Below are 57,671 nucleotides of genomic sequence, written 5' to 3'. Positions count from 1 at the left end.
AGTTGCCGAAATTGGTTACGAACATGAGAATTTTGTTGGCGTCGATGAAAGATGTTTTATCGATAGTCATTGTTGTCGGAGCGGTCGGAGCGGCCATGTCGTTTGGTGGCGCCGCTACGGATGTGAGACTTAGTGTGAGGGCAAGGGACAAAAATAAGACGCTGCGATAACGCATTTTTTCCTCCCATTTTGATTAAGAATTGGTTCTGATAACGTGTTAAATATACAATATTACCCACTTTTTTCAAACTTATTCGATTATCCTCACAAAAAAGAAGCGACAGCCTGTCAGGCGGTCGCTTCTTTTGCTAAGCGTATCTGTGGCAAAGAGCTAGGCCGAAATCAATAGAAGGGATTGGTGCCCGCGGCGTGATCGGTAGCATCGATAATATCGGTGACTTCCGGTATTGTCTCGCGTATGGCTTTCTCGATGCCGTGTTTTAGGGTGACATTTGCCGAGGCGCATCCCTGGCATCCTCCGCCGAGACGGACGAACACCTGAGTGCCCTTGACATCGGCAAGCTCCACCCGTCCGCCGTGCGACGCGATCATCGGATTGATCTGCTTCTCGAACAAATCTTCGACCAGCTGCCGGATTTTTTCTTCGGATGGTTTCATTTTATCGACATTGGCGGCAACCAGCGGTTGTCCGGAGCGGATCCTTTCGCGAATGACGGCTCCGATTTTCTGTCCCAACTGCGGCCAGGGGTCGGGAGTTGACTTGGCGATAGTGAGCGTGTTGCCGGAAATCATCACCTGCGTGATGCCGTCGATTTCGAACAAAGCCTTCAGGAGCGGAGAGCCCTCGGCCATATCTTTGCGGCGACAGTTGAACGAACCTTCGCTCAGAAGCGGCCGGTCGACTATGAACTTGCACACCATTGGGTCCAGCGATGGTTCGCCGGTTATTTTTATGTTCTGATCTTCAGACATGATATATCTCCTGCCGTGCTATATGCTGAACGAGTCCTGTCTTTTATCTTTAGAACAGATTTCGCATTCGCACAGGTCCCTGAGCCGTTCATATATGTATATACCGGTGTTGTGACCGTCGGAAAAGGCTACTGCGAGTCCGTATCTTCCGACGCGATTGAAGCCGGTTATCTTTATATCCAGCGGGACTTTTTTCGGGTCCAGTGTTTTCTTGCCGGTATCTTCATCGACACAGGTGGCGCAGCCACAGGCGACGCGAAGGTTGTAGGGAGTGTAAGTGCTCTCGTGACCATCGGGCCAGACAACGCGCAGATTGCCATCATCGGTCAGGCCAATATCTCTCGGTTCGGTTTTCAGGACAGCCTCGGCGAACTGTTCGGCGGTTTTCTTGACTCTTTCGGCGATCTTCATGAAGGCCTGAGCCGCGGCCGTGTCCGAGCCGTCGAGCAATACCGGTTTGCCGTCTTCGCCGGATGTCATGATGGACGGGTCGAGAGGAATGGCGCCGAGATATTGTATGCGCATGTTCTCGGCCATTTCCTTGCCGCCGCCTTCGGAGAAAATCGGCGTGACTTTGCCGCAGTGGCCACAGGTGAAGCCGCTCATGTTTTCGATAATACCGATAATGGGAACATTGACCTGATCGAACATCCGAAGACCTTTGCGGGCGACACCGAGCGCCACCTGTTGAGGGGTGGTTACGATAATCGCGCCGGTGAGTGAGGCCTGCTGCGCGAGCGTGAGCTGAACATCGCCGGTTCCCGGAGGAAGGTCGATAAGTAAGTAATCCAACTCGCCCCAGGTTACCGCGCCCAGAAACTGATGAATCATTTTCATGGCGATTGGCGCGCGCCAGATGACCGGTTGATCTTCGCCGACCAGAAGACCCATCGAGATGAAATCGATACCGTATTTGTTGATGGGCCGGAGCTGGTTGTTGACGATGTCCGGTTTGGCATCGGACGAACCGAGCATGCCGGGTTGACTGGGGCCGTAGATGTCGGCATCCATAAGCCCCACTTTCGCACCCAACTGTTTGAGGGCGACGGCCAGGTTGACCGATACGGTGGATTTGCCGACCCCACCTTTGCCGCTGGCCACGGCGATTATGTGTTTAATGCCGGACAGACCGACTTTTGAGTCGGATTCGGCTGGCGAAGTCTTTTGATGTGCCATCGGTATATATCCTCGGGACTACCTGTTTGTTACGTTAAAAATCTCAGCAGTGGAGACCGCGCATGTTTTACGGTCGTCCCGCCCGCAAATATAACAATAGAAACACTATAAGAGCATTTTTGTTCGGAATGTCAACCGATTTCCCGTGCGTAGCGTCCGGGGGCGGGGCAAGTCCTTTTTGTGGGCGGGGCTTTTCATGCGTTGAGAATTCACAGTAGGAGAGGGTGACTATTTTTTTGCTGACATTGGATTCGGGGGCGTTTAGATTCGTTTTATAAACGATTGGGGAGTACGTAAGTGCTTGCGGGATTGAGAAAATTCTTTCAGTTCGATCGTCATCAGACGAACTTCAGGCGCGAGATTATAGCGGGCCTGACCACCTTCTTTACAATGTCTTATATCATTATAGTCAATCCGAAAATTCTCGAAGCCGCGGGGATTCCGTTTGGTCCGTCGATGGTGGCCACGATTCTGGCGGCCTCGTTTGGAACGCTGGCGATGGGTGTTTATGCCCGAAGGCCGTTCGCGATAGCGCCCTATATGGGGGAGAACGCTTTTATCGCCTACACGGTGTGCGGTGTGCTTGGTTATAGCTGGCAGACGGCGCTGGGGGCGATTTTTATCGGCGGCGTTCTGTTTACGCTGGTGAGCGCTTTTCGGATTCGAAGCTGGCTGGCCAACAGTATTCCGGACTCGCTGAAAGTGGCCTTCGCGGTGGGTATCGGATTGTTTTTGGCCTTCATCGGACTGAATGACACGGGAATCGTGACTATTGGCGTTCCCGGCGCGCCGGTTCATGTGGGACAGCTTGGCGATGTTTCCGTGATTCTGGCCGTGGGGTGTTTTCTGGTGATGACGGTGCTTATGATCAGGAGAGTGACCGGGGCGCTTTTGATCGGAATCTTGATCACCACCGTTCTCGCTTTCGTTTTCAGCGTGGCCGAGCCGCCGGAGCGGCTTGTCAGCCTGCCGCCATCGCTCGCGCCGATATTCATGAAACTCGACATTGCCGGAGCTTTCACTTGGGGATTCTTCTCGGTGATCCTCACCGTGTTCGTGATGGATTTTGTCGACACGACCGGCACGCTGCTGGGGCTGTCGCTCAAGGCGGGATTGCTCGACGAGAACGGTAACCTTCCGGAAATAGAAAAGCCGATGCTTTGTGACTCGACCGCCACAGTGGTGGGGGCGCTGCTGGGCACAACCACGACCGGCACGTTTATAGAGTCGGCGGCGGGGATGGAGGCGGGGGGACGCAGCGGGTTTACATCGGTGGTGACAGCCATTCTGTTTTTGTCCGGTCTGTTTGTCGCGCCGTTTCTTACGGCCGTGCCGCCGTGCGCCTACGGTCCGGCGCTCATCGTGGTTGGTTTGCTGATGATGACCACGATTACGAAGCTCGATTTCAGTGATTTGTCGGAGGCCGTGCCGGCCTTCGCGGTGATAGTGCTGATGAGTTTCACTTACAATCTGGGTATCGGTATCACGGCCGGATTTGTGGTTTATCCGATAATGAAGATTTTCGATGGGCGGGTGCGCGAGGTGCACGCCGGGATGTGGATCCTGGCGGTTTTGTCGGCGCTGTTTTTCGTCTTTTATCCGTATTGATAATTCCGGCATTGTCTTTGGGCCTGGTGAACGTTTAAGATGACAGGAGGGGTATTTGAAGCCAACAACACAGGATCTGGCGGGCTATGGTGAGCGACTCGGCGGGGCAATCATTGACGGTATAATATCAATGATAGTGATTTTCCCGCTTTTGTTCGGGACGGGCATTTTTCAGAACATTGTGAAGCAGGGTGAAATCACCTTCGAGCAACAGGTATTCATGTTCGGACTGGGCTGGAGCACATTCTTAATTCTGAATGGTTATCTTCTGTATAAACGCGGGCAGACAATCGGTAAAGCCATCGTCAAAACCAGGATCGTTGATCTGGAGGGGAGGATTCCGGGTTTCGCCAAGCTGTTTTTCCTCAGATATGTTGTAATCGGACTGCTTGCTTCTATACCGATGTTAGGAACGCTCGTGAGTCTGGCCGACGTACTTTTTATCTTCGGAAAGCACCGCCGGTGCCTTCACGACCATCTGGCCGGTACGGTGGTGGTTGATGCTGCCTATAGCTTAAACCGGGTTCAGGAATATGGCCAACGAATTTAAAGGCATATAAGTACTATGAAAAGGACAGACAAGCTTAAACGTGTAACTATGTTGCTGCTGGTGGTTATCCTCCAGATCGGGCCCGCCGTGATTGCGGCAGACGAAGGAGAAAAAGTGGCCGAGCAGAAAGAGCATTTTTTCATACAGCTTCTGGGCACGCGCGAGAACTGGCCGGATAACATGACCCCGGCCGAGGAATCAACAATGACGGCGCACTACTTCTACCTCAAGGATTTAGTTGCGCAGGGAACAGTGCTGATGGCCGGGCCGGTTTTTGATCCGGTGTTCGGATTGATAGTTGTCGAGGCGGCGTCGAAAGCGGACGCGAGAGCGATAATAGAAAAGGATCCATCGGTCATCGCCGGGCTGCACACTTTCGAGATTCATCCCATGCGGGTGTCATTGCTGGTTGACAATGTTGCGCAGGATCGCTACGTGGCCAATCCGAGCAGCCGGAGACTCGTCAAAGAGGTTCTTGTCGATGCCGGCATAGCCGAAGTTTACAGAGCTTGGACCTCTACCGAGGGCGTAGAGACATTTTTCGCGCCTGACGCTCATGTGGAATTGAAACCCAACGGTCCCTACGAGATATACTTCAGTCCCGACAGTCCGGATGGGCAGCGTGGCTCAGAAGGTTGCCGGGTGCTGGGGTATCTTCCGAGCACGATGTTGTCGTTCGAGTGGAACGCGCCGCCGCAATTTCCCGAACTTCGCAAAATTCACACGCAGGTGGTGGTGATGCTCGATGAACTCGAGACGGGCGAGACCCGGGTGACGCTCACGCATCACGGATGGGGCGAGGGGGGGCAGTGGAACGAGGTTTACGATTATTTCGACAAGGCGTGGGAATACGTTCTGAACAATCTTCACCAGCGTTTCACCACCGGGCCGATAGAGTGGGAGTGACGTGGAGAAGCATTTTGAACTGGTGATGGGTGAGTCGAGTGCAAACATGGAAGGCCTCAGTGTTGGGGCACATTGAATCTCTCATGGAGGGCTGATGAAAACCGTTATTGCGTGTCTAATAACCGCGACAATCGTATTTACTGTGACGACAGCATGGAACCCGGTCGGCAAGAAAGAATTTGACGGCAGTGGCGGCGAAAGAGACACAGCCACAAAACTAGGTGAAGGCATGTTTCGGATTTACGGCGTCAATTCTTGGAGCTATGAGTCTGAAGTTGATTTTTACATCACTCTGGATGATACTCTGTCTCTGCCTGAGAAAGTAGAGGCAATAGCCTCCAAGCTCTCCAGAACTCGTTTCTGCAACCTTCCGATCCAGGTGCTTAGAATTGAAGACAGGCCCGAAGGTAGTGTGGCTGTCGTAGATCTGAAGGAGCGCAAGGGTTCCTGCGCTCGATGGGCAGGCGGATATTTCGAGGGCTCTACTGGCGGACGGGTCACATCGGGAATTCTTATAGAATCGTTCCTTCAACGCGAATATATGGGTGGATGGATTGACGGTGTGGAGTTTCTTTATGAAGGCAGCGAAGACATAAGGAGTTTTGATCATATAAAGCCGCTGTACAGGACCGTATATAGACAAGGGGCACATTAGCTTCCGCCTATTGGTTCACTAGCTTCATGAGCAGGTCGCACCTCCAATTTACATGGAGATGATTATGGAGACGAACGATAAAACGAAAATCGAACAGATTGCCCGTCTTCGTAAAGAAGCGCACGGCTACTACCTGAGAACATCGAAAGTCTACCGCGCTTTTCTGGAGATGGAAAAAGCGACTTACAGCGATGGCGCGCTGGATAAGAAAACGAAAGAGTTGATCGCTACGGGTGTTTCGGTCGCTATCAATTGCGAGTCGTGCATGGAGTGGCACATCAAGCAGGCGCTCGATGACGGTGTGTCGCCGCAGCAGATAATCGAGGCGATCGAGGTCGGGATGGAGATGGGTGGCGGTCCGGCCACGGCCCACGCCCGCTTCGCCATGAACGTGCTGGAGCATTATACGAAATAGCCAATGGACGGCTCCTGGTGGGCGCCGTACAACGCATCTATCCCGTAGATCAATTTTTCAATCAAGCGGTGGAGCGGACTTGCACACCTCTGCCTTTATGGCAACCGGTTTGGAGTCGCTGTAGTCGACCAGTAATCCTTCATTAGTCATAGACATTGGCGCAAGCATACCCATCGGGCATCTTCCAGCCGTTGCATCCAGAAAAACCCGCTCGCCATCTATGTCCACCAGCGCCAGCATGTGATTGAATGTGGCGGAGCGCCGGAAAGGGAGTTTGTTCGTGGTGTTGATAAGCACCGGCCAGGACTCAAACCCGGCCATCCGGAGCATCTGCACCAGAAGAATATTAATCTCGAACGGCATACCGGAACCATCCTTGAAAAGTTTATCAACGTTGCTGTGACGCGGACGGAGCACGAATCCGGTGCTGTCGAGAGTGTAGTTCTGTGAAATATAGTCGTAGATAGCCGTTGCTTTCGACCGGGCATCGGGCTGATCTTTTACAAGCTCGGAAACCTTCTTGTGCATCTTCTTGGTCTTTTTCATGTACTCGTTGAGATAACCCTGAAAGCTCTCGCCGAGGTGCTGCCAGTGCTCATCGGTATAGATTCCCCGAAGCGCGCGATTTTGACCGATCGTGGAAAATAATTGAAAGTGCAGTCCGGCTCGGATAACCTCATTGTCCAAAGTTCGGGAAGAATCCATCGGCGGCGGAGGTATGTTTTCCATTGTCCAGGTATATTGTTTGTAGACCGTAGCGGTGATGAATTTGATGCGCTCCATTTCAGGATCAATTCGCTCGTTCGGGATGTTCGCCGTGAAATAGGTGTAATCCAGCTCGGAGCCGAGTTTAAGAACGAACACGGAAGAGAGGCAGAAGACCGGATGGTCGAAATACCAGGAGGGGACATTGGATACGTTCTTCTCCAGATCCTCGTCATCCGGATAGATTCCCTTTTTCCGGGATTCATAGGCTCCATAGTATTTTTCCTGGCTGAACAGGAAATACTTCTCGGGTCCCAGCTTCTCGAGGCCGCCATAGTATTCAATGCCATAAGCATACTCCAGGATATCGCCGGGTTCGAGATTGGGGAAGGTGAATCGCCTTTCAACGATTGAGCCGCGGGATATTTTCTCAAACTGCTTGTCGTCAAATTCAAACGTCCGACCATCGGATTTTTCAACCCGAGCCTTTATACCGTAAATGTGGTCATAGTCATATGCTTCGATTTTTACGTCTTTGACTTTCTCGACTCCCGATGTTTCGAGCACCTTAATTCTCGTGTGGCGCTCATAAATCAAGCCGCGCAGTTCGGCAGTCACTCTGCCCCGATCATAGATTACGACCGCATCGGCATCGGGAAATTCCAGCGGCGTCCCCACCTGCCGCTCGGCATCGCTGATTACTCCCCATTCCTGCGCACTGATGACGGCTGCTCCGAAGAACACAGCCAGAACAATTAAAATTATCGCGAATAAAAATCTTATGGAAATCCTCCCTGTAGAAGTCATTAGGTTTTCGACAAGATAGTGATTCCTTTTCAAGCGAGCAAGACGAAAACTGGACCCTCTGTTCTGTTGGTCCACACTAAATTATTAGTAGTTAACATCTTACTGGACAAGGCAGCCGAGGAACCCATTACGGGAACCAGACTAATACGGTCTTGTTTTAGTCTTTACGCAGACAGAAGATATAATCCCGGGCAGAAACGGATTACCAAGGAGAACAAAATGGCAACGAAGAAGATCATCGCGGTGGTTGGCGCTACAGGCTCGCAGGGAAGCGGACTGGTTCGCGCTATCTTAGAGGACAAAAAGGGAGATTTTACGGTGCGGGCAATTACGCGCAACACCGAATCCGAAAAGGCGAGGGAGTTGGCTCGCATGGGCGCGCAGGTCGTTCAGGCGGATATTAACGATGTTGAGAGTCTGAAGAAGGCGTTCGAGGGTGCCTATGGAGCGTATCTGGTAACATTTTACTGGTCGCACATGAACCCGGAGACGGAGAAGACCCAGGCGCGCAATCTGGCGATGGCCGCCAAACAAGCTAATCTCAAGCATGTCATCTGGTCGACCCTTGAAGATACCCGCAAGTGGATTCCGGTCGATGATACCCGGATGCCGACTTTAATGGACAATTACAAGGTCCCGCATTTCGATGCCAAAGGTGAGGCGAACCGGATCTTTTCCGAGATTGGTGTGCCGACCACCTACCTGTTGACCTCGTTTTACTGGGACAATTTCATCAATTTCGGGATGGGCCCGAAGAAGACCGCCGATGGTAAACTGGCGCTCACACTTCCGCTGGGCAATCACAAGATGCCGGCTATCGCGGCCGAGGATATCGGCAGGTGCGCGTACGGGATATTCAAGCAGGGGACGCACTATATCGGCAAGACAGTCGGTATCTCGGGTGAACATCTGACCGGCAACGAGATCGCGAAGGCGCTTTCGAAGGCGCTGGGGAAGGATGTGTTCTACAATTCGGTGACACCGGAGACTTACCGCGGGTTTGGTTTCCCGGGGGCCGATGATCTGGGGAACATGTTCCAGTTCTGGCAGGAGTACGAAAACGATTACCGTGGGGCGCGCGACCCGAAGGTGGCGAAGACTCTTAATCCATCGATGCAGACTCTTGACACGTGGCTGGCCAAGAACAAGACACGGATTCCGATTGAGTAGCTCAGCTACCGTAAGTTAGATACTCTTATAGCAGGGGTTCAAAGTGTTGAACCCCTGTTTGTTATCAGCCCCCGGATATCGACTAAAATCATCCCCTCCAAAGACCGATAATACAGCAAAAGAGCTATCCCTGTAAAAGCACCCATTCGCCGACACCTTTGATCAAATTCAGGCGGTATAGCCAAAGAAAATGCCGTGGTTTATCCATTTTCCGGGAGGAAATAACGATGTTCAAGTTATCAAGATTCTACTTAATCGCAGTGGTCCTGTCTATCTGCACTCTCCAGGTGTTGTCGGTAGCGGCTCAAGAATTCGAGGTCCCGCTGGAGGAGCAGAAAAGACAGGCTAATGAGGCGCTCAAAGAGTCGCTCAGCGGTGGTTGGCTGGTGGCTTCATGGATAAAGCATCTCTTGGAGACCGGAGACTTTGCCAGGGTGGAAGAGGTGCTGGAGGGTGCTTTGCAGTCTTATCAGGAGAATCCTCAGAGAGAAGCGCATCTCAGAGGAGCATATGATCTGTTCTGTCCGGCGGCAGGGTTTGATATAGAGCTTTTGAATCGATGGGTCGATTCAACCGACAGCTATGCGGCATACGCGGCGCGCGGGACATTTCTGGCACAGTTGGCCGGTAGCGCCAGAGGTCATCAGTATATTCAGTACACTGCCAAAGAAAATCTCGAAACGATGGCCGACCTCGCCGCCGAGGCCGGCAAGGATCTGCTCGTTGCTGTTGAGAAAAAAACTTCGCTGGTATCCGCCTACGCCTGGCTGGTAATTCTGGCCAAAATGACACCGATGCCATACACCGCCAGAGAGATGCTCGACCGGGCGCTTGAGCAGGATAAAAAGACATTTTATGTAAGACTTCAGTATATGAATTCTCTTTTGCCCAGATGGGGCGGGTCATACGAGGCCATGGCATCGTTTGCTATGGAGTCGATCGAGTATGCCGAATTGAACCCGCGGCTTTGGATTCTTCAAGGGGAGATTTTCGCCGATCTGGCGGGGTATGAATGGGAGGACGGCAACTATAATAGGTCCGCTGAGTTTTATACTATGGCTATGGAATTCGGCGAGACAGTCAGATGGCTCAGTTACCGCGCCGGATGTTATGTGAAACTGAATCGTTTGAAAGAAGCACTGAGCGATTTCGAGCGGGTACTGTATTACGAGCCGGGCAACAAGAAGGCTCAAAAGTGGGTGCCGTATTTGATGGCGAGTACGCGTTAGGAATTCGCGGTGGTCGCCATTCGGAAAATTATGGCAGGTACATACTCATTGTGTGCCTGCCTTTCTTATTGCATGCGGTTATAGGCCGCCGCTCAGTCCGAATCCTACAATTAGAATGATGGCTCCGATGGGCCAACACAGAGCATCGCTATATCAATACGATATCTTTTCGCACACTTACTCCCCCTTGCTTTTGATGTGCCCCTCGTCCTAACTGTCGAACTTTCTCAATTTCTTATACAAATGCGAGCGTTCGAGGCCGAGTTCACGGGCGGTCTGAGTGACATTACCGCCGTTGCGCGCGAGAGCGGTCTTGATGAAGTCCCGTTCGAATTGGGACACGGCCTCTTTGAGCCCCTGAGGCGTCGATGTCGATGATCTCGGAAGGAGCGACTCGATATCGGCGGGCAGGATGGTGTCGGCGTCGCAATAGATATTAACGCGTTCCATCAGGTTCTTCAGTTCGCGCACGTTGCCTGGGAAATCCATCGATCTCAGAAGCTGCTGTGTCTCAGCAGAGAGTGTCTTGGTCCGTGTTTTGGTTTCATTGGCGAATAATTGAAGAAAGTGTTCGGCAATCGGCACGATATCTTCGCGTCGCTCGCGAATTGGCAGGAGTTTGAATTGAACGGCGTTGATGCGGTAGAGAAGATCCTGGCGGAACGATTTGTCGGCCACCATCTTTATCAGGTCGCGGTTAGAGGCGGCAATGATGTTGCACTCGACTGTTACCGGTTTCTCCTGCCCGACCGGCGTGATCTGTTTGGTTTCGATGACGCGAAGAATTTTGGCCTGCGCCGCGAGAGGCATTTCGCTGATTTCATCGAGAAAGATCGATCCGCCGTTGGCCTCGACGAATTTTCCTTTACGTGCCTTGACAGCTCCCGTGAACGCTCCGGCGCTGTGGCCGAACAGCTCGGACTCGACCAGCTCCGACGGCAGCGCGGCGCAATTGACCGCCACGAAAGGACCATCGGCGAAGCGGCTTCGTTGATGAATCATGTGCGCTACGAGTTCCTTGCCGGTGCCGTTCTCGCCGGTTATCAGAAAGCGGGTGGCTTTGGGGGCGGAGCGATGGACCTCGTCGATAAGCCTCAATATCGGTTCGGATCGTCCCACGAAATTCCCATACACGGCCGAGGTCAGGCGATCTTTTTCTGAAATGAGGCTGGTGGTGCGGGTGGCGTTGTCGATCGTTATCAGGACGCGGTCGAGCGAGATGGGTTTTTCGATAAAGTCGTAGGCGCCGACGCGAATCGCCTTCACGGCGGTGTCGATATCACTGTGGCCGGAGATCATGACGACTATCTGACGGCTATCGCGGGCGAGGAGTTCCTCCAGAAGGTCCAGCCCGTTGCCATCGGGAAGCATGACATCGAGAAAGACCAGGTCGAACCCCGCCTGGGCGAATTGACGTCCCTGCGCGAGGTTTTCAGCCGTGACTATCTCGTGGTTGCGCCGTTCGAGGGCGGACTTGAGCGATGTGCGGATTTGTTCTTCGTCGTCTATGATCAGTATGCGCGCCATAGTATCTTTTGTCCAGTCCTGTATCGGTTTGTCTGTCAGGTCACAGCCCGACTTCGTCGGGACAAGACCAGACACAACAGCCTGAAGTCTGTTTCGTTTCAACTCGCATTTGATAAATCAAATGCCTGCCTGCTGTGCTATCGATGTTCAGTATCGACAATCCTTTACTGCCTCTTCGTCATTGCGGCAGATGGATACGCACACCACCGCCTTCTTCGATCCGGTTAAATAGTTCCATTGTGCCGCCATGGTCGTGCACGATGCGATGGCATATCACCAGCCCGAGACCGGAACCATCTTTCTTGGTTGTCACGTAAGGTTCGAAGCTGTTTTCAAGTTTCTTGGGTGGAAAGCCGGGTCCGGTGTCTTCGATGAGTATTTCGAGTTGACTGCCAACATCGCTTATGCCGATGGCCACCGTGGCGAAATCATCGGATTCAAATCCGTTTTTGACGAGGTTGATAATCACCTGCTTGATGGCGTCCGGGTCAAACGCGAAGGAAGTCCGGATGCTGGCGTTGACAATGCGAAGTTTCTTGTCTTCAATTTCGCGCTTGAACATCGCGGCGATGCTTTCGACAAAGGAAGTCGGGTTGACTGTGGTAATTTCAGGCGCTTGCATGCGGGCGAAACCGACGAACTGGTCGAGGAGTTTTGTCAGACGCTGGACCTCGCTTTTAATGGTGGTCGTTGTTTCAGTGAGGATCTTATCGAAATTCGGTTGACCCTCGGCGTGGGACCGCCTCAGGTCGTCGATACTGATCGAAATCGGGGTTAAAGGGTTTTTGACTTCGTGGGCAATCTTTCTGCCGACCGACTGCCAGGCCGCTATCTTCTCGCTGGTGGCAAGGCGCTTTTGCGTATCACGCAGTTTCAACATCATGTCGCTGAATGAATCGGCGAGTTGCGAGAACTCGCCTTCCTCGTAGGCCATCACCGGGGAAGAGAAATCGCCCGAGGCTACTCGTGATGTTGCCGAGACGAGATTGTCGATCTCGCGCTTGGCGCGCCCGGTGATATACATGCCCAATCCAATCGCAGCGAGAATCGAGACCAGCGCGACAACGCCGGTGGCAGTCAGCAGATCCAGAAAGATCGGTTTGTCGGCGCCGGTGGCGAAAGTCGCGATCATGTAATAATCAGCGTTGGATCCGCCCGAGAGGAGGGCCTGGTAGGTTTGATCCACCTTGTAAACCGAGCCGGGGTCCATTCTTTCATAAACCGCCCCGGAGGCGTCTGCGAAATGAATCTCGACAGTCGCGTCGAGCAGAACAGCGAGACTCCGCTCAAAATTGTCCTGAATATATTTGCCGGTGTACAGATACAGGTTCGAACCGAGGGGTCTGACAAAAGTGAACGAAGCATGAGGTCCTTCAATGTCGTACTCGACAGTTTCAAGACCGCGCAGGGAATCATCGGGGGAAGGTTTCAAGCCGGGGTGCACCGGTTGGCCCATCAGGCCGGGGCGGTTGAAGGTGGCCAGGACGTTGAAAGATGAATCGGTTATTTCCAGGAAGTCCAGTCCATAGGGCCTGGGGTCGAGTTGTGACCTCGCCATCCGTCCGGCTTTCAGGTTGGCGATTGCTTTTTGGAAGTCCGATGAAGCCGTCATTTGAGTCACCATCGAGCGCATCTCCGAGCGCGTCGAATTGAAAAAACCGTTAAACCTTTCGACATTGCGGTGTATCTGTCTTTGGTCCATCGATTCGAACTGGCCCACCGAATGGAAATAGATGACCGCCATCACGGCCAGGCAGGGAAGAACCGCTACGAGAACGAGATAGATGCGGATCCTTGCGGTCAGGCTCATGGGGCCATCCCTTCGCTCAAGGCGGGAAGACGCAACTTTGTCAATGTCTCGAGATTCGGATAGCCGGATTCATCGAAGCCGGCCTCCATGAGATTCATGCCGGGTGAGAAATAGACGCTGGGTCTGAACAGAGGAAAGACGCCCAGGTCCTGTTGAAGGCTACGGTCCGCCAGGCGGCAGAAATAAAAGCGCGTGGCAGCGTCTTCAGCCGAGCGGGAATTCTGAACATAGCTGGCCGCGATAGTCAGGGCCTCTCTCTGGGCTTTGGTCGCGGGTTCGTGGGTGCTGAGAAGACCAAGGATGTACCAGAGACTGACAGCGGGGTCATCCCAGACTATCGGCACGAAGGTGAGAAGCAGGTCGGCTTCGGTGTCGTTTTGATTTATCTGGACGTTGATTTTGTCGCGCGAGAGAACATCGGCAAAAAACTCGGCTACTTTCTGAAGGCGGCTGTTGAGGACGCCGATTGTGATTTTCTTTGGGCGGTTGTGGTTTTTGGAAAGCAGCTGCCTGCCTTTGTCAGGGTCATAGTCATACGAACGGGGAGAAACACCACTGACAGCGTACAACCTGTGAACAGGCGTTGGAGTTTTGCTGCCGAAAACGGCAGGCCACATAATGCGAACATCGAAACGGTAGTACAGTGATGTTGATGGATAAGCATCCCGGTTGGTCTCTTTGGAGAGATTCGGAAGCAGAGCCGCGAAGAACGGAGCGTCGTGAACGACAACTTTGTCCGGCGCGGAGAATGGTTCTGGGAGCGGCTCTGTCGACAGAACACCATCGCACGTCATGCCCGCCAAATCACTGGTAAGAACGTAATCATCCACCGGCTCAATCCGTACGGAGTTGCCGCGTGCGGCAAAAAGCGGGTCCTTGCCTGATCTTATAACCAGCGCTCCCGTGCTGTCGATAACCGGCGATATCATTTCCGATGCTGTCAGGTCGCGGCAGCACAGGACGATGGTCGAGACGCTGTCGATATCGGCTGTTTGTATCAGGGCGCGGAGTTTGTCGATTTTGGAACTGTCGCTAAAATTGAAAGTAGGGGCGCTGTAACTTATGCCGAAAAAGGCTCGTTCGATGCGCCCGGAGTAAACCGAGTCGTCATCGCGGTAGAGCGTGAAGCGGGATCCGGGAAAGATCAACTGCTCTTCACCGGCGTCGAAATATATCCGGCCGTGTTTGTACTGAAGAATTTTGCTTTCGAACTCAGCCGCGGAGACCACGGGTGACGCGGTTACCACCGCTAATGCTATCACAGTCACGATTATGGATTTTAGTCTGCCGGACATTACCACCTCCACCGGTTTATACAACAAACTTAAATTTTTGCCCAAAAAACAAGGAAAAATTGACACAATAATGTGTCAAATATGCCACTTTTGTGTCCTTGTATTTCAACGAGTTACCTATCTTGCCTTAATAATGCTGTGTCAATATTGACACGACTATGACCGGCGCGTATCCGGTTGTCAAGCGTAAACTGCTGCTATATGGTCGCTTACGTTTCAGGCATCATCTTTGATAGATATTCCGGCAGAAACTAACCTGAACCCAAAGGAGAAAGTCATGAAAAGCAGATTCATTATCACAGTGGCGGCCGCGGCGGTTTTGTCAGTTGCGTTAGTCATCGCCGGCTGTGGTTCCAGCGACGAGCCCGTGCGGACCAGTGTCGTTGACGAGATGATCGATAGTTTGTCTTCCGCCGTATCCAAGAATATTAATGAGGCAGCTCTTCCGAGCACGACACCAATGGAAGCCAGGGCGGATCTGGGACCGGTGAAACTGATCAATGAAGTGGCTGGTCTGAAACTGGTCGGTGGCAAGCTCTATGGTGTCTTTGATGGTGGTGTGGCGGCCTACGATATCGAGAACAAGACTTACACGGTCATACCGTCAAAAGAGAAGCTTCGGGCAGTGGAAGCCCACGACGGGAAGGTCTATGTTGGCGGTGACAATCTTTACACTGTCAAGGATTCGGTACTGGAGCGTGTCGATGGTGAGTTCGGAGTCATCACCAGTCTTTACAGCTACGGTTATCGTTTGATGATCGGAACCGAGACCGGTCTTCACGCGACAGGCATTTTCGGCAACGAACTGGTATTCGAGGATGTTCCCGTCTCGGCGATCGCGGCCGATGAAACCGGTCTGTGGGTTGGTACGAGCGGAGAAGGGTTGTATCGCTGGGACGGCGAGGAGTTCCACAAGCGATTCCTGCGCCGGGACACTTCACTGTTCGACTATGTCAACACGCTCGCCTTCAACCACAATCATCTTTATATGGGTACCGATAACGGTTTCCATATTTTCGATGGTGGCAGCTGGAAAACATTGACTTCGACCAATGACCTTCCGTCGGACAAGGTTACCTCGGTCGACGCCAGCGGCTGGGTGGTCTATGTCGGCACGGACTGTGGTGTGGTTTCCTATTTCGATGGTGAGATTATCCCGGTCGATAAGCTTGGCGAAGTCCCGGTCAACGCGTTGGCAGTGGACGGCAGGAAGGTTTTCGCGGCAACCGACCACGAAGGAATCTTGATGAAATCCGGCAACGTTGTGAAGACAATCGTGCCATCGGACAACGGCATGAATTTCGATGTTCTCAGTCTGGTCGAATGACCTTACCATACGTCATGCTTCACACAAAAAGCCCCTGGACCATCGGGTCCGGGGGCTTTTAACATTCGCCGAAGAACGCTGTTATTTCAGCAGCAGCATTTTCCTGCTTTCCGCGTGGTCACCGACCTGCAGTCTGTAAAGATACAGACCGGTCGCGACTTTGTGGCCGGCGTCATTGGCGCCATCCCAGTTCACTTTCTGTGTCCCGGCCGACTGCTGTTCGTCAACCAATGTGCGCACTTTCTGTCCGAGCAAGTTGAAGACAGTCAGATTGACTTTGCCGGCGCGCGGCAATTGATATTCGATGATCGTATTCGGGTTGAAGGGATTGGGATGATTCTGATGAAGTACGAACGCGCCTGGCAACTCATCGGTCTGCTGGTTGTTCGGGATATCGGTGGATTCGCCGGCAATATCGGCCAGCGCCTGCCGCAAAGCATTGACAGCGGCGGTTCTGTCAAAGGCGGAAAGGGGGATGTCAAACCAGACATATCGGTAGTCTTCGCCAAGATATCGCCACGCCACCGGCTTGCCTTCCTGAAGCGCGATGTTGTCTCGGGAATCGTAGGTATAAATCACTTCGGCATTATCGGAGGTCAAATCGACGAACGTGGCGCATGCTACGCCGCCGACCTGAGTGTAGAAGGTGTAATAATTGGCTGATGAATGCCGCAGGGTGAGGGCGGAGTCAAACGGCAAGTCGGGATAATCGCTCATCAGGCTGTGAGCGCCCACCAGATCGGAAACGAGAGTGGCAGGCTCGGCTTCGTAAGTCGGGGTGAGAGTCCTTCTTTCAATATGAAAAACATTGTGATAAGAGTCGTCATACGGCAGATAGTTGTCCATATAATCAATGGTGTCGCAATCGCCCTTGTCGCCCCACCGGCCGAATATGATGAGCCGACCGCCCATTGATACGTAGTATGAGAGAGTGTCTATAATGCCGTTCCAGATCGGGCTGAGACCGATATCATCGTATCTCCCCGCCTCCGCAGCGATAACCATCGTTCCATAGTCGATCATGTCGATCAAGTCGAATTGCTGTTCGGCGAAAGGATCGGTGGTGGCGGCGGTGTCAGAGTAGTAGTCGAAGTCGTAGCCGTCGAGAGCCTCGAAGAGAAACTCGCGGCTCACGGCTTCGTCGGCGTAATCCAGCGTATGGCGGCAGGTGCGGTTCACAGCGAGGATCCGGTTTTCATCGAGCAGTCCGGCGCGGGCTACTGACTGTTTCAGGCCGGTGGTGTCGGAACGGTTTCCGTCCAAATCAACTGCTGCCGCCACGTATGAATGAAAATCCAGTCCGATAATCGGGTCGCCATCAATATAGATCGTATCGAAAGCGATCCCGACACTGTCGCCATCGCGGTAGACGACATAGTGGTCAAGGTCAAGTTCGCGGATCGTTCGCTCCCAGGTCACACGGATAGCCTCTTTGAGGGGCATGGCGAGAACATTCTCGGGGGGATCCGGGCAGACACTTGGCGTCACGGTAATTTCTCCGTAGTAGGGTACGGACGCGAATCCGTCTTTATCAACGGCCTGAACATAGAAGGCGTGCTCTACGCCCTCGGTCAGGCCATCCACCGTGGCGGAAAAATTACCCGGTATAATATCGACGTACTGATTACCGTCCTGGCCATCGGTGCGATAGTAACCGACACGATAATGGTCGAGGTTGTAGCATTCAATCGGTTCCCACGATACCACGACGGACTGGCCGTCACCCACCTGAACGAGCGACTTGATGGTTGTGGGCTCGGGTCCCTGGCTGGCGCCGTAGACTGTGGCCAGCGACGCTTTGACCATACGGGTCATGTAATCGAAGCTTATATATTGTATACTGTCGCGTTCGGAATGGTAGTAATTCGAGAAATCCTCCTCGATACAGAAGCAAACATCGTAACCATTTTGCTGGAAAGCATAGTGATCGGACCGCGCGCTTCCGCCGGACATGATGCCGGTTATGCCGGCGTATTTCTGTCCGAGATCGTTCCACCACTGGGCGTAGGCATCCTCGGGCCCGTAATGAACGGCGGCATAGTAGTCATTTTCCCAGTTGCCGATCATATCCATGTTCTGCATTAACAGAATCCTGTCACCGTTTTCATAAGCGGTGGATGCAAAATGATGAGCCCCCACAAGCCCGGCCTCTTCGGCGTCGAAAGCGATGAACACCAGCGTCGCGGGAGACACAAGGTCCTTTAGCACTCTGGCAACCTCCAGCACGCCGGCGGTCCCGGAACCGTTGTCGTCGGCACCCGGCGAGTTCGAAACAGCATCAAAGTGCCCGCCGACCACCACCTGTCTTTCGGGATAGATAGTGCCCGGCTTGTAAGCGACAACGTTGTAGCCGGTGTAGCCGTCGACGAAAGTGTCGATGACGACGGAATCGTAGCCAATATCTCTGAATTTGTGGTAGAGCCAGTCACGTGCTCCGTGATTGTTGACGGTTCCAACCCATCGACCGGGGAAAGACTGCAGCGCGGCCACATAGGCGAGAAGCGAGTCCGGCGAGACTTTATCCACGAGCGTATCGAGACCCGCTATTGATGGGGACGAAAGAGCTGGAGCCATGTGGGTCGGGTGGTACTCTATTGTCACGTTTTCGCTCAACAGGGGAACCAGTCCGGGATGCTCGGCGCCGGTCACTTTGGGGGGCGAGTCGATCAGAAGAAGTCTGATTCCTTGAGTCTCATATAATACCGGGTAGCGGCGTGTGTTGGTGTCGTCGAAGCGACCGTCAAGGGCAAGGCGCTCTTTGCTCACGGAAGATGCAAGAAGCAAAAAGTCGAGCCCCGTGTTCTCGAGCCTGGCCGAGGCGTATTCGTCGGCGAGAACAAGATAACCGCCGTCCACCCACAAAAGGGGTTCAACGCCGGTGTTTGTGAGGGTTTGCGCCTCGGTGGGGCTGAACAGGTTGACCTTGTACAGGTCATCAGCAGCAGCCACAGCAGAAATTGTCAGCAGGACGGCAAGAGTTAACAGTCCTTGTTTCATAGGTCGTTCTCCCAAAATGTTTGTTTGTGCTCCGCCGGAGACGACCTGGATTGCCGCGCGTGGTTGTTATAAAGGTAGAGTTATATTCCTCACTATTTCAAAAGCAGCATCTTTTTCGAATCGATGAAATCACCCGCCTGCAACTTGTAGAAATAGATACCGGTGGCGACTTTGCCTCCACGCTCGTCGGAGCCGTCCCACGATATCGTATAATTACCTGCCGCTTTGGATTCATCCACCAACGTTGTCACCTTCTGTCCGAGAATATTGTAAACCTCAAGTGTCACGTGCGCTCGGCGCGGCACCGAATAACTTATCCGTGTGGTCGGGTTAAATGGATTCGGGTAGTTCTGCGAGAGCGCGTACGATGACGGTATAACATTCAGGTCGGTGAAATCCTCAACCGATGTTGAGCCGCCGGTTACATCGGCTATTGCCTGCCTGAGGACCGTGATTGCCGTAGTGCGGTCAAAAGCTGACAGGGGGATGTCGAAAAACACGTAGCGATAATCCTCGCCGAGATAGCGCCACGCCACCGGCTTGCCTTCGTCTTCGATATAGTCATCGCGGGAATCGTAAGTGTATATGACCTCGGCATCACCGGGCACGAGATTCACATAAGTGGCGCAGGAGATGCCGGTAATATCGGTGAAGAAAGTATAATCATTGCCATTGGTGTGCGTAAGCGTCAGCAACGAATCCCATTGTAAGTTGGGGTAGTCGTCGTGGACACTGTGAGCGCCGATCAGGTCGGAGGCAAAAATAGTATCCTCCACTTGAGTGGTCGGCGTGAGTACCCTGTTATCAATGTGGAACATGTCGTGATAGGCGTTGTCGTAAGAGTAGGAGTTGGCCATATAGTCAACAGTGTCGAGCACGGTCTTGTTACCCCACCGTCCGAAAACGATGATCTTTCCGCCAATCGAAGCGTAATAAGCCAGGGTATCGAGGATGCCGTTGAATACAGGATTGACGGCGATATCATCATACCTGCCGGCTTCGGCCCCGACGATTAACACTTCGTAGTCCAGCATGTCGAGCAAACCGAGCTGGATTGGCCCATAGAAATCGGTGGTGGCGGCAGTATCTGAGAAATACTCGAAGTCGTAGCCCTGAAGCGCTTCGAACAGGAAATCGGTCGTCAGCGACTCATCAGCGTAGTCAAGGGTGTGGCGAACGGTTCGATTTATAGCGAGTATCCGCCCTTCTTCGAGCGTGGCTGCCCTTGTGGTGGATGCAGTCATGAGAAGGGTGTCCGATATGTTATCATCGAGGTCGATAGCAGCGACTTTGTAGCTGTGTAAATCAGCGCCCAGCGAAGCAGAGCTATCGACAAAGATAGTGTCGTCAGTGACAGCTGCTATCTCACCATCGCGGAAAACCATGAAGCCGTCAAAGTCGAGCTCCGGGTCGGAATGTTGCCATGTCACCCTTATGGCATCGTACAAGGGCAATGCCAGGAGGTTGGTTGGGGCGTGAGGAATCGAGGTAGGGGTGAAGTAGGCCTCGTATTGTCCGAGCGATGTCCGGCCTTCAGAGTCATAGGCTCTGATATAGAACACATGCTCGGTTCCGTCGAGAAGGCCTGTCACCTGATACATGGTGTCCAGTGGCGACACCTGGACAGAGTCTATCAGTTGCGGGCTGCCCAAGGGGTAGAAGTATATCGTCAGGTGGTCCACCGCGGGCGAGTTGACGTTAAGCCAGTTCACTACCGCAGAGCTGCCATCGCCCGGCTCCTCAAAATCGACAATCCTGAGCGGAGGCGGGTAATGGGCGACAGTGTAAGTTGTCGCCAGAGAAGTCTGGACTATGCGAGTAGCGTAGTCGAAGTTCACATAGTCGATACTGTCATGAGATGTATGATAGTTGGGGTTTTCCGTGAAGCCCCACTCTATGCAAAAACAGACATCGTATCCATTGCGCTGAAAAGGGTAGTGGTCAGAGCGAGTGCTTGTCCCGAGGAAACGGCCGCTCAGACCGGTATATGTTTGTCCCAACTCGTCCCACAACAGGGCATAACCAGCCTCGGCGCCATAGTACAGGTCGACCAGGTCAATGCCCTGATAGTATCCGATCATGTCCATATTCATCATGAACGCGATTTGCTCGTTTTCAGCCACAGCCCTGTCGGCGTAGTAATCGGAGCCATAAAGACCGACTTCCTCGGCGTCAAAGGCGGCGAAGACAAAAGTCATGGGAACATCCACGTCTTTGAGCACACGGGCCATCTCCAGCACCCCGGCAGTGCCGGAAGCGTTGTCGTCGGCTCCCGGCGACGCTGACACGGCGTCAAAATGTCCTCCTACGACAACATGCTGGTCAGGATAAGTTGTCCCGATTTTGTAGGCCACAACGTTGTAGCAGGTGTAAAAGTATGTGGTGAAGGTGTCAACGACGACGGAGTCGTAACCGAATTCGACGAATTTGTTGTAGATCCAATTTCTGGCGAGGCGGTTGTTTTCGGTTCCGACCGAGCGAAACGGGTAGCTCTGAAGAGCCCAGACATACGAATAAAGCGAATCGGTGTTGACCGAATCGATAACGCCCTGAAGATCATCAGGCCAGGTGATGTCGAGAAAAGTGTTCGCTGACGCGGGCGTGTACTCAATGGTAAGGTTCTCGTTGCTGATCTCTATGAGACCATACTGCCCCCCGGCCACGGCTTTTGACAGGCCGTCTACCTGCAGCAATCTCACACCGTCCCGTTCAAACAACACCTTAAATCTACGGGCATTGGTATCATCCCATAGGCCGTCGAGCGCCAGCGTCTCTTTGGTTACGTCGCCTGCTATAAGGCGAACATCGAGGGCGGAATTCCTGAGGCGATAGGAAGCATCCTCGTCGGCAAGGACCAAATAGCCGTCGCTGATTTGTACCAGCGGATCAGCCCCGCTGCTTCTGAGGGCCTGAGCCTGAGACTGACTTGATACAACTACTTTGTACAAGTCGTCGGCAAAGGTAATACCGGGCAAAACGAAAAATATAACGAGAAATGCGAGTACTCTATTCATGAAGAACGCTCCTCAATAGCTATGTGCTGTTCGCTCTGGGTTGGCAACTGTAAATACGCAATTTATGTCAAAAATCGCTCCCGGATTATTTCAAGAGCAACATCTTTTTGGAGTCTTTGTACCGGCCCGCCTCCATTTTGTAGAGATATATTCCGGTAGCTGCCATAACGCCTTTCTCGTTTGTTCCGTTCCACTGAACATGATGAGTTCCAGCGGTTTTTTCTTCGTCCACCAGCGTGGTCACTTTTTGCCCGAGGATATTGTACACCGACAGAGTAACATGAGCTTTTTCTGGAATTGAGTATGCAATTTCTGTCGCCGGATTGAAAGGGTTGGGATAGTTTTGCGACAGAGTGTACGCGCCCGGTAAATCATCAAAGCCGGTAATCTCCTCCACCGGGGTTGACCAGGCCAGCAGTTCGTCGACAGCCTTTCTCAGGGCCGCGATAGCGTCCGAGCGGTCAAAAAACGAGAGAGGAATATCAAAATAAACATACTGGTAATCATCGCCAAGATACCGCCACGCGACAGGGAAGCCCTCGGTGTAGATGCTGTTGTCGCGTGAATCATAGGTATAGATCACTTCTGCCTCGCCCGGCACGAGATCGACAAAAGTGGCGCAGGGGATGCCGGCGACATCAGTGAAAAAGGTATAACTGTTGCTGTTTGTATGTGAGAGTGTCGCCAGCGAATCCCACTCGAGTGTCGGATAACCGGTCTGCTGACTGTGCGCACCGACCAGGTCCGAAACAAGCGAATAGGTTGTGGGCTGGATGGTTGGAGTCAGGACGCGACGTTCGATGTGGAAGAAGTCGCGGTAGGCGTCATCGAATGTGGCCGAGGTCGTTTGATAATCGATAGTATCAAGCACGGTCTTGGTGCCCCAGCGACCGAACACAACGACTTTACCTCCAATCGAGGCATAGTAAGCGATAGTGTCAAGGATTCCCCTCCATTCGGGATCGCCGCCGATATCGTCATATCGGCCCGCATCGGCGCCGATTATCATGATACCGTAGTCAACCATGTCAATGAGCTGTAACGTATCCGGAATATCGGGGACAGTCGTGGCCACCGTATCGGAATAGTAGGCAAAATCGTAACCATCGAGGGCCTCGCGAAGAAAGACACCCGTTTCAACTTCGTCCACGTAATCGAGATTGTGCACCGAGGTTCTGTTAACGGCGAGAATCCGGCCGGGGTCGAGAGTGGCGGCTTTCATCCACACTGGAGCGATCCCTACGGTGTCGGAGTGGTTGTCATCGTTGTCGACCGCTACCACATGGTAGGAGTGAAATTCGGAACCGAGTGATGGGTCGTCATCTATGTATTCCTCGGCAAATGCCTGGTCAATGATGGCGCCGTCGCGGATGATATCGAAGCGCGCGAAATCGAGTTCAAGGTAGCCGTAATTCCATGTGAAGCGGATTCCATCGCGAACCGGCAAGGCTAACAGGTCGTGCGGGGTGCCGGGCAGAGAGGACGGGGTGCCGTAGAGCTTGTCGTTTCCAATTGAACTCATACCGTCGCCGTCCACGGCAGCTACCCAAAAACAGTATTCAATCCCTTCGGTGAGACCGTTTACGGTGTATGCGGTGTCTGAGCTGGGGATGTTGATTTGGTGCATGTCCCCTTGATTGGATGTAGGGTAATAATAGACGGAGTAATGGTCCAATTCCGAAACGGTGCTGGGTTGCCAGGCGATCATCTGTGATTGCCCGTCGCCCGGCTCGTACAGGGTGGCGTTGTCAACCGGCGGCGGGGACTGATCGGTGACATACAATGTGGCGAGGGTCGTTTTGACCATCCTGGTCATGTATTCAAAATTAAGATGGACGGTGCTGTCGTCCGATTGATGATAGTTGGTAGAGAAGATGCCTTCCTGAACGAATATAACGTCGAAGCCGGCTTCCTGAAAGGGCAGATGGTCCGAGGCCGTACTTCCGGCAAGCGCCGCGTCTATTCCCATGTAAGTATTGGCCAGTTGATCCCAGAGCTCGGCATAGCCTTGCTCCACCCCGTAATAGAGATTAGCTGCATCAGTATTGGTCTTATGGGCCACCATGTCCGGATTTATCATCAGAACTATGTCATCACCGCGGGCGACGGCCTCATCAACATAATGATACGAGCCCCACATCCAGGATTCCTCGGCATCGAAGCCGATGAATATTATCGTCATATCGGTTTCGATATTTTTAAGTACCCGTGCTATCTCGAGCACGGTAGCTGTGCCGGAAGCGTTATCGTCCGCGCCCGGGCAGTCCGGCACGGCATCGAAATGTCCTCCGATTACGATCTGTTTATCCGGATACTTCGAACCGACTTTGGTGGCAATGACATTATAGCATTGGACCCAGTGACGATCCCAGAGTTGCTGGCCCAGAAACGGGTCGATTGTAATCGAATCGTAACCGAATTCGGCGAACTTGGAAGCAATCCAGTCGCGGGCGGCATAGTTGGAGTCGGTGCCGGCCAGACGGCGGTAGAAGGCCTCAAGACGGCCGACATAAGATTCCAGCGTATCCTGCTCGATGAGCGCCATAAGGTCCTCGAGTTCACCCGACTCCAATGTAGTCGTCGCTATTGGGGAAAGCTCCTGTGCAAGAACCGGATGATACTCAATCTTGATCGGTCTTTGTCGGATGGGGAAGACTTCAGCCCGGATGCGGTCAGCCATGAGTTGATCAAAGTCGACTTTCAGAAGTCTGATACGACCCTCTTCGTAGATCACTTCGAACCTTTCGGTATTCTTGCTATCCTGGCGACCGTCCATAGCCAATTGGTCGCACGAAATTGAGGATTTAATCAGTTGGAAATCAAGACTGGAAGACTCAAGTTTCTTTGATAGGGATTCATCGGCCAGTACCAGGTAGCCGCCAAAGACGGCCATTATCGGTTCAACTTTAAGCCTTTCAAGAGCTAAGGCGTCGGTCCGTCCGTGCAGCGTTACCTTATATAAGTCGTCCGCGCTGGCGGAAATTGCGACGATCGATAGAAGTATGGTAGTAATCAGCGATTTTTTCATGAAATACCTCCTCATTGGTCAAAGGAGAGACGTTGAGCACACCTATATGCTTAATATAATGGATTTTTCGTTCGCTCATAGCAGATTCTGTTTTCAGGCTGCGCGCAACATTTCTATCTCAGTCCGGTCTAATCAGGCAGACCATGTTATGAATCGGTACAAACCCGAATAAAATCCGAACTCCGTGGTAGGTTCATCGTAAGATAAAACTAACAGTGCGATAAGAGGACAAATCAAATATAAGAGTGTAAATCATGAAAAAACGTTCCAAGAAAATTCTGATTATTGGCGCGGCGGTGGTTGTGGTAGCTGTCATCGCGGTGATGAACTTTACCGGCTCCAACGGCGAAGGCACCATGGTACAGGCTGATCTGGCCTATTTGGGTGATATATCCGAGTTGGTTACGGCATCGGGTCGGATTCAGCCGCAGACGAAAGTGGATATAACATCGGAGGTCTCGGCGGAAATAGTCCAGGTATACGTGACCGACGGCGAGCAAGTCAGCCGCGGTCAGCGACTGTTGCTTTTGGATACGATTCAATATCAGTCCGATGTAGCGCAGGCGCGCTTCTCGCTCGACGAGATTACCGCCCGCACCCAGGCGGCTTTGGCCCAGTTTGACCGCGACAAGCGCGAGTATGATCGTCAAAAAAGTCTGTTCGAGCAGAAGCTCAGTTCGGAGACGGAATTCGCCGACGCTGAGTTCGCCTATGAGAACTCCAAGGCCAATTATGAGGCGATGCTGGCTCAGTCCAGAAACGCGCAGGCCAGACTGGAAAAAGCCCAAGACAACCTGAGCAAGACCGTTATAACGGCGCCGATGGACGGCGTGGTGACATACATCAACGCCGAAGTTGGCGAGATAGCCCAGGCTCAGACGAGTTTCACGCAGGGCAAAACGCTTCTGACGATTGCCGATCTGTCTGTTTTTGAAGTCGAAGTCGATGTGGATGAGACCGAAGTGGCCCGGGTGAAGACCGGGCATTCGTCGAGCATCCGTGTCGATGCTTTCCCGGACAGTATTTTCGCCGGCAGTGTGATTGAGGTCGGCAATTCGGCCATAATCAGCGGTGAAGGCACCGACAGTTATACGACAAGTTTTCGCGTGAAGGTTCGTTTCGACCCCACCGATGCTCCCATTCGCCCGGGGATGTCGGCCAGTGTGGATGTTACTACGGCAAAGCAGGACGAAGCTTTGCTGATTCCTTACGCCTCTATCGTAGAGCGTGAGTTTGATTCAGACTCGCTGAAGGCGAAGGATACGGACTCGGCCGCGACTACGCAGCCATCGGGTGAAGTTCACGCCGCCGAGGTGGATGAGTCCGGTGATGGTCAAGACAGCGCCGCCGATTCTTCGGCCGATACGACAACGTCGCCCAAAAAGAAAGAAAAAGTCAAAAAGTCGGGTGTTTTCATTGTCAAGGATGGTAAAGCCGAGTTTGTGGCGGTGGCAACGGGCATAGCCGATGACCGCAACATAGTGGCTCTCAACGGCCTCAATCCCGGCGACACGGTCGTGAGCGGGTCGTTCCAGACGCTCCGTAAGCTTTCGGTAGGCGACCAGGTGGTCATAGAGCCTGCCTCTCTGGAAAAGATGAAACAAGAGTAGCAGACAATGATACTGATCTCCCTGGTTAAAGAAGCTACGGCGGCCCTCTGGGCCAACCGTCTGAGGTCCGGCCTTACTGTCCTCGGTATGATAATGGGTGTGACCTCGGTAATAGCGATCGTAGCCACGGTCGAGGGGATGCAGGAAGATATCGAGCGATCGTTCGAATCGTGGGGGCCGAACACCTTCACGGTTACGCGCTTCGGCCTGGTACTTACCTGGGAAGACTACGCCAAGCGGATGAAGCGCAAGAAACTCACCCGCGAGTTGATTCCCCTGATAGAAGAAGGCTGTGTCAATTGCGCCCAGGTGGGGGCCGAAGGATACTCCTATGAAACCGTGAAATACGGCTCCAAGACGCGTCGTACCGAAGTGCGGGGGGAAACTCCCAACGTACTGGAGATGCGCAATTTCGATGTTACCGATGGCCGCTATTTTACCTGGCAGGATGAGTACCGACGCAAAAATGTCGCCTTTATCGGCCAGACCATTAAAGAAAAGCTTTTCCAGGGGGAAGACCCGGTCGGCAAGAAGATGCGGGTAGCGGGACGGGAGTTTCTGGTAATAGGGGTGGCGGAAAAACTCGATGGCACCATGGTTGACGGTATGGATGATTTTGTGGCCATTCCGCTATCGACCCACCAGAACATGTTTCGTCAACCCGGCAATCCCGTCAACCTGGTAATCAGCTCGACATCAACGGAAACACTTCAAACCGCCATGGATGAGGTGCGGGTGATTCTTCGATCGGTTCGTCGCATTCCGTACAGTGACACTGATGATTTCGAGATCGTAACCGCGGACACCATTCTCAGCTTCATTAACGACATCACGAGGGCGTTTCGGGCGGTAATGGTATCGATTCCGCTGCTGTCTATCGTTATTGGCGGTATCGTGATTATGAATATCATGATGATCTCCGTCACGGAACGAACACGGGAGATTGGCATCCGCAAATCGATCGGCGCGCGACGCAGAAATATCCTTCAGCAATTCCTGTACGAATCGCTGATATTATCGCTTATCGGGGGGGGCACGGGAATAATTACGGGCGTGTGGGTCGGTGAGTGGATGTTGTCATCGCTGATGGACATCTATGTCGCCCCGACCGGAATGGCTATCATCATGGGAGCCGGAATCGCTATCGGCGTCGGCCTGTTTTTCGGGATTTACCCGGCGATGAAAGCGGCCCGCTACGATCCCATAAAAGCGTTAAGCTATGAATAGAGATGCTATATGAGTAAATGGTTTGCCTCATACGCGGAGATTCGGGAAGGTGTCAAGCTGGCGCTGGAATCGATCCGCGGCAATAAATTCCGCAGCCTGATGACCATCGTCGGCGTCATGATCGGTGTCGGCGCCGTCATCCTGGTCAACACTATCATGGACGGTTTCAACGAGTACGCGGAGTCCTCGATTGACAAGATCGGCAGCAATGTCATGTACGTCACCAAGTGGTCCGAGGATACCGACTTTTCCAACCTTACCGAAGAGGAGCGACGACGCAAGGACATCACCATGAGAGAGGCCGAAGCTATCATGGAGATGTGCCCGCTGGTGAAGGCGGTTTCACCGGAAAAGAAGGCGCTTCGAAACGTCATCAAATACGGCGACAAAGAAGTTCATACGCCGGATGATTTCCGCGGGTGCTGGCCGACTCAACCGATTGTGACCAACCGCGATGTCGCTTTCGGGCGGTTTCTCGATGACGGGGACATGCGCCGCAAAGCTATGGTTTGTGTTATCGGCCCGGAGATTGCCGATGCTCTCTTTGAGACGCATGCCGAGGCGGTGGGCAAGGAACTGCGGATCAACGGTTACAAGTTTACTGTCATCGGAGTGCAGGAGAAGATCGAGGATCTGTTCGGCATAAGCGAAAACGATTTTATCTATATCCCCATGAGCACTTTCGATAAGCTTTATCCCAACACCGAGCGAGTTTACCTTTTGTGCAGCGCCACCAGCAAGGAGACCTTTTACCAGGCCTACGACCAGGTGGTCAATGCTCTCAGGCGGGTGCGCGGACTTCGGTCGGAAGATGAGAACAATTTCGGAATTCTCACCCAGGACAGATTCAAGGAGCAGGTGCTCGATATCACCAAGAAAGTGCAGCTTGCCGCCACGGCGGTGGCCGCGGTCGGTCTGATGGTAGGTGTAATCGGCGTGATGAATATCATGCTGGTGGCGGTTACCCAGCGAACGCGCGAGATTGGCGTGCGCAAGGCTATTGGAGCGCGACGCGTCAATATCCTGCTGCAGTTTTTGGTGGAAGCTGCCACGCTCACCGGGCTGGGAGGAATCGTAGGTATTCTTTTCGGCGCCCTCATCGGGCTGGTGATTACGGCCGCGCTGGATTGGACTTATTATCTGTCGCCGCTCTGGATTTTTATCGGGGTGTCGGTTTCGGCCGGTACGGGGATACTTGCGGGGATGTACCCGGCCTGGCGCGCCGCCCGCATCGACCCGATCGAAGCCCTGCGGTATGAGTGATAAAAAAAGAGGCCGATCAGGCCTCTCTTTTCCAATCAAAAAAAAGATCTATTACGGAAGCGGACCGCAGGGGTCGCCGTAGAAACAATCCCATTTCACCTTACCGCTGTTGCCTTTATAAATCGGGCAGCAGATCCAGGTCAATCCTACCGAGAAATCACATGTAGCCATGCAAATGCTGGTTGGGATAATATCCGCCTTCGTAACCGCTCCGCCAATCACAAAGGACACGGCAAATACGGCAATCAATGCCACGCTGAGCACTTTCTTCATTTTTTTCGCCTCCGATTAGATTCTTTGATGCTTCATCATAAAAAGGGAAGAAGAACAACCTTCTTCCCTCGGGTAGCGTAATCGTTTTATTCGCACCGGCCAATCTGGATACATCCGGGGCCGAGCGTGGTATTCGGTCCGCAGCACATAAACAACAGGGCTCGATGGCAAATTTCGCGACAATCGTCGGACCCCTTGGCCTGAGTCGGGCTGACCATGGCGCCCGCCACAAACGACATGACGAATACTACCAGCAACATGATGCCGATAAACTTCTTCATTGCCTTACCTCCTCGAAGTAATGAATGGTGTTTTTATACAGAGTGAGGTTTGTTTCCTGATTTTTCAAGCCGGCCGGAAAACCGCAAATGTGCCGCTGATACTATAATATTAAAGTAGACAAGAGCGTCGCATAAGTCAAGTATTACCTTGGTTGGAGCAGCGGTCCACAAGCCTCCGCCACGACAGATAATATTTCTGCCGGCGCAACTTTGCGGCCCTGGACTTGTAGAACTGTTGTCTCAAAGTCACTGGTAGTTTAACAGGATGGAGGGTTTTGTGAAAAGCAAAGTCGCCCTGATGGGATTGGCGGTACTGACGGTGGTTATCGCTTGTTCCGACGAGGAGACCACCGACGGTCCCTGCCGGTATGTCGAGTACCCGGGAACGGCCACTATTGTCTATATAGTCGATGATAGCGCCGGCGCCAGTATCTGCAGCAACGCCGTAATCGTGCTCTTTGATTTCCTGCCGGATGATCCCACCGCGCCGGACCGATATCTCTACCCGACCTACGCCGATACCGGTCGGCAACTGCTGGTGGGGACCGGATACCCGCCGCCGGAAAACTGGGTGGCCGGTGAGGGTCTGACCGCCGGGAGCGAGCACAGGTGCGTGCGTTCGGAGATCATCAGCGGAATGTGCACGCCGGTGGTATTCACTTTCTCCGATATCGATTATTCAAGCTGGACTGACTCGTGCCAGACGCCATAACTGACGGGTGCCGCAGGAGACAGTTTAGAAATGGAGTATTATGAGCTGCTATTTCGTGGCACAGATAACAATACACGACCCCGACCTGTATGAAAGATATCTCGACAGTTTTGACGAGGTTTTCGACAGGTACTCGGGTACGGTCGTTGCGGTTGACGATGCACCCGTCATTCTCGAAGGAGGCTGGCCGTGCACTCGAACAGTCTTGATTCGTTTTCGCGATAAGGACGAGGCCCAGAGATGGTACCGGTCTGAGGAATATCAGAAGATTGCCCGGTACCGTCACGGTGCCGCCGACGCCAACATCGTCCTGATCGAAGGCCGTAACTGAGTTGTTTAACCACAGGGCGCGCCCAAAATTTGTCTCCGCATTTTCGGTAGCCGCACATTTTTTGTGCGCAAGACTTCTCCATTTGTTATAGCTTGTCCAGCTACACGATTGTTACACAGTCACTTGTCAACTCCGGCACAGGCCTTGCAGAGGTGTCTGATGTGACAGACAATTTGATGTTAATTTTAAATCCAATAAATGTCGTTCAATAGAGACGGCAGGGAGAACTGAAATGAAACGGATTATTAGCTACACGGTCGCACTGACAATGTTATCGGTGAGTTTGTCGCCCAATCTGGCCGAGGCGGTTTCGGTGCGAAAGCGCAACTATTACTCGCTTGAGAACAGATCGCAGATCGAGGTTCGGTTCGGTGTCCGAAATGACACCCACGATCTGAATGATTTTTACACCGACCCGGCGCTGAGTCGCAGCGGCCTTGGAGATGCTTTCGTGTCTTTCGGATACAATTATTTTGCCGATGAGCGCACGGCGTTCAGTTTATCGTTGAAGGTTCTTGCTGCCGAGGAGATCGACTATCTGGATTTCGCGGGTGGTTACACCGAAGAATATAGCGTCGTGCCGATTTTTGTCGGAATGCGCCATTATCTAACGGCCCCCGGCCTGCGTTCGCCGGTCCGCCCATATATTACGCTCCAGGCCGGCCCGGTATTCGGCAGCCAGCGATTCCTGTATTACGGTTTGTACGACGACACTGACACCTACACGGCAGTCGGAGCGCACTTTGGAGGCGGCATCGATATGCAGGCCGGTCGCCACTTTATGATAGGCATCAACGCCGGTTACAACCTGATGTCGGATTTTGATATTGAACTGGGAGACAAGGACAACTACAGCGGCGCCGAATTTGGAGTGGGATTCGGATTCGTATTCTAAAACCAAGGTTCATATTGGCTGAAACGCGACATCATTATTTGTAACATGGCACAGGGCAGGAGCCGTAAGGCACCTGCCCCGTCTGGTTCCCAGCCATTTGTGCGACTGCTATTTGTTTTGCAGCAGGTACTTCTCGAATCTCTGTGTATTTCGTACGACAAAACCATCACCCTCCCGTGTCACAAACTGCGCCGCCAGCCCAAGCTCGTTGGCGAGTTCCCATCCGGCTTCGGGCCCCAGAACGTTCAGCCCTGTCGCGAGAGCATCGGCGCGAATGCACGTCTGGTCGATCACTGTGACCGAGGCCAGGTTGTGGGTGATGGGACGTCCGGTGCGGGGATCAATCAGATGCGAGTATCTCACGCCATCCTTTTCAAAATAATTCTGGTAGTCGCCCGAGGTGGCCATACAGATATTGTTGAGGGAAACGGTGGCCACCGTGCCGAAATCCGTTCCGGGTTTCTGTACGCCAACCTGCCAGGGAACGCCATTTTGGTTCACACCGGAAGCGCAGACCTCCCCGCCAATTTCGACGAGATAATTAGCATAACCCCGACCACGGATAATACCGGCGATCTGATCGACTCCATAGCCCTTAGCCACACCTCCCAGGTCGCTTTGGGCTCCGACAAACTCTTTCTTCACAGCCGGAGGCGACGACCTCACCGCCAGACGGTAATAGCCAACGTTGTCCAGAGCATTTTCTATCTGCTCATCGCCAGGGATTTGTCCGCTATCGGGCGATGGACCAAAGCCCCACAGGTTTACCAGCGGCCCGACGGTGATGTCGAAAGCGCCGCTGGTCAGTTCACTGACGCTTATTGAGTGCGCGACAACTCTCGAGGTGGCGATCGATACGGGAAACCAATCGGTGTCGTTGAATTTGTTGAAGGCGCTTATTTCGGAATTTTCGTCATAGACAGACATCTGGCGATTTATTTCGGCCAGCATGGTGTCAATGGCTGCCGAAAGTATCTGGATTTCGCTTTCAGGCAAGGTGGAGTCGGTGACAATCTTTACATGGTACTCGGTTCCCATCGTTTGGCCGGACAGCTCAGCCGGCGCCGGTTGCCGCGGGGTACTCGAGCAACCCGCGATGGTTATCAGCGACGTTACAACGATTACGGTCCATGGTTTGAAATTGCTGATGATGTCGGATGTCGATTTCATTATCACTTCTCCCTTGAACTTTCAAAACTGTGCGATCGCTGAAAATTACACGCAATGACCGTTTAACGCAACCGCTTATATCCAAGATGCGGCCCAAATCGTTGCGCTACGCCTAAATACGCATAAATACCCTATCTGGTTAGCATTCACTAACATCGTATTGCCGCGTATACTACTGTTTGGCAATAGATTAGATTGACAGTCCGCGAAGGGGCCTTGTGAAATTTTTCTCTTGCCAGAATCTCAGGCTATGCTTATCATATTCTCAAATTGAATCCGGGGTGCGCCCGAAGAAACTACGCTGTGCGAATTGGAAAAATGACAACAGTCTGCGAAAGTACCTCTTGTATCGGCAGGTTTCACAGCGCTCCGGTCTTAAGGAGATACATTACCATTGGCAAGGTGGCGGTGAGCCGATATAGGAGGCTGCATGAAAGACAAAGAGCGCGATAAGAAAGATAGCTGGGAAGGGCTGGTTTGGGAGCCGCACAAGTACAACGAGCGTAAGAAGCTGAAATCAGGTTCGTACCTTCGTTCCTTTTGCCCTCACTGCGATGCGGAGCTGACTCGCGACAATGTGATCCAGCTTGAAGTGATCAATATTGAGGGAGCCTCAGGTTCGCTGCAGCTCAGCCCGTATCTGAACGTCTTTGAGCACAAGACCGACATAAAACTACCGGCCGGCCAGGAGGCGCGTGACCTTCGATGTCCGGAGTGTCATAAGTCGCTGATGGTTGAGCGGTATTGTCGGGCGTGCGATTCACACGCGGCGTCCTTTTTAATCGGTATCTCGAACACCAAGGTTCCGTTTTTTATCTGCATGCGCGAAGGTTGTCACTGGCACGATATTTCCGCCGCCGATGAAACCCAAATAATCTTAGATGACAGCGATGAATGGTAAATTAGACAAAAAAACCAAATCCATTACACTGATAGTGATAGTGGTCCTGGCCGGGATTGCCGGAGTAGCGGGATTCGTAATGGAAAAATCACCCTCTCATGGCGAGCGCTATTATTGGAACAACCCGGGCGGGCCGGTGATGTTTGAGCACCGGGCGCATTTCGAAATGTCCGATGCCTGCGAGAATTGTCATCACGAGGTGATTAGAGGCGATGTCGAGCGCGATTGCAGCGAATGCCACGGGGAAGATTTCGACGCCAAGGATTTTGACCACGCGGACCTGATGGCGATTGAGTCGCACGAGTGCGGGTTGTGCCATCTCAAGGATGAATCGATGCCTATCCAGAATTGCCGGGAGTGTCACCCCAAAACACAGGACGAAGAAAACCGCATCGTGGCCTGCCCGGAATGTCACAGCGATGAGTATACCGAGGACACAATCACTCATGACGAGATGCTGGCTATTGAGGGGCATACTTGCGATGCCTGCCATGTGGTTAGGTCAGCGGCCGATGTTTACCACGAGCAGTGTGACCGCTGCCATGCCCGTGAAAATCCGAAATTGTTTGTCGATGAAAACGGCAATTCGCGTTGTAACGTGTGCCACCTGAAATGATAAGGATTGATTGAGTCTTCAATGGATTTCCTTAGCACCATATTGAGACCCTTTGCTCATGTACCGAGAATGACCGGGTTCGAGGACACTGTTGCCCGCATGCTGGAGCCCGAGTATGTTATCATTCCGCTGGAATACCCGGGACAGGTTCTTTACAAGCCGCTGGTCAAGGCGGGTACAAAAGTCCGAAAAAACCAGATTATAGGCAAGTCGGCGCTCGGCAACTGTGTCCACGCATCCGTAAGCGGCACGGTCAGAGAAATTAAGCCGATCTGGACCGCTCGCAGTTTCAACGTCCCGGCAGTCGTCATCGACCGAAACGACGAGCCGGCCTGGACGATGGATGACCTTTTCGAACAGTACGGTGTCCAGTATCAGTCGGCTACCAGGCTTCAGCGTCTCAAAGCGGCGGGGGTTGTCTCTCCGTGGACTTTGCCGGGACGGTTCCATCAGGAAGAGGATGTGGGCGATTTTCCCGATGTCCAGCATATCATCATCAAGGGAGTGAACGAGGAACCATCCGTTTTTATCTTCGAAATTCTCCTTCAGCGGCAGGCGGAAAAGGTTCTCAAGGGGCTCAATCGGCTTGGCAATCTGGCTCCGAAGGCTCAGAAGTGGCTGACAGTGCCCCGTCGGCTGGAAAGCTGGGCGAAAAAGCTGTTCGGTAGTCAGCTTAAGGTCGTGGTGCTCTCCGATGAGTACAAAGATCGCATCGAGCGGCTCGTGGTGCCGAAGATCACCGGGATCGATGTTCCCAATACGGAACCCTATCGCAAAAAGGGAATAGCCGTTGTTTCGGCTGAGTATCTGTTGAGTATGGTGGATGCTCTTGATGGTGTCGGGCCGTTCGTGACCAAACATCTCACGGTGTCGTCGGGTGATGGACAGGCGCCAGTGACGGTAGCGTTTCCGGTTGGCACGACCATTAAGTCTGTTTTAGCGGGAGTCGGTACCAACGGCAATTCCTATGGCAGGATAGTTGTCGGCGGCCCGATGAAGGGCAATGCCCAGTTTACCGATGAAACCCCGCTGACGAAATCGAGTCATGGAATATACCTGGTGCCGCGAGAGGCCATTCCCGAGGAAGTCAACCTGACGTGCATAAATTGCGGCAGGTGTACGCGGGCCTGTCCGGTGCGGCTGCAGGTTCACCTTATCGGCCGCTATGTTGAGCACGGTCTTCTGGCTGAGTCGAAAACGTTTCATCCCGAAGCCTGCAACGCCTGTGGTCTCTGCACTTATGTATGCCCCGCTCACCGGCCGCTGGTGCAGCTGATCAAAATGAGCATTCAATATGATAGGATAGAACTGTGAACGTTGTTACACTGAATCCGAACCCTCTAAATGTCGCCTCCAGTCCTCACTGGCGTGACGGCAGTTCGATAGCGCGTTCGCAGCAGGTCTGGCTGATAGCTCTCCTTCCGGCCATGATCGCCAGCGTCTGGTTGTTCGGCTTCAACAGTCTGCGCATTATCGGTATGACCGTAGTGTGTTCGGTGTCTTTTGACGCGCTGTCAAATATGGTGGTACCGTCAAAGGACAAAACCGCCAACTGGAGCAGCGTTACCATGGCCGTTTTGCTGGCTTTCACTATGCCTTATAACGCCCCCTGGTGGTTGCTGGTCGTTGGCAGCTTTATCATGATTGTGATCGGCAAGAAGCTCTTCGGCGGCTACGGCGCCTATCCGGTTCACCCGGTCCTGTTGAGCTATGCGATAATGCGGGTTTCATGGCCGCAACGGTTCGATTTCACGGCCTCGATGGTTACGATTGAATGGTCGCAGAAAATGGTTGAACCGCTCAGGCTGGTAAAAACACTTGGAAGCAGCATGGAAAGTGCCTATTACTGGAAAGATCTTCTTCTGGGACGACAGGTCGCCGGCATCGGCAATGGATTGGTTCTGTATTTGCTCATAGGCGGGATAATCCTTCTGCTCGCCCGGCAGATAACCTGGCATATTCCGGTGGCGTTCATAGGCGGGCAGCTCTTCATGGCCGGCGTACTGCATCTTGCCGACCCGGCTCAGTATGCCTCCCCGTGGTTTTACCTGCTGGCCAGAGGTACCGTTTTCGCGGCGTTCTTTCTGGCTACCGAGTACACCACCTCGCCCGTGAACAGGATTCCCATGCTGATATATGGTTTTCTGGGGGGAGTGCTGCTTATGCTGATTCGCGCGTTTTCCATATATGTCGATGGCGCGGCGTTTGCCGTTCTTCTCATAAATCTGTGCAACCCGCTCTTGGACAGGATTGCCCCGAAGGTGAAGGGTGTCACGGAGGTGTCCCGTGCGTGAGATAATCAGACTGGTAATCGTTCTGAGCGTCATTTGCGGGGTTGCCGCCGGAGCTTTGACACTGGCCCGGCAAACACTCTCGGAGCGTATTGAGCTTCAGAGCGATTTCTACGTGCGGGGTCCGGCCTTGGAACGTCTGTTCAACCGCCCGGCAGCCGAGTTGCTGGTTAACAAGATTACGTATGCTTCGGACGGACGTCTCTATCCGATCTTTTATTGGAAAGAAGGCGACGATGTCGCCGGGCTTGCCATCGAAGCAGCCGGCCAGGGCGGCTATGGTGGCGATATAATGATCATGATCGGCGTTGATCTGAAAGCCGAAAAAATTATCGGGATCGAAATCATCGAGCACAAGGAAACGCCCGGTGTCGGATCACAGGTCGAGAAAATGTCTTTCCGCAGGCAGTGGAGCGGCTTGTCGGTTGAACAGCCGGTGCAGCTTGGCCAGCAAATCGACGCTATCAGCGGCGCGACATATTCCTCCAGAGCGGTCGTCGCCGGAACCAATGTCGTTGTAGATTTGATGACATCGCACCGGCAGGATATCCTGGCTGCCATCGAACAGGAAAAGCATCAATGACGATAGATTCAAATTCGATAGAGGGATACCATGGAGTTTAAAAAGGTACTTGTACACGGCTTATGGCGTGACCTTCCGCCGTTCAGACTGGTTTTAGGTTTGTGTCCCTCGCTGGCAGTGACCTCGGCGGCCGAGAACGGGCTGGGTATGGGACTGGCGGTAACTTTCGTGCTGATATTCTCCAACCTGTTCATCTCGGCCCTTCGCAAGGTGATTCCCGACAAGGTTCGCATAGCCAGCTATATCGTAATCATCGCCACGCTGGTGGTTATTGTCGAGATGGTCATGAGGGCGTTCTTCTTCCCGCTGTCACAGCAGCTCGGCATATATATTCCACTGATCGTGGTGAACTGTATCATTCTGGGACGCGCCGAGGCCTTTGCCTCGCGTAACGGCATGCTGCTTTCGATGACGGATGGTTTGAGTGTGGGAATCGGTTTTACCATTTCGCTGACCCTGGTCGGGTCGATAAGGGAGATACTCGGATCCGGATCATGGCTCGGAATGCAAGTGATGTGGAACAGTTTTGAGCCGTTTGAGTTCATGGTGAAAGCCCCCGGTGCGTTTATTTGCCTCGGAATCATGCTGGGGTTGATGAACGCGTACAGCCGTATGCGCGGCGAGACGTTTATACAGACTTAGGCGTAGGAGATGACAATGGAATTGCTTCTGTTAGCGATAGCCGCCATTTTCGTAAATAATATTCTTCTGGCGCAGTACCTCGGCAACTGTCCGTTCTGCGGTGTTTCCAAGAAATTGGGTACGTCGATAGGTATGGGAGCGGCGGTTGTTTTCGTGGTAACCCTGGCTTCCATTTTCACCTGGTCGGCTTATCACTTCATCCTCAAGCCATATGACCTGGAGTTCATTTCCACGCTGGTGTTCATTCTCATCATCGCCGCGCTGGTTCAATTTGTCGAGATCTTCTTGAAGAAACAGAGCCCGGCTCTCTACAACGCTCTGGGAATTTACCTGCCGCTGATCACCACCAACTGCGCCGTTATGGGTGTCGCCCTTTTGAATATCAAGAATGATTTTGGTTTTGTCGATATGGTCGTTTATTCGTTTTCGGCGGCGTTCGGGTTCGGCTTGGCCATCGTATTGTTTGCCGGACTTCGGGAACGACTGCTGGTATCGCCGGTGCCACGGGCTATGCAGGGTACGGCGATCGCGCTGGTGACGGCCGGCATTATGTCGCTGGCCTTTCTCGGGTTTTCGGGAATGGTTAATTAGCAATGAAGGTGGAATTGTAATATGTTGTTACCGATCATAGTGCTTTCGGGGATCGGGTTTATAGCCGCCGTCGGATTGGGTATTGCCGCCCGTGTATTTTATGTGAAAGAGGATCCGCGTATAAAAGGCGTCCTCGATATACTCCCCGGCGCCAACTGTGGCGGTTGCGGATTTGCCGGCTGCGCAGCGTGCGCCGAGGCGATGGTGCAGGGACAGGCCGAGGCTAACGCATGTGTGGTGGGTCAAACGGAAGTCGCCAACCAGGTGGCCGAGTTTCTGGGTATGAAACTCATGGATACCGAACCGCAAATCGCCTGTCCGGATTGTCAGGGCGGTTTGCGCGCCACGAAAAAGTACGAATACGCTGGATTCGATGACTGCCGCGCGGCGGTGCTGTACTTTCATGGCCACTTGATCTGCAACCATGGTTGCCTCGGTCTGGGAACATGCGTCAAGTCGTGCAAGTTCGGCGCCATAAGTATGGGGGAGAACGGTCTTCCCAAATTCCACCCCGAACTGTGCGTCGGCTGCGGCGCCTGTTCCAGAGCGTGCCCGAAGGGGATAATATCGCTCATCTCCGAGAAGACGAAAATTCTGCATTGGAACCAGTATACCGAATGTCTGGCGCCGTGCCGCCAAAAGTGTCCGGCTCAGATAAATATCCCGAAATATATCCAGCACATCAAGCGCGGCGAGTATGCCGAGGCGCTTTTGACTATCAAGGAACGTAACCCCCTCCCGCTCACCTGCGGGCGCGTCTGTCCCGAGCCCTGCGCCCTGGCCTGCCGGCGTACTATCAACGACGAACCGGTGGCTATCAACTATCTCAAACGCTTCGCCGCCGACTGGGAGATGAATTCCGGAAGACGTCTGCGCATTCCGGTGGCGCCGGCGACGGGCAAGAAGGTGGCTATCATAGGTGGCGGACCCGGCGGACTTTCGGCAGCTTACTATCTGCGTCGTCTGGGACACGAAGTCGCCATATTCGAAAAAATGCCGGCTCTGGGCGGTATGCTCCGCTATGGAATCCCCGAATACCGTCTGCCGAAAAAGGTTCTGGACTGGGAGATTCAGGGGATTCTCGACCTGGGAATATCTGCTACCACCAGCGTCGAGTTCGGCGAAGACTTCAGCATGGATTTCCTCCGGGCTGAAAAGTATGATGCCATCTTCGTCGCCGTGGGCGCATGGAGCGAACAGCAGTTGAACATAGAAGGCGCTGATCTCCACGGCGTCTTCAGCGGTATCGCTTTCCTCGAGCGTATGCAGTCGGGCGAGGAGCTGCGTATCGGTGATCATGTAATAGTCATCGGGGGCGGTAATACCGCTATCGATGCCGCCCGCAGTTCGCTGAGGATGGGTGCGAAGAGAGTGACGATTGTGTATCGTCGTTCCCGCGACGAAATGCCGGCCAACCCGGCCGAGATTGTCGCAGCCGAAGAAGAGGGAGTGCAGTTCAGATTCCTCAGCGCACCGCTGAAGATTGTCGGCAATGATGGTTTTGTCAGCGGACTGGAAATTCAGGGAATGAAGCTGGGCGAGCCGGACCCGAGCGGACGCCGCCGTCCCGTAGCGGTCGAAGGGACTGAAGAAATAATAGGCTGTGATCTGGTGATTCAGGCTGTCGGCCAGTTCCCGAACCTCGACTTCCTCAAGGAGAAGGGGCAACCGAACCTTCAGACCACCAAATGGAACACTATCGATGCCAAAGAAGATACTTTGCAGACGGACGTGCCGTATGTTTTCACCGGCGGTGACTGTTTTACCGGTCCGGGATTGGTGGTTGAGGCTATCGCGGCCGGACGCTTTGCCGCACGCTCGATTCATTACTATATGATGGAAGGTAAAATACCACCCATCCGCGACAGGCAGAAGGGGTTTATAGAGGACTCGCTTCACAAGTCCATAGTGGGTGTCGAGGCCAAACCGCGCGTCCATGAACCTGTCGTTACCCTTGAAGACAGGCTGGGTACGTTCAAAGAGGTTGAGGGAACGATCGACGAGGAAGACGCCGCATACGAATCCGGTCGGTGTCTGAACTGCGGTATATACTGTTACGATCATGACCTCGAGGCGAGAATGCTCGCGGAGCAGGAAGCCGCCAAAGCAGGACAGTAGGTTTTCAGATAGATTCAGCCGGCCGACGCCAACCGGTGTTGCGGGTCGGCGACAACCTCGGTGCGCTTTGTCAGGGAGGCAGTCACATGCACTCTAACCTGCCCGGAATCGTTGTTACCGGTGCCTCCGGTTTCATTGGGCGGCACTTTGTCGACGCCGTTAAGGGTAAATTTCGACTTTTCTGTCTTGCCCGCCGCTCTCAGAAAGAGTCTGAAATTCCCTCGCACGAAAATATCCGCTGGACCCAGGTTGATATAGCGCACTTTGACTCTCTCAGGGAACCGGTTCGGTGCATTCTCGAGCACGGCGGCGCCGATTTCGTGCTGCACCTGGCCGGTTATTATGACTTCACCAATGAAGACAACGAAGAATACCAGCGCACCAACGTGCAGGGGACCCGCAACATTCTCAAACTTGCCAAGCAGATAGGAACGCGGCGTTTTCTTTTTGCCAGCTCGCTGGCCGCCTGCAAGTTTCCCGCAAGAGGCAAGACTATCGACGAGAGCAGCCCCCCGGTGGCGCAGTATCCTTATGCTATCAGCAAACGCGCCGGTGAAGAACTGATCAAGGAGCACCAGGAATGGTTCCCGAGCGCAATAGTCCGAATGGCGGCCATCTACAGCGACTGGTGCGAGTATCCGCCACTCTATGTTTTTATCAACACCTGGACCGCATCAAAATGGAACTCACGCGTACTGGGAGGACGTGGTCACAGCGCTGTTCCGTATCTTCACGTTCAAGACCTGATCAGATTTTTTCTGAAGGTGATAGAAAAGACCGATTCATTGCCGAGACTGTGCACTCTGAACGCCAGCCCCAATGGATTCACCACTCATATCGAGTTGTACAAGACTGCCACGCGTTATTTTTTCGGTCGAGATGTCAGGCCGCTTTTGATGCCGAAGTTTCTGGTATATCCGGGAATGGCTTCGCGGCAGGCGATCGGAAGAATTACCGGTGATCTTCCTTTTGAAAGGCTGTGGATGGCCTCATATATCGACAAGATTCTCAACGTGGATGCGTCGGCGACCCATAGCAAGCTTCATTGGACACCGACACCGCGCTACGACATCCTGCGCCGGTTGTTGTTCCTCGTGGAAAATATGAAAAACCACGCCGATGCCTGGCACATCCGCAATGAAGCGGCTCTTCGCAGGGTGGCCCAAAGACCCAACTTCGTGATCTATAATCACCTGGTTGAAAACCGCGAGGCCATAATCGATGAAATCTTTCGCCATATTTGGCAAGCATCCCCGAGCTCACGTTTCCCGCGCTATCGGAAACTCGGCGAAAAGGCCCTGCACTGGTACATTGCCTTGATTTATCAAATTCTCTGCGCCGTGGTCCGCACCCGAGACAGGACCCTGATGCGTCATTATGCCGAAACAATAGCGCGCCGTCGCTTTGTCGAGGGATTCGACGTGGGCGAAGTCAGCGACTTTCTGTTGACTATCGGTGATGTCGTCAGCGGCATTCTCAGATCCTGTCCCGACCTCAAGGGTATCGAGCAGCGGATATACGATTTCATCACGATGACTTTCCAGTTGGCTGCCGATGAAATCCAGGATTCCTATGAGTTCCTGTCCAGCGAGTTCGCGGGTGCGATGGACAAGGCCGAGGAAGCTTTGATTCCGGCAAATGTCGGCGACCTCGAGCGCATCGTTTTCCAGATCGAGGATATCTGCCAGGATATGCGCGAGGATCACCTTCGCGACGAGATCGGAAAGCTACGCACTTGAGACGCCACTCGCCGGCTTTACCGCCTCCCATGATCCAATAGTCGAGCAAAGTCTGCTTGCGTCTTTACAGTTTGGCTGTTTGTACGTATCTTACTTTAGGAAATATTCTATGAGAACGCTGACAGCCATATTTACAGCCTGCATCATCTTCGCATCCGCTGCGTCTGCCGGTGATCTATATCGTGTGGAGTTAAAGTCTCCCCTCGATGCCGCTGTCGTTAAATCTATGAATGTCAATGTCTTGTTGCGGGCAGACAACACTTGCTTACTGCTTGTGGAAAAACACGAGGCTCACTTTTTAAACACTTCTGGCCTCGAGCACTCGTTGCTCGCCACAGACATCCATCGCAACCAACTGGCAATAGACCGTCGTTCCGACCGCAAGAACGCCGCTGTTTTCAAAGTTCTTTACGAAAAGGATCAGTTCCGTCTGCTTCTAGTCGATTGGGATGCGGCCAAGATCGCCGGGAGTAAGGTAGAGATTTTCCCCCTGCCAGATATGGAAGTCGACGTCAAATACCAAGAGCCGGTCTTAGGTGTCACTCCGCAGATGGCTTTTTCAGCACTTGAGGATCTTCAGCTCCTCATGGATCGAGTGAGCCAGGATTCACTCGAATCGTATGTTGGCCGGCTGGTGGCTTTTTATCGACGGCTTACCGGGACGACTTCGAATTACGCCGCCCGTGATTGGATCTCTTCGAAATTCAGAGAGTTTGGCTATGATTCGGTCGTCACCGATCCGTTCACCGGGGCACGACTGTGGGATCGGACACCGTGCGCGGCCGCCAATGTGATCGCTTATAAGCCGGGGACGGTATATCCGAACCAGCATATTATAATCGGCGGCCATTTCGACGCCGTCCCGGAGAGTCCGGGGGCCGACGACAATGCTTCCGGCACCGCCGCTGTCCTGGAGTGCGCGCGCATCCTGGCAGATATTGAGACCAACATGACTATCATATTTATCGCTTTTGACTCCGAGGAATCCGGTCTGCTTGGAGCCACACATTATGTCGAGGGCGCGGTAGAGAGAAACGACGACATAGTGCTGATGATCAACGCCGACATGATCGCGCATTTCGAAAATTCCGATAAAGCCGATGTCTACTCCAACGGTCAGAATGTCTATGCTCAACTCTGGGATCAACTCGGCAATGCTTATGTGGGTATCGACGCGGATCTCGGTGGCATGGGCGCCTCGGATCACTGGCCGTTCCAGATGGCCGGGTACGATGTCATTTTCGTGCAGGAAAAGATATTCTCCACTGTCTATCACACCGAAAATGACAAGACCGCTTATATGGATTTCGAGTATATGACGCGTATGGTTAAGGCTACACTGGCCACGGCTTATTCGACGAATGCATCGCCGCCGCCCGTGAGAATTGCCGCTCTGGAGGAACCGGGGGACGGTCATTCGTTCGTGGTGCACTGGAACCGCATTGATGCGCCGACGATTGCCCGTTACGAGTTGTCGTATTATTCGATGTTGTCACCGCTGGATATCACTGCCATCGATTTCGGACCGGAAGATACCAGTTTCGTCATTGACGGTCTTACCGAAGGTCAGGAATATTGCGTCTCTGTGCTGGCATACGATAATTCCGACCTGACCTCGATAAAGACAAGATCCTATTACTTTACGCCTCGCTCACTGCCCGCGGCGCCGTTCGATGTCCTGGCGATGCCTCTAAAGGATGCGGTCCGGCTTACGTGGGCGTACAGCAATGCCGAGCTGGATTTTGACCACTGCGCGGTTTTGCGTGACGGCGTCGAAATTACACAGACTCTCGATACGTTTTTCGTCGATGACGATGCCGCCCTTGGAAGCTCCCTGCACGACTATCGTGTCGTGGCTGTTGATACCGACGGGAACCTGTCCGATACGTTGTCAATCGCTCCGTTTGGAGCCAGGGCCGCTACGCTGGCCCTCGGCCGAATCCTGGCGGTAAATCGAACGCAGGTCTACTCCAATGATTTCGTTGACGAGAAAGAAACGGGGGAGTACATGCGCCTGGTCCTTGACGGCTACGACTACGATTACTTCTCCGACACCACCGCCGTCTCGGGCTATCGTGACTGCAACAGCGTGGAGTTGAACGACATGATTGACTACGAGCTTGTGGTAATCGGCGCCGAAACCGCCCGTTACGAAGACATTGGCGTAAACCCCGTGCTGCACGGACTTCTCGACACCCTTGGTTATTACCTGTCCATCGGTGGAAAGGTGATTATTTTCGGTCGATGGGGTACTGTCGGCGGTATCAATTTCTGTGACTACACTACCACGGCCTGGACGTATGACGACGGCTACCACGACCTGTTTCACATCGGCGGCCGCTTCTTAACGCCAACGCCTTGGGAATATGGAAGTTCCTACCTGCCGGCCGATCTTGTGGGGGCGCGTTCCCGTCTAACAGCCTATCCGCATCTGGTGTGGGACTCATTGGCGACAGTGTCGCACTCGACATCGCAGGATATCGCTATCACGGATGTTGCGGGTATCCCGTGTGCCACGTACGTGAGGGTGGACTCCTCCAAAGCGGATATAATCTACAGGTATCACTCGCGCAATAATTCCGACTGGGAAGGTCAACCGGTTGCATGGCGCTATTTCGGCGACGATTATTCCTACGTGTTTTTCGATATCCCTCTGTCGTTCTTCGGGCGGGACATGGCTACGGCCGCCCTCAGACAGGCGGTGGATGAAATACTTTCGGGCGCTCCCTCTGACGGGGAAAACCCGGACGACCCCGGAACCGGAGAATTGCCGGTGTCGTTCGCGCTTTCGCAAAATTACCCGAATCCCTTTAACCCGTCGACCAGAATCGACATTGCTCTGCCTCAAGCCTGCCATGTCAGGCTCGAAGTGTTCAATATTCTTGGCCAGCGAGTAGCCAGGCTTCTCGACCGAGAAATGCAACCGGGCAATTATGATGTTTACTGGGATGGCAGCGGGGTTGCCAGCGGGCTTTATTTATATCGTCTCAGGGCCGGCTCCTTCGAACAGTCCAAGAAAATGATCCTGGTTCGCTGAAGGATCGATTCGGCAGGATTCCATCGATTCAGAGTTGACATCTGTTGAATAACTACCTGTACATGGGAGTATAATATTTGGATACAGCAGGGAGGTCACATGACTCAGCAGGTTGTATTTGTAGCTCTGGGGCTGGTCTTTGTATTCATGGCGGTGATAACACCGCAGATGCTGACGCTCAGAATCCGCGTCCTTAAGTTTTTGCATCTGCGCGGCCTCGCCGACTGGCATCAGCGAAACTTTGACGGTCTGGTGAAATATGCCCGGCTGGTATTGGCCGCGATGGCGCTGGCAGCCCTGATATTCGGAATCTTTTTCAACTGAGAGTCCGCTCGGACGCACCCGGCTAATTGCCTGACGGTAAATGCCGGAACATGAAATAGGCGGCGCCGACCAAACACAAACCCGCCCACAGGAAATCCCAGGTCAATTGCTGTTTCATGTAGAAATAAGCAAAGCCCGCAAAGACAATCATCGTCAAGACTTCCTGAATGACCTTCAACTGCCCGAGACTGAAATAATCGAAGCCGATGCGATTGGCCGGAACCTGAAGGCAGTATTCAAAGAAGGCGACACCCCAGCTTAGGGCTATCACAATCAGCAGCGGCTTCGCGCGAAAATCCTTCAGATGACCGTACCATGCGTAGGTCATGAAGAGATTCGAGAACACCAGCATAACAATCGGGACTATTCGCATATACAATTCTCCAAGCGTTGACAAGACTCTGTAACCACCTTTCGCGGGCATTGCAAAAGTACCCCGTGCAGGCGGAAGACAATATTAATCTTTTGCGATGCGGTATGGCAACGGAATTCTTGGGTTTTTTGTTTTACCGGCAGCTGGTTATGAGATACACCAGCCGACACTTTGGCTTACCGAAAAAAGTTGGTGCCTAGGCACGCTCTTGCCTTTAGAAGAAGCCTTCTTCTGGGCCTGACATCACCTTGACCAACAATGAGTTTGTGCTGGTGGTCCTTATCGAATCGTGAAAATTACCCCCAATCCATCGTCGGTGCCATCGGTCTCACGGCACAAAGACCTCCCCCAGAAAAGGGACCTGAAGCTCCAATTGTTATCTTTCTTTTGCTTTTGATATTGACAACCCGTCCAGCGTCTATTAATTCCGAGAGCGGACAATCGTCCGAAATACCTATCTAGACAATAGGAAATACAACAGGCCGGACGCAGCGGTTGCGCCCGGTCAGGGTGAAGTAGTACCGTTTTGCGGAGGAGTCTATGAGGTCGATTCAAAAAAAAGTTCTGCGCCTCACGTTTGTAACCGCTTTGTGTGCTGCGGCTCTATTGATCAACTGCAGCAATAATCCCGAAGCACCTGATAAGGAAACCGCATCCGATCAGCTGCTTCTTGAAGCCGAGTTCTCGTGGACGGGAGTTGTCCTTACATGGAACAGGCTCGACCGGGCAATATGCTCGGCATATCTCGTACAGCGAAGCGAGACGCTCGATGGCGATTTTGTAACTACTGACACCCTGGACGCATTTGAATGCGCCTGCGTTGACAGAGCACTGGTTGCCAATGCCACCTACCGTTACCGTCTGATTGCCCTGGATAACGACAATAATCAAACCATTGTCAGCAACCTCGACACCGCAATTGTGTCCGGCTCGACCCTGCTTTTATCGGATACAGCCCTTATTTTTGCGAGCGGTGGGGGAGAGAGTCCCTCAATCAACGTTCTCAACGGAACAGTCAGAGCCACCTTCGACTGGACCGCCACCGAGTCCTCCGACTGGTTCAGTCTTACGGCTGCTTCGGGTACGACCCCGGAAGGTTTCGCGATCGATGCCCTGGCCAACACCACCGGCTCGGACCGCAGCGCCACTGTTACGGTGACGGCTGACGGTATCGGGGAATCACCCCAGACATTGCGAGTGGTACAGCCCGTTGCCGGTAACATTCTGTGCCCGTCTGCCGACGAACTCGCCACGCCGCCGCTCGGAGGGACGAATCCTGAGTTATCAGTGTTCAGCTGTTCGGGCGTGCCGATCTGCAACTGGGTTGCCGAGAGTGACGCCGACTGGCTGACAGTTTTACCCGATTCCGGTGCTTCGCCGACCGACCTGTCACTTGTGGCCCAGCCCAATCGCACCGGCGCCGCCAGGAGCTGCCAGATATCTATCACGCCAGTCGGTCTTGTGGAGCCGGCCGATGTTATCACGATCACTCAGGACAGACCTTTCCGGACACCGGTGAGCTATTCGGCGACCGGTACCCCGATATCGGTGTGTACGGCCGATTTCGATGGTGACGGCGATAAGGACCTGGCCGTGGTACACAGCGATGCGGCTTATGTTTCAATCTTTGCCAATGCCGGTGATGGCACTTTTGGCGCCGCCAGCAACTTCGCCATAAGCGGAGCGGCCAAATGGGTCCGGGCAGCCGACCTCGACAATGACGGCGATGTCGACCTGGCGTGTATCCTGGCATCCGGCAGCGGGTATGTGATTCTGTTCAATGCGGGAAGCGGAACCTTTACTTCGGTCAGCACGACTCTGAATGAGAACCTGACAAGGATGGCCCTGGCGGACTGCGATAACGACGGCGACAGGGATCTTGTGACTACAAACAGAGTGACCGGTGACGCTCTCGTGCTTGTCAACGACGGTACCGGTACCTTTTCGCAACTGGTGCGAAAAAGTCTCGGCGCGGCTCCGGAAAATGTCTGTGTGTTCGATATCAACAACGCCGGTTACCTCGATATACTCTCTGCCAATACCAGTAGCGATAGCGTTTCGATGCTGACAAGTTCAGGGTTGCTGACCTACAACACCGCCGTCAAGTTTCTCGTCGAAGATCAGCCTGTTTCGCTGTGCAGCGGGGACTTCAACGCTGATACGCGGGCCGACGCTGCCGTGGTATGCAAAGGTGCCGGCAGCGTGCGCATAATGCAAAATACCGGAACCAGCGGAGCGGCGCGGTTCACCAACGCGGGCGTTCTCCCCGTTGTCAGCGAGCCCAATTCGATCTGCTCCGCGGATCTCGATGCCGATGGCGACACCGATATAGCGGCATCAGGGTGGGGAATCTCGGTTCTGGTTAACGCCGGCGGTGGTGTGTTTGCATCGGCGATCGAGTTGGGGCCGACCGCTGAATATATGAACGATATTTGCGCGGGTGATTTTGATGGTGACACCGATGTCGATCTGGCGGTGACCAACGAGACCGCCGGCGCGGTGCTGGTAATTATAAACAACACCAAATAGGTGCGGCACACCCAAAGGAAAATGAACTCCAGTCGGGCCCGGAATTGAAACTGCCGGGCCCGATTTTTGATTGATGCCCGTCGAGCATCGTTTTTCGGAGCCAAATCGCACACTTTCATTGCTTGACGCATAACTCAAAGACAGGTCTATCATGCCGGCACGGGTTGATTCATGTCTCAGACGGTAATTTCCTTGGGGTCGTAACATCGTCCAAGGTGGATAGCCGCTATCACGCTGATAACCTCCTAACCGCCTCACTACCTTTCTTTAGTTCCAACTCCCACAGATCAAACAACTGTCTCATAGCCACTTGCCCTGAGATGGCCCGCGCCGGATGACGTGGCACACCCTTTGTTTAACAGGCTGTTAAAAGTACCAATAAACATACTGATAAACAGGAAACAGTTTATGAAAAGGCTGATAATCATAGTCGTCTCGTTCGTGCTGTTCGCGGGCAACTCCGTGGCGACAGACAGCGCCGCGCCGCACAAATATAAATCGACCTCTAAGGCCACGGCTCTGTCGACCTACGGCCATTTAGTGCCGATTGGTCTCGGCGTTGCCGCTATAGGTTACGGTTCCGGCCGCGAAAGCGGACAAAGTCCCTGGCTGATCGCGGGAACTGTGAGCCTTGCGGTTGGTGTCATCGCGGGCCCTGGCGCCGGGCATGCTTATGCCGGTAACAACCGCCGTCTGTGGCAGGGTATCGGCGCCCGCGTCGCTATCGCAGGGTTGAGTGCTCTTATGATCGCCGCGCTCGAGTCGGGTGGCGATGAATCAGGCGGCAATTTTGAAATTCAGCCCGGCCTTGAAGACTATATCGCCGGCGGGTTTTTGCTGATATCGGTGGTTCTGATTGAGCATAGCGCCATCCGCGACATCAAAGACGCTGAGAAATCGGCCCGGGATTTTAATAGAAATTGCGGACCAAAAAAATTGTCCGTCGCCCCGGCCTTCTACCCAGACCAAACGGCCGCCGGGGTGCGGGTTTCGATGCGGTTCTGACAGGTCAAGCCGCAAAGGTGCGGGCGGCGGCCGGGAAATCGACGCGCGCTTGAGATAGATCGCACAACATCAACTGACGTCCACTTGACTTTAAACGGAGGAAATATGAAAAAGAGTATTATCGTGACGATTGCCGTCCTGGCCGCTGTCATCGGACCGATAGGATGCGATGACGATAGTGTCGGACCCGTGACAGACGAGGGTGGTTGGGATGTCATCAGCTTACCCACAGAGAATATCGCCATCTCGAACCTTCAGGCCGTTTCTTTTTATGACGAAAACACCGGCTGGATCGTTGGGTACGGCGGAAATATCTTTAAGACAATCGATGGCGGCGCGACATGGGAGCGCGTCTTCCATCGATCAGGCCTGTGGCTTTATGACGTGTGTCCCGTCGACAGCCTCAATTTCTGGGCCGCCGGGATGTCGGGCCTCTATCCGTATGAGGCCGTTTTGGTGTACTCAACCGAGCAATGCGATTCGATTATGGCTTACCTGCAAAAACACTTCGATGTTAACGCTCAGTTGACATCCGTGGAATTCTGCGACCTTCAGAGTGGCTTCGCTATCGGAGGCAGCTGGTCCGACGATCAGTCGAGCCAGGTGCTTCTGCGCACCACCGACCGCGGTCAGACCTGGAGCCTGTTGCAGTGCTCGCAAGACAGTTGTAGACTCCACGATCTTGATTTCGGAAGCAGCACGAGCGGGTGCATCGTTGGGGCCAACGCCGCCGTCTTCAAGTATGATAGCGAGCAGATGGTCTTCAACCGGTGCGAAAATCCGTCGAATTGTCAGGTGACACGCCCTGGAGATAGCGCTCAATATACCATACAATTGTATAGCGTCGATATGGTCGATGAGTCGCTCGGCTGGTGCGTAGGCTCTTTTGACGCTATTTTCCAAACCGAAGATGGTGGTACCAGCTGGGTTCTGCAAAATATAGACAGTACCGTGAACAGCTCGCTTCGGAGTGTTTCGTTTCTCGACGGTTACAACGGTGTGGCTGTCGGCGATGCCGGGAAAGTGCTCGTGACCGAAGATGGGGGAAACACCTGGACCGACAGGTCATATCAGGGTGGTTCCCACCTGACGCACGTCGCCTATATCAGCGCCGGCAGGATTATAGCCGTCGGCGAAGATATGCTCGCGCTCGTTTCGAGGTAGAATGACAAGAGACCGTACTCGGTACACAAAAAAACAGGCCCCACTGCGGGGCCTGATGTGCTTGCTACCGGTTTTCGGGAAATTCAGGGGACAATAAAAAGATTCGCTAACTTACCTCGTGATAGAACAGTTGCAGAACTCGCCAACTTCCACGCAAAGATCATAGGAGCAGGTCGCGTCCGGCGCGCCGTAACGCTTCAAGCCCTCTATTACCGTACCGTTGGCCAGCACCTTGGTGCAGCATACAAACAGTCTGGGACTCGCGGCGGCGTCGGCCTTGGTGTACACGGTGCCGACCATTGACAGCACGAACACTACCAGCAGAATGCTCGACAAAATAGCTTTCGAATTACCTCTCATCAGGATGCCTCCTTTCACGGCTACCCTTGTGGTTTTCCCGAAATTCCGGTATCGTTTTTATCAACCTCGGACTCACGTAAAAGGCGAGTATCCCCGGTTGACAGAATAGCGCTCATTTTAAGGAAAGCACGGCTTGATTCGACTGTGATTCTAAATGCCGGGTGAGGGGATCTCTCTTGAGCTAAATATAATCGCAGACCCATAATAGGTCAATGATTTTAACGCACCCGATTTCCCCGGTTGGTAACCGCCGGGGCGGATGCCGCTGCTTCAGGTCACTCACCCCCCGAAACCGGGGATTGAGCTGATATGGTTGGTCCGGGGAAGTTCCTGCCCAACCGGTTCGCCCTGCCGGCTTATGATCCGGGCCGGAGTGCCGGCCACGGTGCAGTCGGAAGGTATATCGCGCATGACGACAAAACTGTTGGCCCCGATGCGGACATTGTCTCCTACGGTGATAGGCCCCAGCAAAACCGCTCCGGTTCCCACCAATACATTGTTGCCCAGGGTCGGGTGACGCTTGCCCTGGTGCTTGCCGGTGCCGCCCAGCGTGACGTTGTGAAAGAGCACCGCATTGTCACCGATTACGGACGTTTCTCCAATAACAACCCCGGCGCCGTGGTCACAGAAAAAACCCTTGCCGATAGTCGCTCCGGGATGGATTTCCACTCCGGTGAGAAACCTGCCAATCTGCGACAACAGACGGGGAACGAACGGGATGCGCAGCCTGTACAGCAAATGACTGAACCGATGGAGGGTGATCGCGTGAAATCCCGGATAAAGCAGAAATTCGATATTCCGCGCCGCCGGATCGTTGCGGTAGATAGCTTTGATATCTTCTATTATTGCCAGCATACTGATTGTCCTTTCGTGAGACTCACTTTTCGACTTCATGTTCAAACAGCTTGGTGCTGATATACCGCTCACCCGTGTCGCAGACGAACGTTACCACCGATTTGCCTTCCCCGATTTCCCGGGCTATCTGAAGAGCCGCCCACACGATAGCCCCCGACGATATACCGGCCAGCAGACCCTCTTTGGTGGCCAGTAGTCTGGCGGTCTCGAAAGCATCGGATTCATCCACCGTAATGACCCGGTCGACCACCGACGGGTCATAGTTGGCGGGCACGAAGCCGGCCCCGATTCCCTGAAGCGGATGTGGTCCACGCTCACCCCCGGAGAGAACGGGGGAGGCTTTCGGCTCCACGGCAACGACCATGCAGCCATATTTGTCCTTTAAGAAGCCGCCGGCTCCGGTAACAGTGCCGCCGGTTCCCACGCCCGCCACGAAGGCATCGAGATGATCCTCGCCAAGGTCTGCGGCAATTTCGGGGCCGGTTGTCCGGCGGTGGATATCCGGATTGGCCGGGTTGTCAAACTGGGAGGGGACAAACATGCCGTCTTCATTGGCCAGCTCAAGCGCCTTTTCAATCGCGCCGGTCATCCCTTTATCGCCCGGGGTGAGGACTATTTGGGCGCCGTAATGTTTCAGCAGTGAGCGACGTTCCAGCGACATCGTCTCCGGCATCGTAAACACGCACCGGTAGCCCCGGGCCGCCGCTACCATCGCCAGCGCTATTCCGGTGTTGCCGGAGGTCGGCTCTACGATGGTCATTCCCGGTCTCAGGTCACCCGATTTCTCGGCCGCCAGAATCATGGCAACGCCGATTCGGTCTTTCACCGAGCCGCCCGGATTGTAGCTCTCCATCTTCGCCAGCACAGTGGCCGAGCCGGGGGGGACTATCCGGTTGAGCTTGATCAGCGGCGTTCGGCCGACAGCTTCGATAACATTTTGGAATCTCATTTCGAACATCCTTTCCGAGTCCACGGTGTGCCGTTTTCAATACCGAGAAGCAGGTGCAAAAAAAAGAGCCTGCTTCGGTTTGAAGAGGCTCCGCGAGCTTGGCTATATGTGTAACAAGTACAGTTTACATAGATTAGCGCGTACCTCTCCGGCTCGACAGAAGGCAACAACAACAACTCAAGTGGCTTCTCTGGACGCCACTTGTGTGATTGGGTCGGATGGTTACGCTATAATTCATATATTCTTTAACCCGGTGACTATACTCTCCGGTTCCAATCTAAATATAAAACATGGCGGCGATTTGGCAAGACGGTTTTTTCTCTTGGCCTTGTCTGTAACCCGTTACAATGCAATAATAAAGCTCCCCCGGTCCCGCCAAGAGCGGGACGACCCGCTGGTTAACAGTCGGAGTGTCGTGGCAAGTACCAGATATATTTCGACCACTTTTCAATTCGATCCGCAGGTTCGCTAAAGGAAAATACTCAGACTGTACAAACGGTATTTTTGAACGAATGGTTATCCATTGATTCAATTGACTTCACCGATCTTCTTGCTATTATTGTACATTCACTTGGTGTGTATTTTGTAGAGAACAATTGGTAGAGGACACCTTATAATGTCGGCAACGAACAAATTGTGGAGCAGTAGGGACGAGCGCAGTTGGCTAACAGCGTTGGATAAATATTGGAGTTACGTAAAGCCGACCCATCTTGATATAGAGAGAGAATTCAATTCCCTTGACGTTCAGCAGATTGAGCAAATGAATGCGATGCAGTGGTATGAATTCCTTCTAAACAAATACTTCTTCTGGAAGTATACCGCGAGAAACCGATACGTTACCACAACAAGTCAGTTAAAAAAGTACCTTGGTCCCAAAGATAACCTGGATAATCTCTTTTCGATAAAACAGAGAATTTTTGAGATGAACAAAGATGATATTGCTGATGGGCTAAATATAGCGTGTGAGATCAGGGGGCTAGGTACAGCTGGAGCATCTGGATTGTTGGCAGTTCTCTTTCCCTCTCACTTTGCCACAGTCGATCAATTTGCTGTCAAAGCTCTTTCGGAAGTTAGCGGACTACAAGAGAAGTATGCAATTACAAAGATGAATCCTGAGCAAATAAGGGTTAGCGAAGGAGCGGTACTGATCAAAATTATGAGACAGAAGGCAAAAGAGCTAAACACTGTGTTTTCAACCGACAAGTGGACGCCACGAAAAATAGATATGGTTCTGTGGGTGGCATCAAGATAGCTTTGGGATGCATACTTACGAGTGCCTGGTATTCGGCTGTAATGAAAAGTAAGGAGTATAAGTGCATATTCCACAATTATTTGAATTTTCAATCGGTGGGTACTTTGGTCCGTCCTACGAATTTTCACTGAAATCCGGCGAGCTACACTACAGAACCTTTGCCGATCACTTTGAGCCAAAAGCTCAAGCTGTCATCAAGCTATCGGGAGAGGAGTGGCGTTCTTTTAGAGAGGCTATAGACAAACTAAATATATGGGACTGGCAAACCAGATATGAGATCCCTGCCCTTGATGGTACTAGTTGGGCACTGAAACTTGAATATGCTGATCGATCTATCAACAGTTCAGGGTGTAACGCATATCCAGGGGACCCTCCTGAAGTATCTGCTGGGGATGAAGGATCAATGAGATTTAACAGTTTCTTAAAAGAAGTGCATATGCTTTTGAGGAGTCTGGATTTTGCAGAGGCAGGCAGTTTTGATGAAAATCGGTTCGATGAAGAATGAAAAACGCATCATCTTAATCACATCATCTATAGTCAACCCGCCCTCAACCCTAAGAACCAGTGGGGCAATTGTTGTAACCCATTACTATGCAATAAGAAAGCTCGCCCGGTCCCGCCTATGGCGGGACGACCCGCTGATTAACAAGGTCCATTCAGACCGTCGCTTGACAGAGAGCCAAACCAGTCTCATATTTGAGTGTGTGTCTTGCTGAGAGAATATTTCCGATCTGGCCTTTAGCGTAGGGAGGTAACAAGACTATGGCCTTATTTGAGTGCCCGAATTGTTATGCCAGGATAACCTACAAGACTCGGGTGTGCCCGAAGTGCGGAAACGAAATCAAGAAAGAGGACAAGTTCGGCAGTGAAGCGGAGTTGAGGAAAGTCCAACTTGAAGTTTGGGAACCCGATCCGGACGAAGACTTTGATGAGTGCGAACCGTCAAGGTCTTCAGTAGTCGTTTCAACCACGCCGACACTCGAAGGATGGGAGATCGATAAGTACCTTGGAGTAATCTCTTCACATGTGGTTGCCGGGACTAACATTTTTGCGGATCTATTCGCCGCCGTTAGAGATATCGTCGGAGGTAGAAGCAGATCTTATCAGAAGCAGCTTCGTTCTATCCACGAAGAGGCGATAGCGTTACTTCAGGAACAAGCTGAGGAGATGGGAGCCACTTGCATAGTTGGGTTAACAGTCGACCATGACTCAATTTCCAGTGCGGGCAAGGAACAAATGTTCATGGTAACTGCTATGGGAACTGCTGTGGTGGCCCGGCTCCGGGAAAAGGGTTTTACAGCCGGCGAGAGTGTCAACCCTCAGGACTCAGATGATAAGTCCTAGCCCAAGTGCGAGTAAGATACCCTTACTTTTTTGGATATTGTGTGAGAAGATCACTGGGCCAGCGTTACCCGGCCTTAGGATGGGTGTCAGTCCAACAATTAACCGACCGCCCCTCCGGTAACCTCAACCCGCTAGAACATGCAGAATTACGGCGTCAACTCTTGTAACCTCTTACAATGCAATAAAAAAGCTCCCCCGGTAAGAGTCGGGTCAGCCAGGAGGGTTGAAAAGTGACGCGGTTAACCTTGACAAAAGAGTGGGGTAGGGGTACGATCGTTTAAAAAGAGCAGGGTGAGCTTAAAGATGGGTTGAGCGCTTATGACAGGAGATCCTAAATGATCGAATCAGAAAATACTCACTGGGCCGCGGCAATAGCAGGGCGATTATCCGATGAGTGGTGGGGTAAAGATGAATTTCCGCAGGACGCTCTGCTGCTGAACGAGGTTCTGTTCGAACTGCTTGCAAAGGCACCTAAGCTATGTCAAAACTTGATTGGGACGGGAATTATTGAAGAGGACTATTTTGAACCGTTGGAATGAGCCAAATTTGCCACCGCCGGGGCCAACGAGCAGTCATACAAGGTTATTGCGGAGTCAGACTTATCTTGGCGAAATCTTAACGTGTGCGGTGCCGAAAGGTTTACATTCTCGCTTAGCTCATTCGGTGGCGTGCCGCCTCCGGCGGGATTAATCAGCGGGTCGGCCATCAGAAAATAATTGACATAATCGGTAAATCGTGTATATATAGAGCCTGCCAAAAGGCATCACACTCCCCTGTAGCTCAGTCGGTAGAGCAGCTGACTGTTAATCAGCGGGTCGCTAGTTCGAGTCTAGCCGGGGGAGCTTTTTTATTGCAGCTCAGTCGGTAGAGTCCCGCCTGTGGCGGGGTCAATCAGCGGGTCGTCCCGATCTTGGCGGGACCGGGGGAGCTTTTGTTGTATTGTAACAGATGTAAAAAAGGCTCCGGACATAAAGCCCGGAGCCTATAAAGTCACAAATCGATTGCCGCCCTCGGCGGCATTTCCTTTATCTACATCTGAGGCCTACGGGCACGCGGCCGGCGCCGGACCATCTTTCCAGATATAATTAATCAGGTACTCGAGGTCCAATACAGAAACTTCGCCATCGCCGTCGGCGTCAGCTTCGTCCAGGCACGGCGGTTCAGCTCCCTGCTGCCACACCCATTTGACGAAGAAGGTTATATCAAGCGGATCAAACTCACCGCTGTGATCTACGTCGCCCGGAACCCGGCAACAGGAAACAGACCCGTCATCGTAAATGAGCTGCAGCGATGGATCACCGAGCCACAGATACATCATGGCATTGGCCACGCCGTAGGTGCCCCAGAGATCGATTACCCTCACCGAAGCTTCGTTGGAGGCGTCTCCGAGAGCGTTGATTCCCTCGTCAAAAACACAGGCATAAAGGGCTTTGTCATAGTCATGATTTGGCGTCGTGTACGATGGGTCCGACGCGCCGAGGTAAGCCACCGCGGCGTCATCGCTCCGCGTGAAGGTCTCACCGATTGTGGCGGTGCTGTAGAGGAGGTCGTTGTTCAGACAATTGATAGCGAATACCACCGGAGTCAGTTGACCGTTGTCAATAGCCTCTGCCTGGGCAATCCTGAAATACTCGCCGTAAACGTTCCAGTACTGCCAGCTTTCCGGATCACCATGGCCGCGATAATTTATCAGGCGAAAACCCTGGTTGAAATAATTGATAACGTCGGCGTTCGAGGCTTCGTCACCACCGTTGGCAAAAGAGGCGCCATAGCAGGTGGTGAAATTGGGATAAAGCACGCTGTAGTTGTTGAACGGAATCTCGGCGGCAGTCCTGATCTGTTCACAGCAAAGCTGATACTTATCGGGAGCATCCTCCCAGTTTGCGACCAGTAGCGATTTTTCCAGCCAGTCGCCTCCGGGCGGGTTGGATCCGAAAACCATGCTCTTGTTGACCATGTTGTCGACATGGGTGGCGCTGGTGACGCTGAAACGACCGATGGCCAGATCAGCGTAATCGTCATCGCCCTCCAGGAGCGCATACCAATAATCGCTGACCGAACTGTCTATAAAGTGGCCCGGCCCT

The 57,671-nt window shown here is 53.1% G+C and carries 50 protein-coding genes and 1 tRNA gene (2 of these 51 cut by a window edge); 33 read left to right on the top strand and 18 right to left on the bottom strand.

Annotated elements, in window-relative coordinates:
- The 3 genes from AB1483_09780 to AB1483_09770 all read right to left on the bottom strand — a co-directional run.
- A protein-coding gene (locus AB1483_09780) for a FlgD immunoglobulin-like domain containing protein (GenBank protein MEW6412747.1) crosses the window boundary here: on the bottom strand, window positions 1-175 show its 5' end (the start). Its footprint begins 2,534 nt before the window's first position; 175 of the gene's 2,709 nt are visible here — the first part of the coding sequence; it begins with the start codon at window positions 173-175; its stop codon lies off the left edge, out of view.
- A 167-nt stretch (window positions 176-342) separates the two neighbouring features.
- Window positions 343-933 carry a NifU family protein gene (locus AB1483_09775; protein ID MEW6412746.1) on the bottom strand — a complete coding sequence of 197 codons (591 nt, stop codon included), beginning with the start codon at window positions 931-933 and terminating at the stop codon, window positions 343-345.
- An 18-nt stretch (window positions 934-951) separates the two neighbouring features.
- Window positions 952-2,109 (bottom strand): P-loop NTPase, encoded by a 1,158-nt coding sequence (locus AB1483_09770; GenBank protein MEW6412745.1) that lies wholly within the window; start codon window positions 2,107-2,109, stop codon window positions 952-954.
- Between the two features lie 297 nt (window positions 2,110-2,406).
- Here AB1483_09770 and AB1483_09765 point away from each other — a divergent pair, with 297 nt between their 5' ends.
- From AB1483_09765 to AB1483_09745, 5 genes are all read left to right on the top strand, one after another.
- Complete coding sequence (locus tag AB1483_09765) at window positions 2,407-3,717, top strand: NCS2 family permease (protein ID MEW6412744.1); 1,311 nt, start codon at window positions 2,407-2,409, stop codon at window positions 3,715-3,717.
- Between the two features lie 55 nt (window positions 3,718-3,772).
- Window positions 3,773-4,267, top strand: a complete 495-nt coding sequence (locus tag AB1483_09760; protein MEW6412743.1) for an RDD family protein — start codon at window positions 3,773-3,775, stop codon at window positions 4,265-4,267.
- Window positions 4,268-4,282: 15 nt separating this feature from the next.
- Complete coding sequence (locus tag AB1483_09755; protein ID MEW6412742.1) at window positions 4,283-5,173, top strand: SRPBCC domain-containing protein; 891 nt, start codon at window positions 4,283-4,285, stop codon at window positions 5,171-5,173.
- A 94-nt stretch (window positions 5,174-5,267) separates the two neighbouring features.
- A complete protein-coding gene (locus AB1483_09750; protein MEW6412741.1) occupies window positions 5,268-5,828 on the top strand; it encodes a hypothetical protein in 561 nt (186 codons plus the stop codon).
- Window positions 5,829-5,892: 64 nt separating this feature from the next.
- Window positions 5,893-6,243 (top strand): carboxymuconolactone decarboxylase family protein, encoded by a 351-nt coding sequence (locus AB1483_09745; protein ID MEW6412740.1) that lies wholly within the window; start codon window positions 5,893-5,895, stop codon window positions 6,241-6,243.
- Between the two features lie 57 nt (window positions 6,244-6,300).
- Here the strand turns inward: AB1483_09745 and AB1483_09740 are convergent, their stop codons facing one another.
- A complete protein-coding gene (locus AB1483_09740) occupies window positions 6,301-7,692 on the bottom strand; it encodes a DUF3857 domain-containing protein (protein ID MEW6412739.1) in 1,392 nt (463 codons plus the stop codon).
- Window positions 7,693-7,974: 282 nt separating this feature from the next.
- Here AB1483_09740 and AB1483_09735 point away from each other — a divergent pair, with 282 nt between their 5' ends.
- Both AB1483_09735 and AB1483_09730 read left to right on the top strand, forming a co-directional pair.
- Complete coding sequence (locus AB1483_09735; protein MEW6412738.1) at window positions 7,975-8,925, top strand: NmrA/HSCARG family protein; 951 nt, start codon at window positions 7,975-7,977, stop codon at window positions 8,923-8,925.
- Window positions 8,926-9,152: 227 nt separating this feature from the next.
- A complete protein-coding gene (locus tag AB1483_09730; protein MEW6412737.1) occupies window positions 9,153-10,154 on the top strand; it encodes a hypothetical protein in 1,002 nt (333 codons plus the stop codon).
- A gap of 210 nt (window positions 10,155-10,364) precedes the next feature.
- Here the strand turns inward: AB1483_09730 and AB1483_09725 are convergent, their stop codons facing one another.
- The 3 genes from AB1483_09725 to AB1483_09715 all read right to left on the bottom strand — a co-directional run bounded on the left by AB1483_09725 (window position 10,365) and on the right by AB1483_09715 (window position 14,786).
- The gene (locus tag AB1483_09725) at window positions 10,365-11,681 is read right to left on the bottom strand and encodes a sigma-54 dependent transcriptional regulator (GenBank protein MEW6412736.1); all 1,317 of its coding nucleotides are present in this window, start codon (window positions 11,679-11,681) and stop codon (window positions 10,365-10,367) included.
- A gap of 178 nt (window positions 11,682-11,859) precedes the next feature.
- Complete coding sequence (locus AB1483_09720; protein MEW6412735.1) at window positions 11,860-13,491, bottom strand: ATP-binding protein; 1,632 nt, start codon at window positions 13,489-13,491, stop codon at window positions 11,860-11,862.
- Window positions 13,488-14,786: a hypothetical protein gene (locus AB1483_09715; GenBank protein ID MEW6412734.1), complete on the bottom strand. Its 1,299-nt coding sequence runs from the start codon at window positions 14,784-14,786 to the stop codon at window positions 13,488-13,490. The genes AB1483_09720 and AB1483_09715 overlap by 4 nt, the downstream gene beginning before the upstream one ends.
- Before the next feature lie 277 nt (window positions 14,787-15,063).
- Here AB1483_09715 and AB1483_09710 point away from each other — a divergent pair, with 277 nt between their 5' ends.
- Window positions 15,064-16,113: a hypothetical protein gene (locus tag AB1483_09710; protein ID MEW6412733.1), complete on the top strand. Its 1,050-nt coding sequence runs from the start codon at window positions 15,064-15,066 to the stop codon at window positions 16,111-16,113.
- An 81-nt stretch (window positions 16,114-16,194) separates the two neighbouring features.
- Here the strand turns inward: AB1483_09710 and AB1483_09705 are convergent, their stop codons facing one another.
- The 3 genes from AB1483_09705 to AB1483_09695 form a co-directional block, all read right to left on the bottom strand.
- Window positions 16,195-19,110 carry a M20/M25/M40 family metallo-hydrolase gene (locus AB1483_09705; protein ID MEW6412732.1) on the bottom strand — a complete coding sequence of 972 codons (2,916 nt, stop codon included), beginning with the start codon at window positions 19,108-19,110 and terminating at the stop codon, window positions 16,195-16,197.
- Window positions 19,111-19,202: 92 nt separating this feature from the next.
- Window positions 19,203-22,124 (bottom strand): M28 family peptidase, encoded by a 2,922-nt coding sequence (locus tag AB1483_09700; GenBank protein ID MEW6412731.1) that lies wholly within the window; start codon window positions 22,122-22,124, stop codon window positions 19,203-19,205.
- Window positions 22,125-22,209: 85 nt separating this feature from the next.
- Window positions 22,210-25,152: a M28 family peptidase gene (locus tag AB1483_09695; GenBank protein MEW6412730.1), complete on the bottom strand. Its 2,943-nt coding sequence runs from the start codon at window positions 25,150-25,152 to the stop codon at window positions 22,210-22,212.
- Between the two features lie 254 nt (window positions 25,153-25,406).
- Here AB1483_09695 and AB1483_09690 point away from each other — a divergent pair, with 254 nt between their 5' ends.
- The 3 genes from AB1483_09690 to AB1483_09680 are packed head-to-tail and all read left to right on the top strand — an operon-like array spanning window position 25,407 to window position 29,252.
- Window positions 25,407-26,762, top strand: a complete 1,356-nt coding sequence (locus tag AB1483_09690) for an efflux RND transporter periplasmic adaptor subunit (GenBank protein ID MEW6412729.1) — start codon at window positions 25,407-25,409, stop codon at window positions 26,760-26,762.
- Between the two features lie 6 nt (window positions 26,763-26,768).
- The gene (locus AB1483_09685) at window positions 26,769-27,989 is read left to right on the top strand and encodes an ABC transporter permease (protein ID MEW6412728.1); all 1,221 of its coding nucleotides are present in this window, start codon (window positions 26,769-26,771) and stop codon (window positions 27,987-27,989) included.
- A 9-nt stretch (window positions 27,990-27,998) separates the two neighbouring features.
- Entirely contained in the window at window positions 27,999-29,252 is a 1,254-nt protein-coding gene (locus AB1483_09680) for an ABC transporter permease (GenBank protein MEW6412727.1), read from the top strand.
- A gap of 51 nt (window positions 29,253-29,303) precedes the next feature.
- On the opposite strand, the gene AB1483_09675 is transcribed toward AB1483_09680, so the two are convergent.
- Entirely contained in the window at window positions 29,304-29,525 is a 222-nt protein-coding gene (locus AB1483_09675) for a hypothetical protein (protein MEW6412726.1), read from the bottom strand.
- Window positions 29,526-29,611: 86 nt separating this feature from the next.
- A complete protein-coding gene (locus AB1483_09670; GenBank protein MEW6412725.1) occupies window positions 29,612-29,806 on the bottom strand; it encodes a hypothetical protein in 195 nt (64 codons plus the stop codon).
- 277 nt (window positions 29,807-30,083) lie between these two features.
- Between AB1483_09670 and AB1483_09665 the strand changes: the two genes are divergently transcribed.
- The 3 genes from AB1483_09665 (at window position 30,084) to AB1483_09655 (ending at window position 31,744) form a co-directional block, all read left to right on the top strand.
- Window positions 30,084-30,518 (top strand): hypothetical protein, encoded by a 435-nt coding sequence (locus tag AB1483_09665; protein ID MEW6412724.1) that lies wholly within the window; start codon window positions 30,084-30,086, stop codon window positions 30,516-30,518.
- Between the two features lie 40 nt (window positions 30,519-30,558).
- Window positions 30,559-30,849: a DUF1330 domain-containing protein gene (locus tag AB1483_09660; GenBank protein ID MEW6412723.1), complete on the top strand. Its 291-nt coding sequence runs from the start codon at window positions 30,559-30,561 to the stop codon at window positions 30,847-30,849.
- Window positions 30,850-31,081: 232 nt separating this feature from the next.
- Window positions 31,082-31,744, top strand: a complete 663-nt coding sequence (locus tag AB1483_09655; GenBank protein MEW6412722.1) for a hypothetical protein — start codon at window positions 31,082-31,084, stop codon at window positions 31,742-31,744.
- Between the two features lie 108 nt (window positions 31,745-31,852).
- Here AB1483_09655 and AB1483_09650 read toward each other — a convergent pair whose 3' ends face one another.
- Window positions 31,853-32,914: an FAD:protein FMN transferase gene (locus AB1483_09650; GenBank protein MEW6412721.1), complete on the bottom strand. Its 1,062-nt coding sequence runs from the start codon at window positions 32,912-32,914 to the stop codon at window positions 31,853-31,855.
- Window positions 32,915-33,344: 430 nt separating this feature from the next.
- Here AB1483_09650 and AB1483_09645 point away from each other — a divergent pair, with 430 nt between their 5' ends.
- From AB1483_09645 to AB1483_09595, 11 genes are all read left to right on the top strand, one after another.
- Window positions 33,345-33,815 carry a hypothetical protein gene (locus tag AB1483_09645; GenBank protein MEW6412720.1) on the top strand — a complete coding sequence of 157 codons (471 nt, stop codon included), beginning with the start codon at window positions 33,345-33,347 and terminating at the stop codon, window positions 33,813-33,815.
- A complete protein-coding gene (locus AB1483_09640; GenBank protein MEW6412719.1) occupies window positions 33,805-34,431 on the top strand; it encodes a cytochrome c3 family protein in 627 nt (208 codons plus the stop codon). Before AB1483_09645 ends, AB1483_09640 begins: the two co-directional genes overlap by 11 nt.
- A gap of 21 nt (window positions 34,432-34,452) precedes the next feature.
- Window positions 34,453-35,745: a 4Fe-4S dicluster domain-containing protein gene (locus AB1483_09635; protein MEW6412718.1), complete on the top strand. Its 1,293-nt coding sequence runs from the start codon at window positions 34,453-34,455 to the stop codon at window positions 35,743-35,745.
- Window positions 35,742-36,725 (top strand): RnfABCDGE type electron transport complex subunit D, encoded by a 984-nt coding sequence (locus tag AB1483_09630; protein MEW6412717.1) that lies wholly within the window; start codon window positions 35,742-35,744, stop codon window positions 36,723-36,725. Before AB1483_09635 ends, AB1483_09630 begins: the two co-directional genes overlap by 4 nt.
- The gene (locus tag AB1483_09625; GenBank protein MEW6412716.1) at window positions 36,718-37,305 is read left to right on the top strand and encodes an FMN-binding protein; all 588 of its coding nucleotides are present in this window, start codon (window positions 36,718-36,720) and stop codon (window positions 37,303-37,305) included. Before AB1483_09630 ends, AB1483_09625 begins: the two co-directional genes overlap by 8 nt.
- A gap of 30 nt (window positions 37,306-37,335) precedes the next feature.
- Window positions 37,336-37,947: an electron transport complex subunit E gene (locus AB1483_09620; protein MEW6412715.1), complete on the top strand. Its 612-nt coding sequence runs from the start codon at window positions 37,336-37,338 to the stop codon at window positions 37,945-37,947.
- A 15-nt stretch (window positions 37,948-37,962) separates the two neighbouring features.
- The gene (gene rsxA / locus AB1483_09615) at window positions 37,963-38,538 is read left to right on the top strand and encodes an electron transport complex subunit RsxA (GenBank protein ID MEW6412714.1); all 576 of its coding nucleotides are present in this window, start codon (window positions 37,963-37,965) and stop codon (window positions 38,536-38,538) included.
- A 21-nt stretch (window positions 38,539-38,559) separates the two neighbouring features.
- A complete protein-coding gene (locus AB1483_09610) occupies window positions 38,560-40,656 on the top strand; it encodes an FAD-dependent oxidoreductase (GenBank protein ID MEW6412713.1) in 2,097 nt (698 codons plus the stop codon).
- A gap of 86 nt (window positions 40,657-40,742) precedes the next feature.
- Window positions 40,743-42,395: an NAD(P)-dependent oxidoreductase gene (locus AB1483_09605; GenBank protein ID MEW6412712.1), complete on the top strand. Its 1,653-nt coding sequence runs from the start codon at window positions 40,743-40,745 to the stop codon at window positions 42,393-42,395.
- Between the two features lie 109 nt (window positions 42,396-42,504).
- Window positions 42,505-45,432 carry a M20/M25/M40 family metallo-hydrolase gene (locus AB1483_09600; GenBank protein ID MEW6412711.1) on the top strand — a complete coding sequence of 976 codons (2,928 nt, stop codon included), beginning with the start codon at window positions 42,505-42,507 and terminating at the stop codon, window positions 45,430-45,432.
- 99 nt (window positions 45,433-45,531) lie between these two features.
- Window positions 45,532-45,756: a hypothetical protein gene (locus tag AB1483_09595; GenBank protein MEW6412710.1), complete on the top strand. Its 225-nt coding sequence runs from the start codon at window positions 45,532-45,534 to the stop codon at window positions 45,754-45,756.
- 22 nt (window positions 45,757-45,778) lie between these two features.
- Here AB1483_09595 and AB1483_09590 read toward each other — a convergent pair whose 3' ends face one another.
- The gene (locus AB1483_09590; GenBank protein MEW6412709.1) at window positions 45,779-46,129 is read right to left on the bottom strand and encodes a DMT family protein; all 351 of its coding nucleotides are present in this window, start codon (window positions 46,127-46,129) and stop codon (window positions 45,779-45,781) included.
- A 540-nt stretch (window positions 46,130-46,669) separates the two neighbouring features.
- Between AB1483_09590 and AB1483_09585 the strand changes: the two genes are divergently transcribed.
- The 3 genes from AB1483_09585 (at window position 46,670) to AB1483_09575 (ending at window position 50,827) form a co-directional block, all read left to right on the top strand.
- Window positions 46,670-48,658, top strand: a complete 1,989-nt coding sequence (locus AB1483_09585; protein ID MEW6412708.1) for an FG-GAP-like repeat-containing protein — start codon at window positions 46,670-46,672, stop codon at window positions 48,656-48,658.
- Between the two features lie 408 nt (window positions 48,659-49,066).
- Window positions 49,067-49,663, top strand: a complete 597-nt coding sequence (locus tag AB1483_09580) for a hypothetical protein (protein ID MEW6412707.1) — start codon at window positions 49,067-49,069, stop codon at window positions 49,661-49,663.
- 105 nt (window positions 49,664-49,768) lie between these two features.
- Window positions 49,769-50,827, top strand: a complete 1,059-nt coding sequence (locus AB1483_09575; protein ID MEW6412706.1) for a YCF48-related protein — start codon at window positions 49,769-49,771, stop codon at window positions 50,825-50,827.
- A 111-nt stretch (window positions 50,828-50,938) separates the two neighbouring features.
- On the opposite strand, the gene AB1483_09570 is transcribed toward AB1483_09575, so the two are convergent.
- The 3 genes from AB1483_09570 to cysK form a co-directional block, all read right to left on the bottom strand.
- Entirely contained in the window at window positions 50,939-51,187 is a 249-nt protein-coding gene (locus AB1483_09570; protein ID MEW6412705.1) for a hypothetical protein, read from the bottom strand.
- A gap of 279 nt (window positions 51,188-51,466) precedes the next feature.
- Complete coding sequence (gene epsC / locus AB1483_09565) at window positions 51,467-52,042, bottom strand: serine O-acetyltransferase EpsC (protein ID MEW6412704.1); 576 nt, start codon at window positions 52,040-52,042, stop codon at window positions 51,467-51,469.
- A gap of 22 nt (window positions 52,043-52,064) precedes the next feature.
- Complete coding sequence (gene cysK, locus AB1483_09560) at window positions 52,065-52,991, bottom strand: cysteine synthase A (protein ID MEW6412703.1); 927 nt, start codon at window positions 52,989-52,991, stop codon at window positions 52,065-52,067.
- Window positions 52,992-53,607: 616 nt separating this feature from the next.
- Here cysK and AB1483_09555 point away from each other — a divergent pair.
- The 5 genes from AB1483_09555 to AB1483_09535 all read left to right on the top strand — a co-directional run bounded on the left by AB1483_09555 (window position 53,608) and on the right by AB1483_09535 (window position 56,429).
- The gene (locus tag AB1483_09555) at window positions 53,608-54,243 is read left to right on the top strand and encodes a hypothetical protein (protein MEW6412702.1); all 636 of its coding nucleotides are present in this window, start codon (window positions 53,608-53,610) and stop codon (window positions 54,241-54,243) included.
- A 61-nt stretch (window positions 54,244-54,304) separates the two neighbouring features.
- Window positions 54,305-54,748, top strand: coding sequence for a hypothetical protein (locus tag AB1483_09550; GenBank protein ID MEW6412701.1), 444 nt, complete (start codon window positions 54,305-54,307; stop codon window positions 54,746-54,748).
- A gap of 257 nt (window positions 54,749-55,005) precedes the next feature.
- A complete protein-coding gene (locus AB1483_09545; GenBank protein MEW6412700.1) occupies window positions 55,006-55,587 on the top strand; it encodes a YbjQ family protein in 582 nt (193 codons plus the stop codon).
- 335 nt (window positions 55,588-55,922) lie between these two features.
- Complete coding sequence (locus AB1483_09540) at window positions 55,923-56,126, top strand: hypothetical protein (GenBank protein ID MEW6412699.1); 204 nt, start codon at window positions 55,923-55,925, stop codon at window positions 56,124-56,126.
- A gap of 230 nt (window positions 56,127-56,356) precedes the next feature.
- Window positions 56,357-56,429 (top strand) — tRNA-Asn (locus tag AB1483_09535).
- A 200-nt stretch (window positions 56,430-56,629) separates the two neighbouring features.
- Here the strand turns inward: AB1483_09535 and AB1483_09530 are convergent.
- Window positions 56,630-57,671, bottom strand: partial view of a C25 family cysteine peptidase gene (locus AB1483_09530; GenBank protein ID MEW6412698.1) — the 3' portion only. The gene runs 986 nt beyond the window's last position; only the last 1,042 of its 2,028 coding nucleotides appear in the window; its start codon lies beyond the right edge, outside the window; its stop codon occupies window positions 56,630-56,632.

Source organism: Candidatus Zixiibacteriota bacterium (assembly GCA_040756055.1).
Lineage (GTDB): Bacteria > Zixibacteria > MSB-5A5 > GN15 > FEB-12.
The sequence above is the reverse complement of the archived record's forward strand: the minus strand, read 5'-3'. Positions and strand labels throughout refer to the sequence as shown.

Bases quoted from the DNA above. Each gene is read 5' to 3' on its own strand.
- AB1483_09735 (MEW6412738.1), top strand. From the start codon at position 7,975: ATGGCAACGAAGAAGATCATCGCGGTGGTTGGCGCTACAGGCTCGCAG.
- AB1483_09545 (MEW6412700.1), top strand. From the start codon at position 55,006: ATGGCCTTATTTGAGTGCCCGAATTGTTATGCCAGGATAACCTACAAG.
- AB1483_09715 (MEW6412734.1), bottom strand. From the start codon at position 14,786: ATGTCCGGCAGACTAAAATCCATAATCGTGACTGTGATAGCATTAGCG.
- AB1483_09650 (MEW6412721.1), bottom strand. From the start codon at position 32,914: ATGAAATCGACATCCGACATCATCAGCAATTTCAAACCATGGACCGTA.
- AB1483_09570 (MEW6412705.1), bottom strand. From the start codon at position 51,187: ATGAGAGGTAATTCGAAAGCTATTTTGTCGAGCATTCTGCTGGTAGTG.
- AB1483_09695 (MEW6412730.1), bottom strand. From the start codon at position 25,152: ATGAAAAAATCGCTGATTACTACCATACTTCTATCGATCGTCGCAATT.
- AB1483_09645 (MEW6412720.1), top strand. From the start codon at position 33,345: ATGAAAGACAAAGAGCGCGATAAGAAAGATAGCTGGGAAGGGCTGGTT.
- AB1483_09660 (MEW6412723.1), top strand. From the start codon at position 30,559: ATGAGCTGCTATTTCGTGGCACAGATAACAATACACGACCCCGACCTG.
- AB1483_09600 (MEW6412711.1), top strand. From the start codon at position 42,505: ATGAGAACGCTGACAGCCATATTTACAGCCTGCATCATCTTCGCATCC.
- AB1483_09690 (MEW6412729.1), top strand. From the start codon at position 25,407: ATGAAAAAACGTTCCAAGAAAATTCTGATTATTGGCGCGGCGGTGGTT.
- AB1483_09605 (MEW6412712.1), top strand. From the start codon at position 40,743: ATGCACTCTAACCTGCCCGGAATCGTTGTTACCGGTGCCTCCGGTTTC.
- AB1483_09700 (MEW6412731.1), bottom strand. From the start codon at position 22,124: ATGAATAGAGTACTCGCATTTCTCGTTATATTTTTCGTTTTGCCCGGT.
- AB1483_09710 (MEW6412733.1), top strand. From the start codon at position 15,064: ATGAAAAGCAGATTCATTATCACAGTGGCGGCCGCGGCGGTTTTGTCA.
- AB1483_09705 (MEW6412732.1), bottom strand. From the start codon at position 19,110: ATGAAACAAGGACTGTTAACTCTTGCCGTCCTGCTGACAATTTCTGCT.
- AB1483_09620 (MEW6412715.1), top strand. From the start codon at position 37,336: ATGGAGTTTAAAAAGGTACTTGTACACGGCTTATGGCGTGACCTTCCG.
- AB1483_09610 (MEW6412713.1), top strand. From the start codon at position 38,560: ATGTTGTTACCGATCATAGTGCTTTCGGGGATCGGGTTTATAGCCGCC.
- AB1483_09575 (MEW6412706.1), top strand. From the start codon at position 49,769: ATGAAAAAGAGTATTATCGTGACGATTGCCGTCCTGGCCGCTGTCATC.
- AB1483_09640 (MEW6412719.1), top strand. From the start codon at position 33,805: ATGAATGGTAAATTAGACAAAAAAACCAAATCCATTACACTGATAGTG.
- AB1483_09750 (MEW6412741.1), top strand. From the start codon at position 5,268: ATGAAAACCGTTATTGCGTGTCTAATAACCGCGACAATCGTATTTACT.
- AB1483_09670 (MEW6412725.1), bottom strand. From the start codon at position 29,806: ATGAAGAAGTTTATCGGCATCATGTTGCTGGTAGTATTCGTCATGTCG.
- AB1483_09680 (MEW6412727.1), top strand. From the start codon at position 27,999: ATGAGTAAATGGTTTGCCTCATACGCGGAGATTCGGGAAGGTGTCAAG.
- AB1483_09655 (MEW6412722.1), top strand. From the start codon at position 31,082: ATGAAACGGATTATTAGCTACACGGTCGCACTGACAATGTTATCGGTG.
- AB1483_09635 (MEW6412718.1), top strand. From the start codon at position 34,453: ATGGATTTCCTTAGCACCATATTGAGACCCTTTGCTCATGTACCGAGA.
- AB1483_09755 (MEW6412742.1), top strand. From the start codon at position 4,283: ATGAAAAGGACAGACAAGCTTAAACGTGTAACTATGTTGCTGCTGGTG.
- rsxA (MEW6412714.1), top strand. From the start codon at position 37,963: ATGGAATTGCTTCTGTTAGCGATAGCCGCCATTTTCGTAAATAATATT.
- AB1483_09585 (MEW6412708.1), top strand. From the start codon at position 46,670: ATGAGGTCGATTCAAAAAAAAGTTCTGCGCCTCACGTTTGTAACCGCT.
- AB1483_09730 (MEW6412737.1), top strand. From the start codon at position 9,153: ATGTTCAAGTTATCAAGATTCTACTTAATCGCAGTGGTCCTGTCTATC.
- AB1483_09590 (MEW6412709.1), bottom strand. From the start codon at position 46,129: ATGCGAATAGTCCCGATTGTTATGCTGGTGTTCTCGAATCTCTTCATG.
- AB1483_09720 (MEW6412735.1), bottom strand. From the start codon at position 13,491: ATGAGCCTGACCGCAAGGATCCGCATCTATCTCGTTCTCGTAGCGGTT.
- AB1483_09745 (MEW6412740.1), top strand. From the start codon at position 5,893: ATGGAGACGAACGATAAAACGAAAATCGAACAGATTGCCCGTCTTCGT.
- AB1483_09595 (MEW6412710.1), top strand. From the start codon at position 45,532: ATGACTCAGCAGGTTGTATTTGTAGCTCTGGGGCTGGTCTTTGTATTC.
- AB1483_09685 (MEW6412728.1), top strand. From the start codon at position 26,769: ATGATACTGATCTCCCTGGTTAAAGAAGCTACGGCGGCCCTCTGGGCC.
- AB1483_09725 (MEW6412736.1), bottom strand. From the start codon at position 11,681: ATGGCGCGCATACTGATCATAGACGACGAAGAACAAATCCGCACATCG.
- AB1483_09555 (MEW6412702.1), top strand. From the start codon at position 53,608: ATGTCGGCAACGAACAAATTGTGGAGCAGTAGGGACGAGCGCAGTTGG.
- cysK (MEW6412703.1), bottom strand. From the start codon at position 52,991: ATGAGATTCCAAAATGTTATCGAAGCTGTCGGCCGAACGCCGCTGATC.
- AB1483_09775 (MEW6412746.1), bottom strand. From the start codon at position 933: ATGTCTGAAGATCAGAACATAAAAATAACCGGCGAACCATCGCTGGAC.
- AB1483_09770 (MEW6412745.1), bottom strand. From the start codon at position 2,109: ATGGCACATCAAAAGACTTCGCCAGCCGAATCCGACTCAAAAGTCGGT.
- AB1483_09580 (MEW6412707.1), top strand. From the start codon at position 49,067: ATGAAAAGGCTGATAATCATAGTCGTCTCGTTCGTGCTGTTCGCGGGC.
- AB1483_09540 (MEW6412699.1), top strand. From the start codon at position 55,923: ATGATCGAATCAGAAAATACTCACTGGGCCGCGGCAATAGCAGGGCGA.
- AB1483_09675 (MEW6412726.1), bottom strand. From the start codon at position 29,525: ATGAAGAAAGTGCTCAGCGTGGCATTGATTGCCGTATTTGCCGTGTCC.
- epsC (MEW6412704.1), bottom strand. From the start codon at position 52,042: ATGCTGGCAATAATAGAAGATATCAAAGCTATCTACCGCAACGATCCG.